Below are 57,177 nucleotides of genomic sequence, written 5' to 3'. Positions count from 1 at the left end.
GCGCCCGGTCGGTTCGCCGCCCGCAGATCTGGCGAGCACGGCGCAAGGCGGCATCCAGGGGAAAGGTGCCGGCCTTGCCCTCATTGAAGCACTGCTTGACCCGCTCCGCACTGGCCTGGTTGAGGCCAAGCTGTGAAATGGCCTGGCGGGCGGCGGCAATCTCCGCTTCGGAGACCCGCCCGTCCACCTTGGCCAGATAGCCCATGACCTGAAACACGGTGTCCGGAAAACGCTCGGGGTCGCTGCCCTGCTGGCGGAAACGGGTCAGCCCGGCCTGACGACGATCGAAGGCATGCCCCACCAGCAGGCCCACGAGCACACCCCAGGGGCCACCGGCCACCCAGCCCAGGCCACCGCCAAGGATCTTGCCCCACCAGTTGTTGATGTTCGCCTGCGTCTCGGCCATGGAGGTTCGGGAATCCGCAAAAAGGCCTATTGTCCGTCAGCCGGCGCCGGAAGGGAACCATTGGGCCTCCTGAGGTCGGCCAGCTGCAAGCCTCAAGCGACAAGCTTCAAGCGGTTCTGTGCCAATGATTCCCGGCCTGGAGCTGGCTCTTCGGCTGTGGCAGCGGCGTCCGCCGCGATGGGTGGGCGGTGGGTGTCGTTAGCCCTCGGAGTGGCACCGTCGGTCCGTCGGCTCCGAAAGTGAGGTGTGAGGGGTGAGGTGTGAGGGGAAGGTCGAAGCCTTCGGCTTCCGCGCTGCGCGCGACTCAGGCCGGCCGACGGCCGGCCGTTGGGCGCCGAAGGCGCCCGGGTTTTCACCTCGCGCCTTACACCTCACACCTCACTTTCGGAGCCGGGGAACCGGCGGTGCCACCCCACCCGCTAACGACACCGACAAATCGGATCGCGGCAAGAATGCCGCTCCCACATCAATCAGGCCAGGCCAGTTCCACCCTTATCCATGGTCATGGTCATGGTCATGGTCATGGTCATGGTCATGGTCATGGTCATGGTCGTGGTCGTGGTCGTGGTCGTGGTCGTCGCCATGATGATCGTGATCATGGCCATTGTGGTGGTGATGATGGTCATCGGCGTCCGGCAGACGCTCCACACCCAGGCCGTGCTTGTACACCAGGTGGCTGCCGTACCAGCCGGTGGTCATCAATACCGCCACACCCAGGGCCATGGCCAGGGCGAAGGGTCGGGTCTCGTTGACCCGGGACAGATAGCGCATCAACGCCCAGGCACCAAGGATCACGAAGACGATCAGACTGGCGATACCCCAGTTACGATGAACGATCATGACCGGATGGGCCTCGCCATCGTGGGGCACGGTGTTATAGGCAATGAAGCCACTGATCACGGCAGCAATCGCCGCGATGACACCGAAGCAGAGCGTCCAGCGCCCGGCAATACGCATATCCTTCCACTCGGGCTTGATGGCCCAGAACAGATAGAACAGACCGCTGCCGAACAGCAGACCAATGGTCAGTTTCACCCAGATGGGGTGCCAGTTGGGGATCATTTCGATCATGATTAGCTCCGATTGTGCATTTCAGATTTCACGATTTGCGGCTTTGGCCGGGAGAGTGGGCAGCAGGCTGGTGCCTGTTTTCTGTGGGAGCGGCGTCCGCCGCGAACCAAAGGTAATCGAAGCCTTGATCGCGGCGGACGCCGCTCCCACAGGAGACCTGGAAAGCCCGGTTTTTCTGTTCACTGGGAACTGGGAACTGTTCACTCTCTCAACCCGCGGGAACGAACGAGATAAAACACCACCGGCAGCACCACCAGGGCCGTGACCCAGACGCTGAAGACACCGCCCACCATGGGTGCGGCAATGCGCTGCATCACTTCGGCGCCGGTGCCGGTACCGATCATGATCGGCAGCAGACCCAGGAACACCGTGGTTTCAGTCATGGTGATGGGGCGTACGCGCCTCAGCGCCCCTTCCGTGATGGCTTCACGCAGATTGGCGCGGGTCATGTTCTCTCCCACCGACTCCTGCCAGTCGCGGAAGGCCTGGTTGAGATAGACCAGCATGATCACCCCGGTCTCCACCGCCAGGCCGCCAAGGGCGATGAAACCCACCGCCACGGCAATGGACATGTCGAAACCAAGCAGCCACATGAGCCAGAAGCCACCCACCAGCGACAGGGGGACGGTCAACAGCACCATGAACACATCAGACAGCCGATTGAAGGTCATCATCAGCAACACCACGATGATAGCCAGCACAATCGGGATCAGCACGGAGAGGCGCTCCATGGCCCGCTCCATGTACTGGTACTGCCCGCCCCAGCTGAGGGAATAACCGGCCGGCAAGTCCACTTCCTCGGCCACCCGCGCCCGGGCCTCGGCCACATAGTCCCCCAGGGAACGATCACCGATTTCGACGAAGACAAAGCCGGTGGGCCGGGTGTTCTCGGTGCGGATCATGGCCGGGCCGTCGGAGACGCCGATGTGGGCCACCTGGCCGAGCGCCAGTTCCGTGCCATTGGGTGCCACGAAAGGCAGTTGCTCGAGTTTCTCGGGCGAATCACGCCAGTCATGGGGATAACGAATGTTGATGGGGAAACGTTCCAGACCTTCCACGGTCTCCCCCACATTCATGCCGCCAATGGCATAGCGCACCACTTCGTGCACGTCATCGATATTGAGCCCGAAACGGGCCGCGGCACGGCGATCCACATGCACATCAAGATAGCGACCGGAGGCGGTACGGTCCGCCAACGCCGATTGCGTGCCGGGAATCTCGTTGACCACGGCCTCGATCTGCTGACCGATTTCTTCGATGACGGCCAGATCCGGCCCACTGATGCCGATACCCAGATCCGTTCGAATCCCGGTCGCCAGCATGTCGATGCGGGTCTGGATGGGGAAGACCCAGGCATTGGTCAGACCCGGAAACTGAACCAGCGCATCCAGCTCATCCTTGATGTCCTGGGTGGTGACCCCGTCCCGCCACTCGTTGCGCGGCTTGAGCATGATGAAAGTTTCAATCATGGTCATGGGGGCCGGGTCCGTAGCCGTGTCGGCCCGACCCACCTTGCCGAAGACCCGCTTCACCTCCGGCACCTGCTTGATCAGGGCATCGGTCTGCTGCAGCAGCTCACGTGCCTTGTCGGGCGAAATCCCCGGCAGGGTGGTGGGCATGTACATCAGGTCGCCTTCATCCAGTTCCGGCATAAACTCACTGCCCATGCGATCCACCGGCCAGAATGTGGTGGCGGCAATGATGAGCGTCCCCACCAGCACCCAGACCGGATGACGCAGTACGCCATGGATGATGGGGCGATACAGCCAATGCACTCCGCGACTGAAGGGGTTGGCCTCCTGGGGCCGGATATGCCCACGAATGAAATAACCCATCAGCACCGGTACCAGGGTGACGGCAATGCCCGCTGCCGCGGCCATGGCATAGGTCTTGGTAAAGGCAAGCGGCGCAAACAGGCGTCCTTCCTGCGCCTCCAGGGCAAACACGGGCAGGAAGCTCAGGGCCACCACCAGCAGGCTGAAGAAGATGGGGCGGCCCACTTCCAGCGTCGCCTCTTCAATGGCCGCCCAGTGCTTCTCGGGCGGTGGCGGGTCTTTCTCGAATCGTCGGTGAACATTCTCGATCAGTACGATGGCCGCATCCACCATCACCCCGATGGAGATGGCAATGCCCCCCAGGGACATGATGTTGGCGTTGATGCCCTGGAAGTACATGATGATGTAGGCCGCCAGTACACCCAGCGGCAGGCTGATCAGCACCACCAGGGACGATCGCATATGCCACAGGAAGAGGCCGATGATGAGCACCACCACCGCGAACTCCAGAGCCAGCTTCTCCCACAGGGTGGCAATGGCGCGGCCAATCAGGGCCGAACGGTCATAGGTTTCGACGATTTCCACGCCGGCCGGCAGACCGGACTTGAGCTCATCCAGCCGGGAGCGGACCGCACGGATGGTCTCCCGGGCATTTTCGCCATCGCGCATGACCACGATGCCGCCCACTACCTCGCCTTCGCCGTCCAGCTCGGCGATCCCTCGGCGGGCAGCCGGGCCGCGCCGGATGTCGGCCACGTTCTCCAGCATCACCGGCACGCCATTGGCATCGACGCCCACCGGAATCAGACGCAGATCATCCAGACTCTGGACGTAACCCGACGCCCGCACCATGTACTCGGCTTCCGCCATTTCCAGAATGGACCCACCGGCTTCCGCATTGCCGGCCTGGATCGCCTGACGTACCTGGCTGATGGACAAGCCATAGGCCCGCATGCGGTCAGGATCCATCACTACCTGGTACTGACGCACCATGCCGCCGACGGTGGCCACTTCGGCCACGCCCGGCACGGACTGCAGTTCAAACTTCAGATACCAGTCCTGCAAGGCGCGCAGCTGGGCCAGGTCGTGTTCACCGCTACGATCCACCAGGGCGTATTTGTAGATCCAGCCGACCCCGGTGGCATCCGGCCCCAGGGAGACCGTCACCCCATCGGGCAACTGCCCTTCCACCTGGCTCAGGTATTCCTGTACCCGGCTGCGGGCCCAATAGAGATCGGTGGCATCATCGAACAGCACATTGATGAAGGCATCGCCGTACATGGAAAAACCACGCACGGTCTCCGCCCCCGGCACTGCCATCAGGGCCGTGGTGAGGGGATAGGTAACCTGGGCTTCGACCACTTCCGGTGCCAGACCCGGCGCCTCGGCACGCACGATCACCTGGGTATCGGAAAGATCCGGGATGGCATCCACCGGCGTGTGCTTGACGGCATACAGGCCCACTGCACCGATCACCAGCGCCAGAATCAGCACCAACACCCGGTTGGCAATGGACCATCGAATCAGATTTTCAACCATGTTTTAACTCCGGATGGCCTCGCGACCTCGAACCACTTCTGTGGGAGCGGCTTTAGCCGCGATTAGGCTTCGATAAGCCACCTGATCGAGGCTAAAGCCTCTCCCACATCAGGCTGGACCCAATCCCACTGTTCACTGGGAACTGGGAACTGTTCACGGATCATGCCCATCAATGATTGGCATGATCCTCAATGCGGGCGTGCCCGCCGCGGATGCTGGCTTCCGAGTCAATCAGGAAGTGACCGGACACCACCACTTCATCGCCCGCCTCGATACCATCGCGGATCATCACCCGATCGCCACTGACCATGCCGGGGGTCACCTCGCGGACACGGAAGTGCTCCCCGTCCTCGCGAATCACCACCCGATTGGCACGGCCCGTCCGGATAAGGGCTTCCAGAGGAATGATCACGCCTTCATCCGACGGTGCGGCGTGAATGGACACGGCCGTCCACATGCCGGGGCGCAAATGCCGATTACCGTTATCTACCGGCAGGCGAACCCGCAGGGAGCGAGTACGCTCATCCAATACCGGATAGACATGACTGATGTCCGAGTGGGCCTGCTCACCGGGGCTGAACGGCAGGCCGATCATGGCGTGCTGACCCACTTCAACCCAGCTGGCCTGGGATTCAAAGACATCGGCAATGACCCAGACGCTGGAAAGATCGGCCAGCTCCATGATCTCCAGGCCCGGAGAAACATACATGCCGTAACGCACACCCAGCGCCGTGACATAGGCATCATGGGGCGCGTACCAGGGCAGGTACTGCTTGACCTCGCGGGACCGCTCGATGGTGTCAATCACGGATGACTGGACGTCCAGGGCCCGCAGGCGGGAGCGGGCGGCATTGATCACCTCGGTTTCGCCCCGGCGCAGTGCCTGAAGGAATTCCTCCTGGGCATTGACCAGTTCCGGAGAATACAAGGTGAACAGACGCTGACCGGCTTCCACCCGGTCACCTTCGGCCTTCACGTCCAGTGCCTGAATCCAGCCTTCAACGCGGGGATGGATGTGCTTTAGGCGGCTTTCGTCGTAGCTCACCCGGCCCACTGTCTCGACATGGCGCATCAGGCGCCCGCGGTCGGCCGAAGTGGTGCGCACGTTGATGGTCTGCTGGATACCGGCCGGCACATGAACCTGATCATGATCCAGGTCATGGGCATCGCGCTGAACCAGGTCCATGCCGCAGATGGGGCAGCGACCGGGTTCATCCCGTTCAACCTGGGGATGCATGGGGCAGGTCCACAGCTCATCGCCGTTCTCGTGATCGTGATCGTGATCGTGATTGTCGTCTTGGTGATGGTGATCATGACCATGATGGGCATGATCATCATCCTCGTCCGTCACCAGGTCCATGCCACAGATCGGGCAGCGGCCCGGTTCATCGTCAGTGACTTCCGGGTGCATGGGGCAGTACCACTTCTCCCCGTCACCGTGGTCGTGGTCGTGGTCGTTCTCATGCTGATGGTGATCATGGTCGTGGTGGTCATGATCATCGTGCCCATTGTTGTCACCACAGGCGACCACCAGCACCAGGGCCAGCACGGTCATCATCGTGACGAGGGAGCGCCAGATCGTTGTTGCCTTCATGATTCATCTCCAGCCAGGTAGTTCAGCTCAATCCGGCTCTCGGCCAGTTGCTGCTGCACCTGCAGCAATCGCAGTCGGTAATCCAGTTCATCCACGCGGGCACGAATCAGATCGCGAAAATCGCCGCGGTCGGCCCGGTAGGCAGAAAATTCCAGTTCCAGGTATTGCCCGGCCTCCGCCAGCAGTCGTTCCTCGAACAGGCTCTCCAGTTCCAGGCGACGCTGATAGCGGGCATATTCCCGTTCCAGTTGGCCCTGCATTTCATGCAGGCGATCCATGCGGCGATAGTGATCGGCACGGGCGTCGGCACGCGCCGCCGACAGTTCCCGGTCCTGACGATCACCCGTGAACAGGGGCAGGCTCAGCCCCACCATCATCGAGACACTGTCACTGGCCCGGCTGCCATCCATCTCCCGCGCCTGCCGGTAGCCATAAGAGGCCTCCAGCATCCAGGACGGGCGATAGCCCTGGCGGGCAATCTCCACACCCTTGTCCGCCACCTCAATCTGGTGACGGGCGGCTTCCAGCAGCGGGTGATCGACAAGCCGCTCGCTCAGGCGGTTGAGTGAGGCAATCGCGGGCAGCTGACCTTCGCCGGGCCGGATGTCCGCAGGCAACCGCCCGGTCCATCGCTGCAATTCCGCCCGAGCCATATCCCGGTCGGTCTCCAGGCTCAGGATGCGCTCTTCCACGGCGGCCAGCTCCAGGCTGGCCCGGGAAAGATCCCGCTGGCTGCCCAGGCCGCTGCGATAACGGCTGCGGGTGATATTGACCAGTTCCTCGAAGCTCTCGGCCTCCTCCCGCGCCAGCGCGAGCTGGCGCTCGGCGTAAGCCCAGCCGGTCCAGGCAAGACGCAGCTGGCGCTTCACTTCCCGCTCCCGGGCCTGGTACTCGGCATCGAAACGACGCCCCGCCAGCTCCCCCTGTTCGCGGGAGAGCTGCCGGCTCTGGCCGGCCGGAAAACTCTGGCGGACGCCAACCATCAACATGGCCATCATGTCGTCTTCCAGGTCGAAGCTGTCCACCGGCAGATTGGACAGCCCCAGGTTGAGCTGGGGATCCGGCAGGGCTCCGGCGGCCACCGCGCTGTCGCGCGCCGCCTCGCCCCGCTGGGCCAGCTCGGACAGGCCGGCATCCCGCGCCAGGGCCAGCCGTTCGGCCAGCGACAGGTTCAGGGTTTGATCGGGCACTTCAGGGCTATCGTCACGGGCCGTGGCCCAGGCCGAACCCGACAACAGCATCACCGCCAGTACCAGCGGCACCAGGGCATCAAGGCATCGAACTTTCATGGGAGCCATCCCTCTCGCAAACACAAACACACGCACGCCGGTCAGCACCGGCGGTAGTCGGTACGGGCGAGAGGTTTATTCCAGGAAACGGCAGCAGGCGAGATAGCACTGCTGCTGAGAAAGTCGATAAGAGGGACTTCGGGGGTGTTCGGAGATCCGCACCGGGGTTGGGGGTGGCCCGGTGGCCGGCAACAGGGGGAGCAGATCCGGCTGGGCGTCACGATCCTGCTTGCGCTCCCCCGGAATCAGCGCCTCCTCGCCACCATGGCAATCGGCCGCCTCCATGCAGGCCTCGCCCGCATGGTGGTGGGGGCAATCCACCATGGCCGCTTCATGGCAATCCCCGACGGACGGCTCACTCAGAGCGTCGACGCAATCAGCCAGCACCGAGCCGCTGAAGGCCACCAGGGCCAGCAGGCTCAGCATCATCGCGGCCAGTTGTCGTCGGGTATCCACCGGTTGCATGCACTTCCTCCACGGCTAAGGCAATTCTAGCAGAGCCGGCGGCCCGGTGGTGAAACGCGCTACCCCGGTGGCTTTCAGGGCGATTTCAGACAAATTTCAGACGCCTCACATGGCGACGGCCGCTCCCCTCCACCATCATCCAGGGCGCCGATCTTCAATAAAGGAGGGATCAGCATGAAAACCACAATGAAAACCACCCTGCTTGGCCTCGCGGCCTGCGCCCTCATCCTGCCGGCACCGGTGCTGGCCGGCGGCAATCTGAGTGATTACACCACCTCGCCGCGACAGCCCCATGGCAAGATCGTGGGTGACATTACCCGGGTAACACAGGACATCTACCCGGTGCGTTTCACCTACATCAATGGCCAGCGTGTCACCGGCTCCCGCAGCGTGCTGTGGCTGAAACCGGGCGAGTACCGCATCGAAGCCGCCGTCTTCGCCAGTCCGCTGTTGCGGGCCATTCCCGGCGGCAGCCGCACCCGCCCACCGGGGCACCGTGATCCCATCGAACCGCTGGAGGTGGTGATCGAGGAAGGCTACAACTATCACATTGGTGCCCTGCACGTGCACGACAAGGAAAGTTCGCGCCGCCAGGCCTGGCGCCTGGTACTGTGGAAAGTGGAGGATGGCAACGGTGAAACCCGTTATCCGCTGAAGGAAGATGAGGAAGAGGAGGAGGAAGAAGGCGTCTCCCTGTAAAAAAGCACTGGCCTGGCCCGTCCAAGATCACCCCATGATCATGGATGGGCCTTTCTTTCACCGCGGACTCAGGCAATCCTCGCCGCAACGCTCGATGGCCATTGCCAGTTCAATGGCAAAACCCTGCAGATGCTCGCGCACGGCCCGTGACGAGAGTTCGCTCACCAGGAAGCTGCGAGAAAGAAGAATGGTCTGGGCGTCCGCCCGCACGGCACTGACCGTGACCAGCCAGTAGTCACCCTCCTCGCGGAAACTCCCCTCCACCACCAGATCCACGCCCAGGTCGCGGGCCAGGGCCGGCAACAGTGCCTCACCCTCCGGATAACCGCTGATGGAGGTGCGCCCGATCACGGCCATGGGCGGCGATTCGTCCTCTCCCAACTGGGGCGGGGCAACCACGGCGGCCAGAGCAGCAATGGTGCTGTCGGCCAGCAACAGGGAAGCACGCTGCTCACGATCGTCATCGGCGATGGAAAGAAAGGGCAGAACCGCCACCCGGGGAACGGCAGGCTGGGCCGGCATGTCGGGCAGGGGGTCATCGGGGCTCATTTCGGCCACCAGCAACAGGCCGACGAAACCGGCCAGCATGACGGCGGCCGCGATCAGAATGAGCGCGCCCTGCCGCCCGTTCGCTTTGCCGCCTGTCTCGCCAGATGTCGAATCGCTGCCTGATTCCGGTGTCACCAGCCAGCGCACCCCGCGGCGGGGAATGGTCTCCAGGTAATGCGGCTCATCCGCGCGGTCACCCAGGGCGGCACGCAGTTCCTTGAGCAGGGCCGAGAGACCGGTATCGAAAGCCACCACCCGATCTTCACCCCAAACCTCGCGAGCCAGGCCCTCCCGGCCGATGATCTCACCGGGATGCCGAAGCAGATAATCCAGCAGACGGGCCACCTGGGGGCGCAGATTCTGCTCACCGGACGGCCCTGTCAGCCGCCCGCTGTCGGCCTCGTAGACAAACTCCCCGAACTTCACCGCCTGACTCATGTCACTTCCGAACCCCTGCGCCCCTTGAAGGGGGAAGATTAGCACGCAGATTCACCCTGCCGTCATAATGCCCCTCCACCCTTTCGAAACGACGAGGCCTTCGCATGTTCCACAGCGCCGAATCCACACTTCGCTTCCAGCTGCAGGGACTGAGCTGTGCCGGCTGCGTGCGCCGCGCCGAGCAGGCCATGGCGGCCGTGCCAGGCGTGGAGTCGGTCAGCGTGAATCTGGCCACGGAATCGGCGGAAGTCTCCACCCGGGAGATCGCCGAATCGCTTCCCGGGCTGCTGGGGGCGCTGCGAAAGGCCGGCTACCCGGCCATTGAAGATGAACTGGAACTGGCCATCGAGGGCATGCACTGCGCCTCCTGCGTGGGCAAGGTGGAAAAGGCCTTGATGCAGGTGCCGGGCGTGCTGGAGGCCAACGTCAACCTGGCCGCCGAATCCGCCCATGTGCGCCTGTTGCGCGGGGCCGTGGCCGAGGGCGCCCTGGAACAAGCCGTCGCCTCTGTAGGCTATACCGCTCACCGACGCAATGAAGGGGACGGCGATGCCGCCGAGGCCGAGCGGGAGGCCCAGCGAGGCAAGCTCAAGCGCAGCCTGATCCTGGCCGCCGCCCTGACCCTGCCCATCTTCATCCTGGACATGGGCGGGCATTTCATCCCGCCCTTCCACCACTGGCTGCACGAGACCTTCGGCCAGCAGAACATCTATTACCTTTTCTTCGTGCTGGCCAGCATCGTGCAGTTCGGCCCCGGCCTGCGCTTCTACAAGCAGGGCTTTCCCACCCTGCTGCGCGGCGCGCCGGACATGAACTCCCTGGTGATGCTGGGCACCACGGCGGCCTGGTCCTATTCCGTCGTCGCCACCTTCCTGCCGGGCATCCTCCCCGAGGGCACCGCCCATGTGTACTTCGAGGCCTCGGCGGTGATCATCACCCTGATCCTCGCCGGGCGCTTCATGGAAGCCATCGCCAAGGGCCGCACCAGCGAGGCCATCCGCCGCCTGATGAAACTCCAGGCCAAGACCGCCCGCGTCATACGAGATGGCGAAACCCTGGAGCTGCCCATCGAACAGGTCCAGCCCGGTGATGAAATCCAGGTCCGCCCCGGCGAGCGCATCCCGGTGGACGGCGAAGTCATCGACGGCCAATCCCACGTGGACGTATCCATGGTCACCGGCGAACCCGTGCCCGTGAAAAAGACCGCCGGAGACGAAGTGGTGGGCGGCACCATCAACGACAGCGGCAGTCTGCGTTTTCGCGCCACCCGCGTGGGCGGCGATACCGTCCTGGCCCAGATCATCCGCATGGTGGAACGGGCCCAGAGCGCCAAACTGCCCATCCAGGCCCTGGTGGATCGGGTCACGGCTGTCTTTGTCCCCATTGTGATTGCCGTCGCTCTGCTGACCTTCCTGGTCTGGTACTTCATCGGCCCGCAACCCGCGCTCAGCCTGGCACTGGTCAATGCCGTGGCCGTACTCATCATCGCCTGCCCCTGCGCCATGGGCCTGGCCACCCCCACCTCCATCATGGTGGGCACCGGCCGCGGCGCGGAAATGGGCACCCTCTTCCGCCAGGGCGAAGCCCTGCAGCTCCTGCGCAATGTGGATGTGGTCGCCTTCGACAAGACCGGCACCCTCACCGAAGGTGGCCCGGCTCTGACCGACATGGAAATGATCGAGGGGTTCGACGAGAAAGAAACCCTGGCCCTGGTCGCGGCCGTGGAAGATCATTCCGAACACCCCATTGCCCGCGCCATCGTCGCCGCCGCCGAGGACAAGAATCTGACCCTGCCCAAGGCAGAGAACTTCGACAGCCACACCGGCCGAGGCGTCACCGCCACCGTGAACGGCAAGACCGTCACCATCGGTGGCCCGGGCCTGATGAAGGACGAGAAGATCGACCTCTCCGCCATCCAATCCCGCGTGGATACGCTCGCCGACCAGGGCAAGACCCCCATCTTCGCCCTGATCGACGGCCAACTCGCCGCCGTCCTGGCCGTGGCCGACCCCATCAAAGCCGACACCGCCGACACCATCCGCCGCCTGCATGACCTCGGCCTGGAAACCGTCATGATCACCGGCGACAACCAGCGCACCGCCAATGCCGTGGCAAAAGAAGTCGGCATCGACCGCGTCCTGGCCGAAGTCCGCCCGGACGGCAAGGTCGACGCCGTCGAGGCCCTACAGAAGGAAGGAAAAAAGATCGCCTTCGTCGGCGACGGCATCAACGACGCCCCCGCCCTGGCCCAGGCCGATGTCGGCATCGCCATCGGCAGTGGCACGGATGTGGCCATCGAAAGTGCGGATGTGGTGCTGATGGGGGAAGAGCTGGCCGGTGTGCACCGCGCCATCCGCCTGTCCCGGGCAACGCTGAGGAATATTCGACAGAATCTGTTCTGGGCCTTTGCCTATAACTCCGCACTGATCCCGGTTGCGGCCGGTGTGCTCTATCCCGTCATGGGTCTGCTGCTCTCACCCATGTTCGCGGCCCTGGCCATGGCGGCGTCCAGTATCTGTGTGTTGAGTAATGCTTTGAGGTTGCGGCGGTTTGCTGTTTGAGAAAAAGCGGCCTCGCACAAAGACGCTAAGGTGCAAAGGAATTCAAAAGAGGGAATTATTGCCTCGCGCAGAGGCGCTGAGACGCGGAGAAGCAGAATTCAGAATATGGTATCGTCCAGAGGGCGCGAAACACACAGGGGAATGTCATATTTCAACGCCCGCCATCAGCCGCGCGAGGAACAAGCGTCGGCTGCATGGCTTTGTTAAACGGTTTTAGGTATTGGCACATGATTGGACTGTTATCCTCCCCACGTCGCTGGCAGGAACAAGGCATGCAATATCAGCAATGCTCCCGAGGGATAAACTAAGCGGGCCGGGATTGGTGGCCTCATCAAATACCGCGATGCGTAGCTCATGCTGGTGAGAGTAAGCTAGGTCTTTCACAAACGGGCCCACTTCATCATGCCTTTTGTTCATATCCACGTACTCAACACTACTACGCCAATGACTTAACCCACGACGATGAGCTTCATCCTTTACGCGGGACACAAAATCCGCTGCGTCTCCGATAATAACTGCCGTATCCCCAAATCCTCTCCAAACCCGCTCATCCACTACTTCGCCCAATGGGACATTTTCATCAAATGGAATAACGAAGTGAAACATGCAGTAGACGTTGATCTTGTCGAGATTGCTGTTCTTTATCCGCCCAACTCCACCGGTGAGCCTTGCAATCTCCTCGCCTCTTCCTGCATCAGAGCACTTTCTGGTGATCTTCGCGCCTTTCATCTGCAAGATGCGCTCTAGCCCTTCATTTGGATCGTGCCGCTCCGAATCGTGTTCGTTACCACGGTACGATGCGAGCGTATTCATGTAGAGCTCTCCTTGCTCAAGAAACCTCTGCATGTACTTTTCGGCGCCAAATTTAATTAGAAGGTCATGACTCATTGGATGTCGACTCGCTTCATCCGTTTAACAGCAGAATGGACCGCTGGCGTTTTTATTGCGATGATTTGCCGGCGTTATAACACCGCGCCAGCCAACGTTCTTCGTTTGATGAATCCCGCGCAATTTCAATTGCTTATTGACCTGACGGGCAGAAAGACACGGTGTTATACCGCCGTCTATATTTTGCGCGCTCAATAACACACAGCGCTCGCACCGGTCTGTCGCGGGCGCGGCGGGATGCGATTGGCTTATGGAAAATACGGGCATGGCGGGGCCTGCTCCTTGGCTATGGGTCTTAGCGTAGGTGACAGAGGGGGAGCTTTCCAGTGGCTGAGGCGGAGTCGGTAATATCCGAGCGCTGAGAACAGGGCAGGAATCTGCCAGCTTCAGAGGAGCGACTTGGGGACGGAACGCCGTTTTTTTCGGCCCATGAGCGGCAGACTAGCCGCGCCTAGGGCTTTCGGCGGTTGAGGTCTTCGGCCGCGTCGATGAGAAAACGCAGGCGGCGGTAGTTGTCTTCGATTACTTCTGCCATGGCGTCGATGCGTTTCTGGTCGACCTCTCCCTGGTCCAGATACTGGATCAATATCGCGCACAGGCGGACGCTGTAGGAGTAGGAATTGGGGTGGGCGTCATGGACGCTGCGGCAGTGGAGCTTGTCCACTTCGCGGCCGTGGACATGAATGTTGACCAGGTCGAATGTGGCCAGGAATGAGTAGGTCTGGCCCTCCCGGCCTACGGCGTCCAGGTCGACCATTTGGTAGGCCTCGTGGTAGTTGCCGCTGCGGATGTGGCTGTGGAAGGTTTCCTCGGCGGGTCGTGGGAAGCAGGCGGCGAGAAAAGCCAGGGCGATGATGGCCAATGCGCGGGCCGGCCCGTTGGGGGCCGGCCGCGGCGGGTGAGATCGAAGGCCTTTGTGGGCTTTGATTTCAGTCCTGTTTATCTCAGCCTTGCTTATCACTGGGGCTTATCCTGTTTCGTTCCGCTTTGTTGGCCGTTGGCGCTGGCGCTGGTGGGCCAGCAGAAGGAGCACGAGGAACAGCCAGAGGGGGTCCGGGCGCTGGCTGCCCTGTCCGAGGCTGCAGCCCGAGCCACTGCCGAAGGGGCTTGCACAGGCCGCCAGGGCGGTTTGAGTGGTCTCTGATGTGGCGGTCATACCCCGGTCGTTGCTCGCAACGGCTCGGTAATGAAGCGCGCCGCCACAGGCGAGATCGCTCAGGGTCCATTCTGCCTCAAATATGCTGTCCTCGCCGCTGTAGGCCTGCGGCTCGGTGCTCTGGTCCAGGCTGTCGGGCAGATAGCCCCACTCCAGGTGGACCGATCCATCGCGGGCCATGGGCTCAAGCATGACGCTCAAATCCAGGCTGCCGTCATCAGCGGCCTGTGCATCCACTGAAAGCAGGGCCGGGGTGGTGGGGTTCATGGTGAAATCCACCTGCTCGATTTCATCGCCGGGGGCAGTGAAACCGAAACCCTGGCCGCCACGGTCTTCCAGGTGATCTTCGTAGCCCACGGCGGTGGCGAGGATCGCCTGATAGATGCGGCTGTAATCGGCCGGCAGGCGGTAGCTCAGGGCGGCATCTTCCTCGGCGTGGAAGACATGGGGGCCGAGCTCCGTGACTATCCCGCCCTCCTCATGCAGCAGCATGAACTCGACCCGGTCACCGGCTTGTAGTCCCTCGAGGCTGCCATGGATCTTGGCGGAGGCCGCTTCCATGACCACCGTGCAGGTGGGGTCGGCACCGGCACAGTCCGCACCCGCAATGCCGCGCGTCAGATAGCCCTGCTTAAGGGCCGTCAGGTTGTGCTCGGTGGCTTGCAGGGGGCTGGGTGTGCGCAGGCTGAACACGCCGTCCGGGTCGCTGCTGGCGGTATAGACGCTTTCGTCCTCGCCGAGCAGATTGTCGGCCCGTACGGTGGCGGCTTGCAGTCGGCTGCCGAGGGCGTCTTCCACCCAGCCGCTGTAGTGGCGGCCGGGGTCCGCCAGCCACTCGTGGCTGACGGCATCGTAGCTGCCGTCCTCCGGGGTCACCAAAACGTCGAAGTTCTGTATGGCATCCGGTGTGGCCAGGGTCACGTTGGAAACAGCGGGGTTGGCCGCCCCTTCATCACCCTCGGCAATGGCCTGGTCGGGGTCCAGACTGGCCAGGGAGGAAGGCATGTCATCCTGCATGACCTGGAAGCTGAAACCATAGCCCGGTGTCGCGCCGTGGACCGAGAAGGCACTGCTTTGCTCGGGAATGAGATGGGTCAGCTCGCTTTGCGTGCCCAGGGGCACGGTGATGGTGACCCATTCGGCGCTGCCGGTATTCTCGTCGATGACCAGGAGCTGGTAATCACCGGCGAAGGCGCCGGTTTCCGGGATGGTGACTGTGCCACTGCCGGCATCAAAGCTCAGATCCGCTTCCACGCCGGAGACGCTATTGGGCAAGAGCTCAAGGGCGATGTCGCCACTGCCCCCGCTTACATCGAAATCAAGGCTTTGCCCGGCAGCGATCACCGGATCGTCCATGGGACTGCCGTCCTGGTCCACGATGCCCACCGCCGGGAAGAACTGGAATACGGCCCCGGACTCGTGGGACGTGCCGAATTCCGCGGATTCCGCAATGGCTCTCAGTTCGGTGTCAGCGTCCACGGTGATGGTCTCGCGGCTCTGGATTACCGAGATGCTGTCCTCCGGATCACTGCCGTCCAGGCTGTAACGAATAAAGCGGTCCGGCGGGCCACTGGAGAGTCGGACCTCCAATGGCAGCTCGGAATCCACAAAGGCACCGCCACCCGGCTCGATCAAGGGCGCATCGCTGACCAGGTTTAGCTGGATGTGGCTGTTCTCGAGCAACTGCCCCATGTGCTCATCCCCGGACCGGGCGTGCCAGAGTCGAACCGTCCAGTACCCGCCCGCTTGCTGGCCATTGAAGTCGGTGATGGCGCGCGCATCCGTACTGATAGCCGACCAGATGGACCAATCAAAGTTGTGGTCCACAGGCCCTGCCCAGGAACCGCTCGAAAACAGATTCGGCGTGTACGATCCGGCGATAATGCTCTCACCCGTCGGCGACACGATCTGCATGCGCAGATAGTAGGTCCTGTTGTCATTCTCACTGGCGTCGTAATGAATATCCCACTCCAGGCCGCTGACCCGGGTATCTCCTGGCACACGGAAATGCAGCTCTCGCGCCTGTGCCGGGCGGGCTGAGGGAATCCAGTAGTCGTCCAGATCCATGTAGGTATCGCCGCAGGCCGTGGCATCCACGCCGGGGTGCACCCAATAAATGTGGCCCTGTTCAATATTGCTGGTGAGCAGGCGGCCATCACAAAGCAGGGTCAGGTCACCATGGGCACCCGGATTGAATGCCGGCGGCCCCATGATATGGATGAGGTACCAGGCATCCTCGGGGCGCGCCTCGGCGCGCAGGTCGAGGACTGCCAGGTCGCTACCTTCCACCATCTCACCCAGGGCCAGGACGCGTTGATTTGGGAGCATGGCCAGGCCGGTAATCAGGTAGTCGGTTTCGATGATGTCCAGTACCTCACCCTCAAGGTCAAACTGGATCAGCTCACCGGTTTCCGCGCCGGCCCAGAATGTCTGCGCATCAAAGTCATACGTCACTGCCTGAACCGGGGCCGGCCAGTCGGGGCAAAGGGTGTCGCCGGTGGCGCCATCGGGGGTCCAGGCATGAAGGCAATTGTCGCCATCGCGATCCAGCTGCCAGGCGGTGCCCGTGATGTCGGCGAAGGTGCTGCCACGAGCCGTGACGGCCCAGTCATTGCTCACGGTCTCGCCGGTAAAGCTGAAGCTGCCGGGGTTCAGCTCATGAACCGCCCCGTCGCCGCCAAGATCGTCGGGGTCGGACACCCAGGCGCGCCCGTCAGGCAGGGTGGTCATCCCCCACGGTGCCTCGAGTCCGGAATTGACCCAGCCGACCGCCCGGCTGACCGGCCCCCTGATGTTTCGGACCGCGATAGGCAGGCGGGCGTCCGCGGCGTTGCCGCTGCTATCCACGAGCAGCAGCTCGCCAAAGGCCCAATCATCAACGCCAAGGGAACCGCTTGCCGTGACCGTGATGGTCTGGGTCTCACCCGCCGCCAGGGTAAAGGATGCCGGTTCAACCTCTACCGTCACACCGCTGTCAGCCGAGACACTGGCCTGCCACTGACCGTCGCGGGTGGCACGAAGGGTTCGGGTCCATCGGCAAGTCATAAAGCAGCCGGTCTGGCCCAGACTGGCCAGGTTGAGCTCGGGCAAACTCAGCCCGTCGCCGATACCGTCGGCACTTGCAAAGCGCTCCGACGTCTCGTCAAGCACCAGGCCGCTTTGTGCCGCCTTCTCCAGATTCACCCGCCCGCTGCCAATCTGGAACGGGGTCGCCTGGCTGACCTGGTCATCGGACAGGTGGCCGTCGGCCTCGGCGGTCAGCATCAGGGCGGAGAGAACCTCGGAGGGTGTCCAGTCGGGATTGAGACCGCGCAGGAGCGCCGCGGCGCCCGCCACATGGGGTGAGGACATGGAGGTGCCACTGATCACCATGTTCTCGTTGGCCACGGTGTCGTCCGTGCTGTGTCTTGCGGCAAGGATATTCACACCCGGCGCGGTAAGGTTGGGCCCGATCAGCACATCAAAAGGCGCCACCGCCGGGCCCTGGGAACTGAAGCCGGCGAGAATATCGCCGGCGGCATCATCCAGCTCACGAACCATATTCGCGCCACCAAAACTGGCGACCGTGACACCCCCTTCTTCAATCCAGTCATGCAGGGCTTCGCCGTCTTCTTCCAGCACATGGATGGTCGGCAGGGCGCCGCGCACATTGAACAGGGTGGGATTGCCGTCGGCATCCTCGTAATAGGAGGAATCGGTGTTATGGACGATCATGCCCACCGCCCCGCGACTGGCCAGCTCCTCGGAGGCAGTCACCCAGCTTGGCCCCGAAAACAAAAACTGCAACTGGCAAACCACGATCCTGCCCTGCACCTGTGATTGCGAGGGATTCGTGCAGGTGGGGTTAACGTTGCTCAAATGGCGACCGGACACGATCTGCGCGGACTCGGTCCCGAACGTCAGCCCCATGGCATCGATCTCGCCGGGGGCGGCAGCGTTGCCACCGCTTGTGGTCAGGGTCGTTTCGGCACGCAGTTGTCTGTTGTGAGTACTGGCCGCAATCGTTCCGATCCATGGGGCAAAATTGCCAACCGTTCCCGGGTTGCTGCTATTGCCGGCGGAGGCAATGACAAGTACGCCGGCAGCATGGAGACCGAGGAATCCGTTAAAGGGTTCGGCGCTCCAGGGGTCTCGACCACCGCCGGGGCGGCCAATGGAGAAGTTGACCACATCCACCACGCCCGCCTGCAGGATATCGTCCACGGCCCTGAGCATACTGTCACTGGCGCAGCTACCACCTTCGTCACAAATCCGGTAGGCGACAATATTGGCCCGGGGCGCGACACCAGATCCCGGTGGTGCGATCAAAGGCTCATCAAGCACATAGGCCGGTGACAGATCAAGCTCGACATGATTCCCCGCCACGGTAGCCGCCACATGACTGCCATGGCCGTTGTCATCCGTATTGCCGTCGCCGGTGTAGTCGTAAATGCCGATCAGCTTGTCATTGCAGCCCGCTGACGGGTCATAGGGCTGACCATAGCTTGAGGGATCACAGACCCCCAGATAGTTGCCACTGCCCAGGGGGTTGATGTGCTGGTAGCCGTCACTGGGGTCGGTTTCAGCAAAGGAGGGATGATCGGGGTTGATGCCGGTGTCCAACACCCCCACCACCACGCCTTCCCCCTTGAACTGATGCTCGCCGCTGTCACTCCAGATGGTGTCGGCGGATATCCAGGCCGGTCCGGCATCGGTCATCAGTTCCAGCAATTCCACCGGCTCGATGCGCTTGACGCCGGACAAGGTCGCGACCCTGGCGGCCTCTTGCGGTGAGATCTCAAGGGAGAAACCATTGGTGGCGAGCCGGAATGCCTGCACCACCGGCACCTTGCGGCCCAGTTGCCGTTCGATGGTGCCGACAAGCTCAGTCTGTCGCTGGGCGAGAAAGTCGCTGTACTGGATGACCGCCGGGCGGGCGGCCTGAAGGCGGGCATCGCCGGTCGCCTGGGGGCTCGTGGCCGGCAGGCCGGGTATTCCGCCGCGATAATGAACCACCGGGGCCTCGTCGAGGTAGACGATGTAGCGTCCGCTTTCCGGCGCGGTTTCTAAGCCCTCGGTCTGAGCCACAATGGCCTGCGGCAAGATCAGAACGGAAAAACACACCACAACACCGGCGACACGCCGGCGCCAGTACGACTGCTGCCCAAACATGACTACCCTCCCGGTCGTCGTCTGACGACGACGATTCTCCCTTGCCCTCACTAGGGCCCTTTTACCGCCAGAATCTATGCCCACTTGCCGAGAGCCACCACCCCCCGAACAGGGTACCCCCGCACGGTGAGCTCAAGCCCCGCACTCGACTACGATTCATTTCGGACGGTTCTTCGGCAAACGCCGGACGGCTTTATCAGTCAGGCAATGGGGCGGGATTCACTGAAGGAATACAAGGAGAGGTGCACCAGGCTCCATCAATGAAGCCTGGTGCACTTTGCCATGAATCAAGGTCAATCAGAGGTCCGGCGCGGGGTAGAACGCTTGCCATCACCGGTGACAAAACCAGTGCGGAGCAGAGGTTTTGGCATCCGGTGCATGGCATGGTTATGCAGCATTTAGCGGCTTGATCCGACTCACTTCTTTCTTCACTGACTGGGCCGCCCTCCAAAGATCAACAGATCGCTGTGCATTCAGCCAGAACTCCGGAGAGTTCCCAAACAAACGGGCAAGCCTAAGCGCCATTTCGGGACTGACAGCACGGCGCTCGCGCAGTAATTCATTCACTGACTGGCGAGAGACACCCAGACACTCTGCCAATCCCGCAACGGTCAGGCCATAGTCGGGCAGAAAATCCTCTCTCAGCATTTCACCAGGGTGAGTCGGCTTACGCTGCATGCCGACAGTATTAAGTATGGCCATTGTCGTCACCTCACTCAGTGGTAGTCACACACTTCGACCTCATACGCATCGCCATCTTCAAAACGAAAACAAATGCGCCACTGATCGTTTATTGAAATTGCATGCTGCCCCTGCCTGTTTCCCGATAACGGGTGAAGGCGATTACCGGGCGGCACCTTCAAATCTTCCAACCGTTCAGCCAAGTTGACGTATTCAAGCTTTCTGGCGGCTCTCGGAGCGACATCCGCAGGAAACTTCTTTGACTTACCTTTGGAGTACAGCTCTTGTGTCCGTTTATCAGCGAACGATTTGATCATGATTCATAGCGTCATGCATCACGTGACACTTGTCAAGCAGACCTAGGGATGACTGCATAACAGCTAAATGGACCGCCCGGGGAGCGGGAAGGCACCCACTGGTAATCGTTGCTACGGTCGGATCAGGAAGAAGCGGGTAGCGACTCGAACTCGGTCCGGCAGGTTCGGTGGGACGCTGACGCGCTGAGGCTTGCGCTCCTCGCTGTGACTGGATTGCCGTTGGTCCCGTCCTCCAACGCCCCCACCCCGGTCATGGTTTGTTACTATGTAACGCCTCCAACCGTCCGATGCTTTCGAGATCTCCATGGGCCGCCAATCCCCTCTGTTCCTTGCCGCCCTGGGGCTGCTATTTGTTTCAGGTTTTGCCGCGCTGGTGTATCAGGTGCTGTGGCTGCGGGAGCTGGGCGTGTTGTTCGGGGCTACGGCCCAGGCCGCCGCGTCGACCATTGCCGTGTTCTTTGCCGGGATTGCGGCGGGGGGCTGGTTCTGGGGGCGGCACCCTACCCATGATGGGTCAGCAGCGGATTCGACAACCGGAGGATCTGGGCCGCACCGGCTCCCTGCTGTATGCCCTCAACACCCCGGGCGACGTCAGCGGGGACAGCCAGAGCCGCACACCTCCGGCCAGTTGGTAGGGGCATGCGGCACATCCACCGGCTGGGAGGCCGGGCGCTGACGAAGATTGGCTGCCGAGTGGGCACGCCCAGCCGAATCACTGGACAGAAACGGGCCGCTGGCCCAAGATACGCGCCTTTCCCGGGGAAACATCACCGCAAGAGGGCCTGCCATGAGCCGCGCTGACAAGGCACTGTATTCCGCCGATATCCAGAGTCTGGAGAAGATCCACAGTGGCAAGGTGCGGGACCTGTATGCCGTGGATGATCAGCACCTGCTGGTGGTGGCCTCCGATCGCCTGTCCGCCTTCGATGTCATCCTGCCCGACCCCATCCCCGGCAAGGGCGAGGTGCTCACCGCCATTTCCAACTTCTGGTTCCAGCGCACCAAAGGCATCGTGCCCAATCACATTGCCGAGATGAGCCTGGAACAGTCTTTGCCCGATGCTGCCGAGCGTGAGCCCGTGGCCAGCCGGGCCATGGTGGTGCGCCGCCTCAAGCCCCTGCCCATCGAGGCCATCGTGCGCGGCTATCTGATCGGCTCGGGCTGGAAGGATTACCAGAAGACCGGCACCGTCTGCGGCATCGAGCTGCCGGCCGGCCTGCGCCAGGCGGATGTGCTGCCCCAGCCCCTGTTCACGCCCTCCACCAAGGCCGCCGTGGGCGACCACGACGAGAACATCAGTTTCGAGGAAGTGGAGAAGCTGATTGGCGAGAAGCTGGCGCAAGAGGTCAGGGAAACCAGTATCGCCCTCTACACCTACGCGGTGAAGCACGCCGAAAGCCGTGGCCTGATCATCGCCGACACCAAATTCGAGTTCGGCCTGGACGAAAACGGCAAACTGCACCTGATCGACGAGGCCCTGACCCCGGATTCCTCCCGCTTCTGGCCGGCGGACCAGTACCAGCCCGGCATGAGCCCGCCCAGCTTCGACAAGCAGTTCGTGCGCGATTACCTGGAGACCCTGGACTGGGACAAGACCCCGCCCGGCCCCGAGCTGCCGGCCGAGATCATCGAGAAGACCGCCGAGAAATACCGCGAGGCCCAGCGCCTGCTGACCCGGGGTGACTAGCTGACCACCAGCACGTCGCAGTCAGCGTCCTGCAGCAGTGACATGGTGACACTGCCCACCAGCATGTCCCGCACCATGGACTGCCCCTGCTTGCCCGCCACCACCAGATCCACGCCCTGCTCCCCCAGCCGATCCTTCAGTCGGTGGGGGGCGTAGCCGGCCTCCAGTCGCTGGGCAACGGCCGGCTGCCCGCAGGCCTGCAGAAAATCACGCATGTTGCGCTCGGCCTCGCGGCCGGCCCGTTGCCGGTATTCCTGAATCAGCCCCTCATCCACCCCCGCGTAGTGCATGCTAGGCTCGAAGCTCGAAGCATAGACATGCAGCAGTTCGATTTCGGCATCAGGCGCCAGCTGAATGGCCCGCTCAAGCGCACGCTGTGACGCCTCGGAGAAGTCCGTCGCCACCAGTACCTTCCGCCAGGGCCCGTCAGCCGGCTTGCGCACCACCAGGGCAGCACCCGGGCTGTGGTAGACCAGTCGCTGGGCCGTGGTTCCCAGCAGCCGCTCCCGACTGCGGTGACTGCCCTGAGCGCCAAGCACCAGCAGATCATCCGCCGTCATGGCCTCAGCCAGGGCGTGGGGAATGGAGCCGGACAACAACTCACTACTCAAGGTCACACCGCTTTCAGTGGCAATATCCGCCGCCAGGGTATCGAGACGCTGCCTGAGCGCTTCGGAGACATCCGGTGATTCAGCCAGCAGCTGCCGAAGACGCTCCACCAACCGAGCCTCGGTCACATGCAGCAGACACCCGGAGGCGGCCTGCCCGGCCTTGAGCAGGGCCGCTGCACGGCGAAGCGCGTTCAGCGAGGGCTCGGAAAAATCAGTGGCCGCCAGAATGCGGGAGAAAGTCGGCATGAAGTGGCCTCCTTGGCTAGACTTTGTCTGACTATAGCCGTGCCTGTTAAACAACCCAAGCAGGACAGACCCAGGGAGGGCCGCGCTTGAAAGCTTTCCGCCAGGGCATCGCCCGAAGCCTGCTGCAAAGCAGCCGCGATATTCTGCCCATCGTTGCTGTTGTCGCTTTCTTTCAGCTCATCGTGATTGGTGAGCCCCTGCCGGATGCCCTCGCCCTGCTCCAGGGCATGCTGTTCGTGATCCTTGGCCTGACGCTGTTCGTTCACGGCCTGGAGACGGGCCTCTTTCCCATCGGTGAATCCATGGCCCAGGCCTTTGCCCGCAAGGGCAGCGTGTTCTGGTTATTGCTGTTCGGCTTCTCCCTGGGCTTTGCCACCACCATTGCCGAGCCGGCGCTGATTGCCATTGCCGGTGAAGCGGCCGCCGTGGCCGCCGAGGAAGGCCGCATCGCCTCGGATGCGGCCAGCATGGCGGCCTGGGCACTGGGACTGCGGATTACCGTTGGGCTGGCGGTTGGCTTTGCCATCGTACTCGGGGTGATCCGCATCCTGAAAGGCTGGCCACTGCATTATCTGATCATCTCCGGCTATGTGCTGGTGGTGGCCATGACCGGCTTTGCCCCGGAAGAGATTGTCGGCATCGCCTACGATGCCGGCGGGGTGACCACCTCCACCATTACCGTTCCCCTGGTCACGGCGCTGGGGGTGGGACTGTCCATGGCCATACGGGGACGCAACCCCGCCGTTGATGGCTTCGGCCTGATCGCCTTTGCCTCACTGACGCCCATGATCTTCGTCATGGTCTATGGAGTACTCAGCTAATGGACGGCTTGCCGGCATTCGGCGATGTGCTGCAGCTGACCCTGCTGGAAACCCTGCGGGACGTGGCCCCCATCCTGCTGGTCATTCTCGTTTTCCAGTTTCTGGTACTGCGCCGCCGCCTGCCCAACCCCTGGCGCCTCTTCAAGGGCGGCGTGTTCGTGGTCGCCGGTCTGGTGTTCTTTCTGATGGGCCTGGAACAGGCCCTCTTTCCCCTGGGCCGTTCCATGGCGGAGCAACTCACGGCAGCCGACTTCGTACCCGGCAAATCGGGCACAGGCGAGACCATTGCCCACTGGAGCGCCTACTACGGCGTCTACCTGTTTGCCTTCAGCATGGGGGCGGCGGCCGTCATGGTGGAACCGGCCGTGATTGCCGTCGCCATGAAGGCCAATCAATTGTCCGGTGGCGCCATCAATGCCAATCGCCTGCGCATTGCCATTGCGGTGGGCGTGGGCATCGGCATTGCCATCGGTTCTTTCCGCATCATCACGGGCGGCTCACTGCACTATTTCATCCTGGGTGCCTACTGCATCGTAATCATTCAGACCCTGTTCGCCCCCAGACACATGATCCCGCTGGCCTATGATTCCGGAGGTGTCTCCACTTCCACCGTCACGGTGCCCATCGTCGCAGCCCTGGGCCTGGGCCTGGCCACCAACCTGCCCGATCGCAGCCCATTGATGGACGGCTTCGGCATGATCGCCTTTGCCGTGGTCTTTCCCATCATTTCCGTTCTCGCCTTTGCCCAGATCGCCCAATGGCAGGAACGGCGTCAAAACAATGGAGGTCGTCAGCATGAATCTGAAACTGATCATCGCGCTGGTGAATGATGACTTCACCGAACAGGTGCTGGATGCCGCCCGGGATGCCGGGGCGACCGGCAGCACGGTCATCAACAATGCTCGAGGTGAGGGGCGTCATCGCCACAAGACCTTCTTCGGCCTGGAACTCGTCTCCCAGTGTGATGTGCTGCTGTTTCTGGCCGAAGAGCACCTGGCCAGCCGGGTGCTGGATGCCATCAATGCAAGCGGGCGTTTTGATTCCGAATCCGGCGCGGGCATGGCCTTCCAGCTTGCCGTGGAGCATGCCATCGGCCTGGATGGCCAACTGGAGGCCATGCTGGCGCAGGATGGACCGAAGGACTAGAACGAAGATCCGGGCTGCTTGAGGAATTCCAGTTCTTCCGGGGTGGACTCGCGGCCGAGGATGGCATTGCGGTGGGGGTAGCGGCCGAAGCGGTCGATGATCACCTGGTGTTTGAGCTCGAATTCGTAGTTTTCTTGCAGGCCGTTGGCCTCATACAGGCGCACCGCTTCTTCATGAATCCTGGCTGATTCACTGTGCATGTAGGGCAGGTAGAGAAAGCTGCGCTCAATGGCCTCGAGTTTCAGATCATCACCGCAGGCCACGGCTTCCTGGGCCAGGGCCAGCGCCAGGGCATCACAGGCGAAAGCCTCCGGCCGGTCACGATGGATGTTGCGGGAGAACTGATCCAGCACAATGACCTCGGCCAGACGACCCCGGGGCGTTGCCCGCCAATCCCACAGTTCACAGGCCGCCGCCCGGGCATGCAACTCGCCGAAGCGATCGGCAATCTGGGCATCGAAGTCGGCATCCTTCTGCCACCACTGCTTCGGCTCAATCTCCTCGAACCAGAAATCGAGTACCTGCCGGGCCTGTTCCATATTCCCTCTCTCCACGACCAGAATCGATGCTTATTCTGCCATCTTTGGCGGATCACCGGTCGCCCAGGCACCAGCACCAAGGCATGTCCTGATCCGACCCGGTAATTGACCGGTCGGCCAATTAATTGTAGAGTGCGGGCCATGAATGCGGAAACCCAGACACGCGACCCGGAACGCACCCGCGAGACCATCCTCGAGGCGGCCTCCGCGCTGTTCATCGAGCACGGGGTCTCGGCGGTGTCCATGAGTGCCATCGCCCGGGCGGCGAATGTCACCAAGAGCCTCATCCACCATCACTTCGGCAGCAAGGCGGAGCTGTGGCAGACGGTCAAGGAGACCGCCTTCACCCAGTACTTCACCGGCCAGATGGCGATGCTGGAGGAAGCCGAGGATCCGGACCCGGCCCTGCTCAAGGCCTCGGTGGAGGAGTATTTCCGTTTCCTCAAGGACAATCCGGGGGTGGTGCGCCTGTTCGCCTGGACCCACCTGGAAGGCGATGAAAGCTGCCTGGAGATGGACACCGAGCTGGTGGCCCTCGGGGCCGAGCGCATTCGCCAGGTCCAGGCCAAGGGCCTGTTCCGCCAGGACGTGAACCCGAGCCATGTGGTGGCCACCTTCGTCATGACCTGCACCCAGTGGTTCGAGGCCAAGTCGCACCATCAGCACTGGCCGGGCATGGGCGATGACGAGGCCTTTCTGGATGATTTCATGAAGCTGCTGCTCGACGGCCTGCGGCCACGCGGCAGCGGGGACGACTAAGAAGGAAAACGGCGCCGAACGCCGTTTTTCTGGCCGCCATTACTGACCGGTCGGCCAGTTTACTAAGACGAGGGGATGACGTCATGCAGGGGATGGGTTGGAAGGGTTCGGGCTTGCTGACCACCGGCCTGCTGGCCGTGGGTGCGATATTGGTGACGGCCTGGGGCGGCGCGGCCGACGAGGAAGACATCACCGCAAGAGAGGCCCGCCCGGCCGTGCGGGCCGCCACCGTGCGCCCGGCGCCGGAGGTGGACTGGCAGCGCTTCCCCGGTGTGTTGCAGGCGCGGGAACGCAGTCAGGCGGCCTTCCTCCATCCCGGCACCCTGGCCGAGCGGCACGTCGCCGAGGGCGATGCCATCGAGCGCGGCCAGCTGCTCGCCACCCTGCACAATCCGGCCCTGGCGCCGGCCGCCGCCGCTGCCCAGGGGCGGGTGGAAGAACTCAATGCCGTGATTCGCGAACACCGCCTGGCGCTGGAGCGCGCCCGGGCCCTGCGCGAGCGTGATCTGACCTCCGAAGAGGAAGTGGACCGCCTGCAGGCGCGTCTGGACGCCAGCCTGGAGTCCCGCAAGCAGGCCGAAGCCCAGCTCGCCGAGGCCCGTGAACAACTGGCCGAGCTGCAACTCCGTGCCCCCTTCGATGGCTGGGTGGCAGGCGTAATGGCCGAGCCGGGGGATTTCCTGGCCGCCGGCCAGCCGGTGCTGCGCCTGGCCGGGCGGGAGGCCCTGGAAGTGGAGATCCGCCTGCCCGCCACGCTTGCCGGCGAACTGCAGAACGACACCCCGCTGCGCCTGAGCCGCCCCCTGCAGGGCGGCCATTTCGAGGCCCGGCTGGAGCGAATCAGCCGCGGCGACCGCCACATGGCCACCGCCATCATCCGCCCCGAGAGCGACCAGGATCTGGCTGCCGGCCAGGTGGTGCATGTGCATTTCGGCCGCCCGCACCGCCCCAGCCTGCAGGTGCCGCTGACCGCCGTGATCGACGCCGGCGGCCACCAGCCGGCCGTTTACCGCCTGCAGGCATCCGACGATGCGGTGACCGTGGAGTGGGTTCCCATCGTGCCCGGTCGTCTGCACGGCGACTGGGTGGATGTGCAGCAGGGCCTGTCCGAGGGAGACCGGGTGGTGACGGCCGGACAGGATCGCCTGTATGACGGCGCCACGGTGCGGGTGCTGCCATGAGCACGCGCGGCGAAAACCTGCTGCTGGCCCTGCTCGGCCAGCGCCGGCTGATCATGACCCTGGTGCTGCTGCTGGCGCTGATCGGACTGCTCGCCTGGCTGAACATGGATCGCCAGGAAGACCCCTTCTTTCCCTACCGCTACGGTGATGTCCTGGTGCCCTACCCCGGGGCCGATCCGGAACAGGTGGAGCGGCTGATCCTCAATCCCCTGGAGGAATCCCTGGCCCAGGTGGCGGACATTCGCGAGATTCGCGGCACCGCCCGCCTGGGTTTCGCCCATGTCCTGATCGCCATGCAGGAACATGTCTATGACACCGATGCCGTCTGGGATCGCATCCGGGTGGCGGTGGACGAGGCGGCGCGGGAGTTTCCCGCCGGTGCCGGGCCGGCCACCGTGGACGACCGCCAGATGGATGCCCACGGCATCGTGCTCGCCGTCAGCGGCAGTGACGATCTGCTGGAGCTGCGCGAGGCGGCCCGGCGTCTCAAGCGGGACCTCTTCCAGCTCAAGGACATCGCCCGCATCGATCTGCTGGGCGACCCTGGCGAAAGCATCATCATCAGCTGGGACGAGGCGGTGGCGCGCCAGACCGGCCTGGACGCCGCCAGCCTGGGCCAGCAGCTGGCCGCCCGCAATCAGACATTGCCGGGCGGCAACCTGCGGGTCAGCGGCCGCTCGGTGGTGCTCGACCCAGCCAGCGAGTTCCGCTCCCTGGCCGAACTGGCGGCCACGCCCATCCGCACCCGCGATGGCGCCTTCATTCCCCTCGGCGAGCTGGCCAGCGTCCGCCACGCCCCCGACGAACCGGTGGCTGAGCGCATCGGTCTCAACGGCCGCCCCGCGGTGGGCCTGGGCATCATCCTGCCGGACAACCGCCTCAACGTGGTGGCCTTCGGCAACACCCTGCGCGCCTTCATCGACGAGCGGCGGGCGGACTACGCCCCGCTGGAGATCGAGGAGCTGTTCTTCCAGCCCCACTGGGTAGAGCGCCGCCTGAGCGAACTCGGCTTTTCCCTCCTGCTCGGCATCATCGTGGTGGCGGCCATCCTGTTTGCCACCATGGGCCTGCGGCTGGGACTGACCGTCAGCCTGCTGGTGCCGCTGGTGACCTTCTCGGCCCTGGCGGTCTACGCCATGGGCGGTGGCGTGCTGCACCAGATGGCCGTGGCCGGCATGGTGATCGCACTCGGCATGCTGGTGGACAACGCCATCGTGATGTCGGAGAACATCCAGTGGCATCGCGATCAGGGCCTGGACGCGCGCGAGTCGATCACCCGGGCGGTGCGGGAACTGGCCACGCCCCTGATGGCCGCCACCGGGACCACCCTGGCTGCCTTTACGCCCCTGCTGCTGTCCGCCGGCGACACCGCCGACTTCACGCGGGCCATCCCGGTCATGGTCATGCTCACCCTGGGCATCAGCTTCATCTATGCCCTGCTGGTCACGCCCGTCTTCGCCGGCGCCATTCTCCGGCCCAGGCCCGCCCGGCGCGAGGACCTCAGCCTGCGCTACGGCCAGCAACTGGGGCGTTTCGCCGTGCGCCGACCCTGGGCGGTGCTGGGCATTGCCGCGGTCCTGGTCTTCACGGCCAGCGCCTTCTTCGACGCCCTGGACAAGACCTTCTTCCCCAACACCGACCGCGACCAGCTGGTGGTGGATCTGCATTTCCCCGAGGGCACTCACCTCGAGCACACCGACCACGCCGCCGCCGCTCTGGCCGCGGCCATCCAGGAGCAGCCTGGTGTGAAAGCGGTCTACCGCTTCGCCGGCTTCAGCGGCCCGCGCTTCTACTACAACCTGATCGAACTCAGCAGCCAGCCCCATCTGGCCCGCCTGGTGGTGCAGGCCGACAGCGTGGATCGCCTGGCGGAACTGATCCCCTGGGTGCGGGCCACCGCCCGGGAACAAGTACCCGAGGCCCAGGTGGTGGCACGGCGTCTGGGCCAGGGGCCGCCGGTGGACGCCCCGGTGGAGATCCGGGTGTTTGGCGAGGACCCGGCAGGCCTCAGCGAAGCGGCCGAGCAGGTACTGGCCGTGGTGCGGGACGACCCCGGCAGCCGCGACGCCCGCCACACCCTGGGCCAGGGCCTGAGCAGCCTGTTCGTGGAGATGGATGATGCCCGCGCGGCCGAGTACGGCCTGGATCGCGGCGACCTGGCGCGTGCCCTGACCAGCGCCAGCCGGGGTCTGGAAGTCAGCACCTGGCGGGTGGAACGCGATGCCATGCCCCTGCGCATCCGCTCGCCCGAGGGCGAGAACTTTCCCCTCTCGGGACTGGCCGGCCTGGGCCTCGGCCCGGACGGCATCCCCCTGGCGGAAGTGGCCCGCATCGAGACACGCTGGCAGCCGGCGGTGATCCAGCACTGGGACCTGCAGCGCATGACCCAGGTCCTGTCCCAGGTAGCGGACGAGGAAACCTACGCCAGCGTGCTGCGGCGCATTGAACCGAAGCTGGCGGCCCTGGAACTGCCCCCGGGCACCCGCTACACCATTGGCGGCGCGGCCGAAGGCGCCAGTGATGCCAACACGGAACTGTTCCGAACCCTGCCCATTGGCGGCCTGCTGCTGATCATCTTCCTGCTGCTGCAGTTCAATTCCTTCCGCATGATGGGCATGGTGCTGATCACCGTGCCCCTGGCGGTGGTGGGTGTGATTCCGGGCCTGTGGCTGGCCGGCCAGCCCTTCGGCTTCACCGCCATGCTGGGCGTGGTGGCCCTGGTGGGCATCGTGGTCAACAACGCCATCGTGCTGCTGGACCGCATCAACCTCAATCGCAGCCAGGGCCAGAGTCTGGACGAGGCCATCACCGAGGCGGTCGGCCGGCGCACCCGGCCCATCCTGCTGACCACCGCCACGACCGTGGCCGGCCTGTTTCCGCTGACCCTGACCCAGTCCACCCTGTGGCCACCGCTGGCCTGGGCCATCATTTCCGGCCTGCTGGCCTCCACCCTGCTGACCCTGGCAGTGGTGCCGGCCCTCTACCGCCTGGCCTTCCGGGACACGGCCGCCGCGTGAGGTCGGCGACTGACCCGAGACCTCTTTTAATAAGGGGTGGTCGTTTACAATCAGGCGCCTGAACGGAACAGGAATGCCGGGACGGGAGTACAGGCATGCAAGTGCTGGAGATGAGAGCCGGGCCGCGGGCCCTGGCCCACATAAGGGAACACGGCCTGAAGCCGCAGCATGTGCGGGCGGTGTCCGCCGCCTCCGGCGGGCCGAAGTGGCTGATCCTGTCCGGCTTTGACCAATACTTCTTCGGCCAATGGCTGGCGGCGGCCGAGCAGCCCATCACGCTGACGGGCTCCTCCATCGGCGCCTGGCGCATGGCCATGCAGGCGGTGGCCGAACCCGAGGCGGCCCGCCAGCGCTTCCTGCACAGTTACATCTACGAGCAGCGCTACCCGAAGCGGCCCACCCCGGCGATCATTTCCGCCGAGTGTGAACGGCTGCTGGACCTGGCCCTGGGTGAAGACGGCCCCGGTCAGGCCGTGGCCAACCCGCAGCGGCCGCTTCGCATCATCGCCAATCGCATGGCCCCCGGGCGTCGCCTGTCCGGGCCCGGCCTGTATGGCCGCCTGCTGGCCGCCGCCCTGGCCAACCGTCGTGAACGCGCCCGGCTTGGCCGCTGGGTGCATCGCAGCCTGTTCGAAAGCGAGGCCGCCGCCCACACCCTGGCCACGCCACAGGACCTGCCCACCGAACGCTTCCGCCTGATGACAGACAACCTGCGCCCGGCCCTGCTGGCCAGTGGCGCCATTCCGGGAGTGATGGAAGTGGTCCACGACATTCCCGGCGGGAGTCAGGGCACCTACCTCGACGGCGGTTTGACGGATTACCACCCGGCCCTGCCCGAGGACATGGCCGACGGCATTCGCCTCTTCCCCCACTTCTATCCCTTCGCCGTCCCCGGCTGGTTCGACAAGCGCAAACCCCAACGCCGCAACCAGCTCGACGGTCTCGACAACACACTCATCATCGCCCCCTCCAATGAACTGGTGGCCAGCCTGCCCCACGGCAAGATTCCCGACCGCAAGGACTTCTACCGCTTCAGCGACGCCGAACGCATCGCCTACTGGGAGAAGGTGGTGGAAGCCTCCGAACGCATGGGCGAGGCCTTTGTGGAACTGAGCGAATCGAATCAAATTACCGACTCTGTAAGGCAAATCTGACAGGCCATAACAGCAATACGCCCTTCAAGTGCTCTCACCCATTCTCTATCATTCCCCGCAGCGTTAAGGCTTACCTCAATTCCCTGTGGGGCAATACGAATTCTTCTTTGATGACGATGGGATTGAGTCCCTTGTAACAATCACCGGGAAGTGACATGAATCTGATCTTCATAACGATACTGATGGGTGCCTTCCTGAGCATCCGCATGGCCAGAATATCCATGCCGACATTCCAGACGCCCTATCTGTATACGCTTGAGTTCTTTCTCTTGATCAAGCTGTTCAGGGATGTGATCGAACCCTTGCTCGGGCTTTCCACACTGTCCGCCGGCACGCCACCGCATTGGGATCTGGTGGCGGTCCTTGCCCTGTTCCTGTGGCTCAGTAGCATGCGCTGGATGCTCCAGCGCGCTCGTGCAGAAGCAACCTGAACCACAGGGGGATGGCAGAAGATCTCCGTCACTCACCCCCTGAACGCATTCGGCCGCTCGATTGAGCGGCCGAATGCGTTCCTCCGGTTTGCTTTCCCGCTTCAGTCCAGCGGGCTGACGTCCCGGCCCGGTGTGCCCAGGGGCGGGATGGGCTGTGCTTCCGGGCGGGTGATGGGCTGCTCTTCCAGGGTGTCGAGCAACTCACGCACCGCGCGCTGGAGCTGGGCGTCTTCACCGCGGAAGGTGGCGTGGGGCAGGTTCTCCACGTGGATGTCCGGGGCCACACCACGCCCTTCCACGATCCAGTTGCCCTCGGCATCGAACACCGGCAGGGAAGCGGCCCGCATCAGGCCCCGATCCACCAGGCGGTTCTGGTCACTCAGCCAGACCCCGGCGCCGGCGGTCTGCTGGCCGATCAGCGGACCCAGGCCCAGGGACTTCACCCCGGCGGAGAAGGTCTCGCCGTCGGAATAGGTAAGCGGATCGATCAACACCGCCAGATGGCCACGGAAGGTGTTCTGCATGTTCCAGAACTCGGGCTGGCCCGGCGGCTGCCAGAAGGACCAGGCCCGGCGCAGCAGCTTCTCGATGATCCAGGAATCGATGTTGCCACCGCGATTGCGGCGCACATCGATGATCAGGCCCTCCCGATCCACATTGGCGTAGAACTCGCGGGCGAAGTCGGCGATGTCATTGGGGCCCATGGCACGCAGATGCAGATAGCCGATGCGCCCGTCGGAGGCCCGCTCCACCACTTCACGGCGGCCACTGACCCAGTCGCGATAACGCAGGGCATCGTTCTCCCAGCCATTGATGGGATGCACGATCACCGCACCGCTGTCACGGCCACGGCGGTAATCCAGGCGGGTCTGCTCGCCGGCCTGCCAGGCCAGCAGCTGGTGGATGTGATTCACCTCGTTCACGGCCCGGCCGTTCACGTGGGTGATCACATCCCCCTCGCTCAGATCCACGCCGGGCCGGGCCAGGGGGGAGCGCTGACTGGGCAGCTCCGGATCACTGCGATAGATGCGCGTGACGCGGGCCCCGGCGTCGACCGGTTCGAAGTCCGCACCCAGGAAGGCCGGGCGGGCGGTCTCCGGATCATCCCGGTACTCACCGCCGCGCACCTGGGAATGCAGCACGCCCAGTTCGGCCACCATCTGGCTCAGCAGGTCATCCAGTTCACGGCGATCGGCAATGCGCTCCACGAAGGGCGCGTACTTTTCACGCACCCCTTCCCAGTCCACCCCGCGCATGGCCGGGTCGAAGAGGAAGTCACGCTGCATGCGCCAGGCATCGGCGAACATCTGCTGCCACTCCACGGCCGGGCGGATGGGCAGACGCCAGTTGCCGATGCGCACCCGGGCTTCCTCCAGATCGCCCCGCATCTGGCCACCGGCCTGCACGATGAACAGCTCACCATTGCGCCGCAGCAGCAGGCGGTCACGCTCGGCCGAGGCCTGCAGCAGATCCAGGCCCTCGCCAAAGGTCTCCAGGCGCGGGCGATCCTTGCCGAAGTCGAGGGTCTGCACCCGCGGGCTGCCGCCGGTGGGCCGGTCGATCAGGAAGAGGCGATCCTTGCCCACCACCAGGCTGTCGTAGTTGCCCGGGTCCACCGGCACTTCGTGCAGGCGATCGGCCAGGCCATCCCACTGAATACCGGCAATGTCATCCGTCTTGCCATGATCCGGGCGCTCATCAATCAGCTCATGCCGCGGCTGCAGGGGGAAGACATTGCCGGGCTGCAGGGCCAGGGCAAAGATCTGGGTGCGGCGATCGAACATGGGACCCATGTTGCGGTCGCCCCAGGGCGAACCCGGCGTGGCCTGGAAATGGCGGTTGGAAAGGAAATACAGCCAGCGCCCATCGGGGCTGAAGACCGGCGAATGGCTTTCGTAGCGATCACTGCTCAGGGTGTGCATGTCACCCCGGCGCACGTCGTACAAGAGCACCTGCACCCGTTGCTGGGCACTGTCCGGGCGCACCACCGCCAGGGCCTGTCCATCCGGCGACCAGACCACCTGCCGGTAACCGACCCCGTCGGAATCATCGATCTGGCGATTGCGGCCACGGCGGGTGTCGAAGAGAAACAGGCGCCCGTCCATGTCATGGTGGGCCACGTAACGTCCGTCCGGGGAAATGCTCAGTCCCATGCGCTGGGTGCTGGCATCATCCGTCAGCTGCTCGCCCTCGCCACGGCCATTGGCCGGGAAGCGCCACAGTTCCACTTCATCGCTGGCATCCACGAAGGCATACACCCACTCCCCGTCGGGGTCGATCACCGCCTGGCGGGCGCGGCTCGCTTCCGGCAACTCGATCTCGATGCGACGCAGTTCCCCGGTGCCGACGATGGCCAGGCGGCCACGGGCGGTCAGGGCCACCCGGTCACCTTCCGGGGCGACGTTCACCGAATCCAGATAGTCCATGGGGCTGTCCAGCCAGCGCTCACGGGCATGGGCGCGGTCACTGGAAAGCACGATGTCGATCTGGCGATCCTCGCCGCTGCTCACATCCAGCAGGCGGATGTCCGCCCCGTGCTGATAGACGATGCGCCCCTGATCGCCCATGGCCGGGCGACGCACCTCGAAATCCTCATGCGCGGTCAGGGCGCTGAACTCGCCGCTGTCCGGGTCCAGACGGCCCAGGTTGAACAGGCCGCTCTCGTCACTGCGCACATACAGGCCACCCTCATGGCTCATGGGGTGGGTCAGATTGGCGCCGTGGTTGGCGGCCACACGGCGGGCTTCATTATCGCCATCCAGATCGAACTGCCACAACTGGGCCATGGCCCCGCCCCGGTAGGCGCGGGCATTGTCCATCGTCACGCCCAGGCCAAAGCGGGTAAACACCAGCCGCGATTCATCCAGGAAGGCCCCTTCCCGGGCATCGGCCAGGGGCAGGTCACTCACCACCCGGCTCTCGGGATTGACCCGCTTGAGCAGCCAGTACCAGCTCGGCCCCACCCGGTTATTGGAGGCAAACAGCACCTCGCCGGCCGGCGTCCAGCCCTGCACCTGTACATGACCACCCTTCCAGGTCAGCCGCTGCGGCTCGCCACCGCTGGCGGGCATGACATACACCTCGGCCGCGCCCTCATAGCGCCCGGTGAAGGCAATCCACTCCCCGTCCGGCGAGAAGTAGGGATCACTGGCCTCGGTGGCATGACTGGTCAGCCGCCGCGCCGTGCCGCCCTCCACCGACACCGCCCACAGATCGCCTTCCGCGGCGAAGACCACGGTGTCCTCATGCAGGGTGGGTGACTGGTAGTAGCCGAGGGAGCCGGCCAGAAGGGAGGTGGAGCAGAAGAAGAGCAAAAGGAAGAGCAATCCGCGAGCAACCATGTATCTCTCCATGCAGGATCTATCCGGATGACTGACGGCGAGCGCCAGCGAGGGATTGTGCGCAAAGGGGCGCGAGCTGTCCATCCAGGGGGCGAATGCCCGGATGGGTGCCAGCAGCGACCAGAAGAATAAGAGCGCGGCTGGGCTGGAACGTTCAATATGGGCGGGCGCATCCCTATTTCAGATGGCACCGCCCGAACCTAGCAAGCCCAGCCAATGAACCAGGCGGATGCAGGCAATCGGCCCGGGGCATTCAGTCGGGAGTAGAGGTCAGGAGCGCCCGAACATGTGGCACAAGGAACGGCAGCAAAAGCACCACCAGAATCGCGAGCACGGGAACATGATCTACCCGCTGACCGCCCAACAGCCAGTCCCCGATGACGAGCCCGACAAGGATTGCATCCGCCAACGCAGCCGCCATCCATCCCCACGGCCGTGCCAGCCAGAGCCCTACAACGCCAACTAAAAGCAAAAGCGCCGGCACGGACAGGATGGCCGTCTGGATCCAGATCATCCGCACACTCTCGGGACTAAGCGCCGGGGACTGGATCACCGACATCACCGCACCCGTTCTGGCAAGGAGTATGATGGCAGCGAGAAAATGAGCCACAGAAACCGCGACTATTAACGCCTTTCTCTTCGCCATTTCTTCAGTGCTCCGTTAACGCCCGCATTTGCGGCTGGTTTGGAGCGCAGCGGAAAACCAGTCCGACAACATGCGTTTGTTAGCCATTTTATAGTTTGAAAACTGAGCCGACCCGCTCATATCCGAGCTTCTCATAATAGGCGTCCTCATCAGACAGCACGTAAACATCCTGTTTCGGATATTCCTGCTTAATTCTTTCCAGAAGCTCCGCACCAAAGCCGGCCCCTCTGTACTGTGGTGAGACATACAGCTCGCTGATATAGATGCCAAAACCATCAACCAAGGCCCGGAGATATCCGCAAATATTACCTTCGCTCTCGCAGAGAAAGGTCTCACTCTCAAGCAATGCATCCTTGAACTTATCAATTGCATCATCGCCCAGAAACGAGCTCCAGTCAGGTTCTTTCCCCAGAAGGGATATGAGCTCATGCTCATGCTTTTTTTGGTACTTCAGGATGCTGCTCATAGATAGAACTTCGTCTGGCTAACAGCTGATTAGGTGGAAAGCGATATAACCGCAATATCGTGCCGGCGGTATAACTCCCGATTTCCGGCAAAAAGAAGAACGCGCTTTTCCATGCATAATCAGAAAGTTACCCCAATCCCTCCCAATATTCACCGTAATCGCGTGCCTTCCGCTTTTTGTGAATTCAATCATTCTTATATATGTGTGCTAGGTGCCCTCTTCTCCGGGGCTGGGCATGGCAACGGCCACCTTGGCGGCTGTGGAAGCTGAACGGGGAGGCGGTGCGATCTGGGGCGGGCGCGCCTGTCCGTGGCTTGCAGAAAAGCATAGTCCAATATTCGGTTTTTTCACCCCTGCCTGGCTGGCTGGAGCGGCTGCTATCCGGCTTATTCCGCCTGGGCCAGGACGATGTCCGCCCCGCGGGCAATCTCGCCGTCACTGAGCACGTCCACGCGGAGGCCGCCGTGGCCGACCCAGTGCTTCACCACTGCGGCGGCGCTGAGTGATTCATTGCTCAGGGCGCGGCCGAGGGTGGCGCAGGGTTCGCAGAGCTCGACGCCGCGCAGGCGTACATTGCCGATGGTGAATTCGGTGTTGACCAGGTCGTTGAGGCGTATGCCTCGTGTGACGAGGTTTCGGCGGGTGATGGAGAGGTCCGTTGCTCGCCCCTGCTTGGTGCAGAAGCGTTCGATCTCCTCGGCTTCCACCAGGGTGAGGTTCTGGCCGGGGTATTTGCTGAGACCGAAGTTGCGGTCACCCACGATGCCCTTGCCGCGCTCAAGCACGATGCGCTCACACTCGTATTGCGGGGTACCGCTTTCCGGGCTGATGAACAGGCGTTCAATGATCAAGTTTTGCTCCCTGCCAGGCGTATCAACCGGCAACAGTGTGCGCGTTAGTCACGGTGTCCGCTACAACTGTTTTTGCATCAGAATCCAATCACCGGTGTGCGAGCAGCCCGGGTAATCGACGATGCCCCGGCGCTCAACAACATTGTAACCAAGCTTCCGGTACAGCTTCACCGCCGGGATGTTCTCTTCCGCCACGATCAGGGTAACGGATCTTGTATTGGCTTCGTCGGCCAACTGCTCCGCGAATTTCATGAGGTGGTGGCCAATTCCCTTGCCTCGATAGACGGAGGCTGTCGCGACCGCGTTGACGTACCAGGCGCCGGGCACCCGTGATTCCAGCTCCACGAGCGGGCGGACGACAGCCGGAATGTCATCCAAGAGCCCGGTCTCATAGGGATCGGGCAGCGGATAGGCCAGGAGCATGCCGGCAATGGCATCGCCGGCGGTGGCGACATAGGCGTTTGTGTAGCTGAAACCACCTTCGGTACGAGCGACCCGGCGCGCACCGAAGGCCATGATGTCTTCATCCGGATCAGCCATCTGCCCCCACAGGTAGGCCGGAATCCCCTCCCCTGCCAGATTCATCAGCTCGGCAAGGGCGGGGGCATCCTCAATCTTCGCTTTACGCAGCTGGATATTCATTGCAACCTCAATGAAACGCCAAGAACTCGGTATCAAGCCGGGATCATCGCGCAACGTCATTGCAGCGAACAGTCCCCTTAAACATTTGTAATAAGGATAGCCGAGTATCCGTGAATCGCTCAGCGACATGCCCGCCCAAGGTGCTTCATTTTCTCCAGCCACTGGGCGCGGCCCTTGTCACCGCCCATGGAGGCGCTGATCAGGGTGGTGCGCACGGGCTTGAAGCCGCAGAAACGCAGGATGTTTCGGCGGAAGCTTTTCACGCTGTGGGCGCGGTAGATAAGACGATAGAACAGGGCCGGCATGCCCATGGTGACGATCAGACGGGCCGAGCGCCCCTTGAGGCGACGGGGGCCGAAACTGCCCATGTCCTGACCCGGCTCGGTGACAAAACCCGGGCGGAAGGTCTGCTCCAGGAAGGCCTTGAGAATGGCCGGCATATCGCCCAGCCAGAGGGGATAGAGAAAGACCAGGTGATCGGCCGCTTCAATGGCCTGCTGGGCCTGGCGAATGGCCGGGGGCGGATCACCGGACTCGAAGTCGGCGGCGTTTTTGAGCCAGGGGAAATCCAGCCCGGCCACGTCGATGTGCCGGACCTGGTGCCCGGCGGCTTCCGCTGCGTCCTGATAGGCCACGGCCAGGGCATGACAGTAATGCCCACCGGCCGAGTCGGGGTGTCCCTGGATGATGACAATGCTGGCCATGACGGTGACCTGCTGTTCGTGACGGGTAATAATAGGTTTATCCGCAATAATGGTGGCTTGAGCCGAATCAAGCAGATGTCACTTTAAGGGGGCATTAGTCGTGAAACTGTCCAATCTGCGGTGCCTGGTGCTGGCCGCCCTGCTTCTGCCGGCACTGGCCTTCGCCGAGCTGCCCGGGACTGATCTCGCCTTCGAGGCAAAAGGCGGGCAGCTGTCTGGAACCCTGTTCCTTCCCGAGGGCGAGGGCCCCTTCCCGGTGGTGGTCTTTCTGGCCGGCTCCGGTGATGAGAGTTACCGAACCGGCTGGGAAGGCGAACGCCGCTCCTGGTTCTGGCCGCAACTCCAGGAATGGTTCGATGAACAGCGCTACGCCGTGTACGTCTTCGACAAGCCCGGCGTGGGTCGGTCAGAAGGCGATTGGCGCAAGGAGGATTTCGAGGATCGGGCCGACAATGCCATCGCGGCGGTTCGCGCGCTGAGCGGCCGGACCGAGCTCGACCCGGCTCGCATCGGATTGCTGGGCCACAGCCAGGGGGGATGGATTGCCGTCAGTGCCGCGGCTGACCATCCCGATGAGGTGGCCTTCGTGATCAGTCTGGCCGGCCCCGCCATCGGTGTGCGCCAGCAGATCATCGAGGACACGGAAAACCGCTGGCGCTGTGAGGAGCGTCGCCTGCCGGGCCTGCGGCGAGCGGGACTGGCCGGCAGCCTGTCCCTGATCGGTACCGCTGGCCGCGTCATGCCGGCGGGTTATCTGTCCCGCATCGTGCGCTACGACCCCGCCGACGATCTGGCCCGCCTGCAGCAGCCCATGCTCGCCCTGTTTGCAAGCAACGACATCATGGTCATGCCCGAGACCAATATCCCGCCCCTCAAGGCGCACTTCGGCAAGGCCAGCGGCAACGACGGCCTGGTGATCGAGACCATCGAGGGCCTGGACCACTTCTTCCGCCACGGCGCCTTCTGCCTGGACGGCGGACGGCCCCAGGGCTTCGCCCCGGAATTCTGGGAAGCCCTGGCCGCCCCGGCCTTCTGGCAGCAACTGTCACACGAGGCGCAGTAAGGGCCTGGAAGTGAAATACCCGCCGGACCTGATTATGCGGCTTCGAAATCGAAGGGCTTGAGTTTTTCGACGTCGAGCTGATTACGGGCCAGCCAAAGGTCGTGGGCATCCTGCATGGCAAGCCAGCTTTCCGGTGAGCGGCCAATGACCCGGGAAAGCCGCAACGCCATTTCCGGGCTGACACCGCTATCACCGCGCAGCAGACGCGAAAAGGTGGACGGTGATACACCCAGACGATCGGCAAGCTTTCGAGCACTGACGCCGAAAGGCTCCATGTAAACCGTGAGGATGAACTCACCGGGATGCGGAGGGTTGTGCATGCTCATCAGTGATAATCCTCATAGTCAAGAATGTAGGCGTGTCCGTCTCGGAACTCGAAGGTCAAACGCCAGTTACCGCTAACTCGAATCGACCACCTGCCCTTCTGCTTGCCCTTAAGCGGGTGCAGCCCAAAACCCGGAATATCGATGTCTTCAATCTGCATGGCTGTATCCAATGCCGCCAGCTGCATACGCAAGCGCTGAGCGTGGGCGGATTGAATCCCTGCCATACTGCCTGTCGAATAGAACCGCTTCAGTCCCTTGTGGCGGAATGATTTGATCATGGGCAGAATTATAGCCTGTTGCGCACCACGCAACAAGTCGAATCGTCGAAGCGATTCGGCCTGCCTGATTGCTGGAACCGTCTGGCGGGGAAACAATCACATCCTATACTGGCATCCTATTGGTTCCCGAGGCAGCAAGGAGATCCGCCATGCACAAGACCATCGCTCGTATCGGCATGCCCGTCGCACTGATCGGCCTGCTTTTCTGGGCCTCCAGCACGCTGGCCCACCACGGCTGGGCGTGGGCGGAAGACAAACAGACCGAAATGACCGGCGTGATCACCGAGATTTACATTGGCCCGCCCCATCCGCGCCTGATGATCGACACGGATGACGGCCCCTGGCAGGTCGATCTGGGCAACCCGCGTCAGACCCGGGATGCCGGGTTCGTGGACGGTGTGGCCGAGGAAGGCGATGAGATCATCATCATCGGGCACCGCTCCAAGGATAGTGATGAGAAGATCATCAAGGCCGTGCGCGCCACCATTGATGGCGAGCATTACACCTTCTATCCGGATCTGCTCGAGGAATAAGGGCGGATGCTGACGGCACTGCTGCTGTGGCTGGGTGAGACCGCCATGGCCTCGGCACTGCGTCAGTCCACCATTGCCTATCCACTGGCCAGCTCGGCCCATATCACCGGATTGGGCCTGCTGGTCGGTGGCATTATCACGCTGGATCTTCGAATACTGGGGGCGATCCGGCGTGGCCGGCTCAGTGAGCTGGCACCCCTGCTCAGCCGGGTGGCGGCAGGTGGCCTGCTACTGGCCGTGACCACCGGCGTACTGCTGTTCAGCGTGCAGCCTTCCCACTACCTGGATAACAGCGCCTTTTTGATCAAGCTGGGCCTGGTGGCCCTGGCCGTCCTGAATGCCCTGGTGGTGCACCAGCTGCCCCAGTGGAAGGCCATGCTGGCGGGGGCGCCGGTTGCCCGCACACTGAAGATCACCGCCGTGCTGTCACTTCTGCTCTGGCTGTCGGCCCTGATTGCCGGGCGCTGGATCGCTTTCCTGTAGCCACGGCTTGGGATGCCTCGCTTTCAGCCTGCCCTAACCGGGATTTCCCCTCCCCTAAAGCCATCCGTCTGATTCACCCGGAATCGGCTGGTTAGGCCGGCGAGCCTGACCTAGGCTGAGCTGTGGGGGATATTCGTGGGAATTTTATCCGGCAGCCGGGTGCACTCGCCCGGTGGGGAGGAATCATTATGGACAGGATGCTCTCAGGACTCATTTTGCTACTGGCGCTTGTGTATTCAGCGGCCGCAAGCGCCCAGCACGATCATCACGACGAAGCGCATGTGAAGGACGGGGAATCGGTCGGGGTGGTGGATTTTCGGCCCGATTGCGCTGCGGATTCGGCCGAGACCTTCAACCGGGGCCTGGCCCTGAAACATCACATGATGTATCAACAGGCGCGCGAGACCTTCCGCGACCTGGTCGAGAAAGACCCGGACTGCGCCATGGCCCACTGGGGGGTGGCGGCCACCTGGTTCCAGCCCCTTTGGCCGGAACGCCCGGACGCGGATGCCCTGGCCACCGGCCGTGAAGCCATTGAACGGGCCCGCAAGGCCGGGCCTGGCGGTGAGCGGGAGCACGCCCTGATTGATGCGGTGGGCGCATTCTTTGCCGATGAAGACATGGGCTATGGCGATCGCATCGACGCCTGGGCCAGTGGCATGGCCGAGGCCTACTCGAACCACCCGGAGGATCATGACATCGCCGCCCTGTATGCCCTGTCCCGTCTGGTGCTGGGCATGCGGGCCGACACGGAGACCCGCCACGAACTGCATGATGAGGCCGAGGCCATTCTGGCCGGTGTCTGGGAAGAGGAGAACCAGCACCCCGGCGCCATCCACTACGCCATTCATGCCACTGACGTGGATGGGCGGGCCGAGAACGCCCTGGCCATGGTGGAGGCCTATTCGGACATCGCACCCAGCGTACCGCACGCCCTTCACATGCCGTCACATATCTATGTGCGGCTGGGCGAATGGGATCAGGTGATTGAATGGAACCGGCGCTCGGCCGATGCGGCCCGGGATCACGAGGTCGATGACGCCATCTCCTTTCATTACATCCACGCCCTCGATTATCTGGTCTATGGCTATCTGCAGAAGGGTGAAGTGGACCGGGCCCAGGCGGTGCAGAAAGAAGCCGAAGCGGTGGAACGCCACCAGCCAGGCTTTGCCGCCGCCTTTCATGCGGCGGCCATTCCGGCCCGCATCGCCGTGGAACGGCGGGACTGGGAAAAGGCCGGTGCATTGGAGCCTCGCCAGCCGGATTACCTGCCCTGGGACGGCAGTTTCTGGCCGGAGGGCCTGAGCTGGTACGCCCGTGGCCTGGGCGCCATTCATGCCGGTAATGGAGAGGCGGCTCAAGAGGCCGAGGCGCGCCTGGCCACCCTGCGGGACCGGGCAAAAGAGGCTGGCGAGGAGAACTTTGCCATCTTCATTGAAGTGGATCGCAAGATTCTTGCTGGCTGGAGCGAGCACGAGCAGGGCAACGCCGATTCGGCGATCCGCCTGATGGAAGCGGCCGCGGAGCTGGAAGGCACCGTGGACAAGAACCCGATTACCCCGGGGGCGCTGTACCCGCCCTATGAAGCCCTGGGTGATCTCCTGCTGGCCCTCGACCGCCCGGATGAGGCCCTGGCCGCCTACCAGGCGGGGGACGACATCTGGCCGGGCCGCAAGAACACCCTGGCCGGCATGCAGCAGGCCCGGGAACAACTGGCCAACTGAAGTCTGGTAATCGGGCACCGCCCTCTGGGCGATGCCCGATTACTGACGCAATATCTTCTCCATGGCCTTGCCCTTGGCCAGTTCATCCACGAGCTTGTCGAGATAGCGGATCTTCTGCATCAGGGGATCCTCCACCGATTCCACTCGCACGCCGCAGACCACGCCCTTGATCAGGGAGGCATTGGGGTTCAAGGCCGGTGCTTCGGCGAAGAATTGCTCGAAGCTGTTCCCCTGATCGATCTGCTGCCGAAGCCCGGCCTCATCGTAGCCGGTGAGCCAGCAGGTCACCTCGTCGACCTCCGCCTGGCTGCGCCCCTTCTTCTCCGCTTTCTGCACATACATGGGATAGACCCTGGCAAAGGCCATATCGAAGATTGGGTGTCTGGACATGTTCATCCCTCCTTTGCGCCGGCTGGCCGGGCCACGGCCAGGCAGTAGGCCTGGCGGCCCCGCCGGGCCAGTTCCTCAAAGCTTTCCAGAACCAGGCCGGCGGCCTGCAGCTGGGCCTTGAAGTCTTCTTCATAAGTCACACCGCCGAAGTCGATGCTGGAGATTCGTTTCAGCATGGGTTTCAGGCGCTCCATGAAGGGGGAGCGGCGGGTCTGAATGGTCTGGGTGAAATAGATTCGCCCCGCCGGCTTCAGCAGGGTCAGGCAATGGCGCAGGGCCGCCTCCGGGTCGGGCAGCAGCATGAAGCTGGCCGAGAAATAGACCGCGTCATAAGGCCCGCCCTGGTGGTCGTAGACCGACTGCAGACGAACCGTCACCTGATCGGCCAGCGATGATGTGGCCACACGTTGCTGCGCCCGCTCCACATAGGCGGCATCAATGTCCACGCCAGTGACCCGGATGCGTTTCTCGCGCAGCCGCTCGCTGTTGGCCAGCAGGGCGCTGGCGGTACCAATCCCCACATCCAGCAGCTCGCAGCCGGCAGGCAGGCGGTCGATGACCGCGCCATACCAGCGTGCGGTCAGGCGCGGAATGAGGGCGTCGTAGAGCAGGCTTCGGATCATGGGGCTCATCATGCCATGCCCGGCACCACGGCGGTGCACAAGGGCGAAAGTACCGATAAATAAATCCCATTGATTTAATCCAAATGATTCATTGGAAACTATCGGGAACCTGGACTATTACTAGGAGGGCAAGGCAGGGGAAGGAAACACTCGCCCCCCCTGGCAGTGCGCCAAGTAGTCACCGTGGCGGTTTTACACATGCGGCTGCAGCACCCGTGGGTGGTGCAGCCCCTGATGATCATTCATTCCAGACTGGAGAGGAAAATGGCCGCAAACAGGAAAGACAACGGAAAATGCCCTGTCATGCACGGAGCACAGACCCGTAAGGGTGGTCGAGGCACCACCAATGAGCAGTGGTGGCCGGAGCAGTTGAATCTGTCCATCCTGCATCAACACACTCCCGAATCCGACCCGATGGGTGCGGATTTCAATTACGCCGAAGAATTCAAGAAGCTTGACCTCAAGGCCCTGAAAAAGGATCTCGAGGATCTGATGACCAATTCCCAGGACTGGTGGCCGGCCGATTACGGTCATTATGGTCCGCTCATGATTCGCATGGCCTGGCACGCCGCCGGCACCTATCGAACCGCGGACGGCCGCGGGGGCGCCTCGACCGGTAACCAGCGCTTCGCCCCCATCAACAGCTGGCCGGACAACGGTAACCTGGACAAGGCCCGCCGTCTTCTGTGGCCGATCAAGGAGAAGTACGGCAACAAGATCTCCTGGGCCGACCTGTACATTCTGGCCGGTAATGTGGCCATCGAATCCATGGGTCTGAAGACCTTTGGCTTTGGTGGCGGCCGCGAAGACATCTGGGCCCCGGAGGAAGACATCTACTGGGGTGCCGAGGATGAGTGGCTCGACAGCAAGCGGTACAGTGGTGACCGTGAGCTGGAGAACCCCCTGGCTGCCGTACAGATGGGTCTGATCTATGTGAACCCTGAAGGCCCGGATGGAAATCCCGACCCTCTGGCCTCAGCGAAGGATGTTCGTGAAACCTTCGCCCGCATGGCCATGAATGATTACGAAACCGTTGCCCTGACGGCCGGTGGTCACACCTTCGGCAAGACCCATGGTGCCGGCGATCCGTCCCATGTGGGGCCTGAGCCGGAAGCGGCCCCACTGGAGCAGATGGGCCTGGGGTGGATCAGTGATTTCAAGAGCGGCAAGGGCCGCGACACCATCACCAGTGGCCTGGAAGGGGCCTGGACCCCCACCCCCACCACCTGGGACATGAGCTACTTCGATGTGCTCTTCGGCTACGAGTGGGAAGTGGTCAAGAGCCCGGCCGGTGCCAATCAATGGGTACCCAAAGGCCTCGCGGACAAGGATCACGCGCCGGATGCCGAGGATGCCTCGCAGAAGGTGGGCATCATGATGACCACCGCTGATATGGCCATGCGCGAAGACCCGGAGTACCGCAAGATCTCCGAGCACTTCCACAAGAACCCGGACGAGTTCGCGGATGCCTTTGCCCGTGCCTGGTTCAAGCTGACCCACCGCGACATGGGCCCGAAGGTGCGTTATCTGGGGCCGGAGGTTCCGGCAGAAGATCTGATCTGGCAGGACCCGGTACCGGCCGTTGATCATGATCTGATCGACGACAAGGACATCAAAGCCCTGAAGAAGGAGATTCTGGACTCCGGGCTGTCGATTTCCGAGCTGGTCAAGACGGCCTGGGGCTCGGCCTCCACCTTCCGCAATTCAGACAAACGCGGTGGCGCCAACGGGGCGCGCATTCGTCTGGCACCGCAGAAGGATTGGGAAGCCAATGAGCCGGCCCAGCTCAAGAAGGTGCTGGGCAAGCTGGAAGAGATCCAGAAGGCCTTCAATGACGGCGCCTCGGGCAATAAGAAGGTATCCCTGGCGGATCTCATCGTGCTGGGTGGTAATGCTGCCGTTGAAGCGGCTGCCAAGAAAGCGGGCCACAGTGTGGAAGTACCCTTCCACCCGGGACGCACTGATGCCACGGAAGAGCAGACGGATGCGGAATCCTTCGAGCCGATGGAGCCGGAAGCGGATGGCTTCCGCAACTTCCTCAAGAAGCGTTACACCGTGCCCGCGGAAGAAATGATGCTCGACCGGGCACAGCTTCTGACCCTGACCGCGCCGGAGATGACGGTATTGGTTGGGGGTATGCGTGTACTGGATGCCAATGTGGGTGGCTCGAAGCATGGTGTCCTCACCGACCGGCCTGGTGAGCTGAGCAATGACTTCTTCGTCAACATCGTGGACATGGCCACAGAATGGCGGCCCGTCTCCGATGACAACGAGGAATTCGAGGGCATTGACCGCAAGAGCGGGAAGAAGAAATGGACCGGGACTCGCGTGGACCTGGTCTTCGGCTCCAACTCCCAGCTCCGTGCGATTTCCGAAGCCTATGCCCAGAGCGATGCCAAAGAGAAGTTCGTCAAGGACTTCGTCAAGGCCTGGAACAAGGTAATGAACGCGGATCGTTTCGATCTGAAGCAGTAAGCCTTGCTTGCCGTCGGAAGCGACGGTTAAAACGACAAGGGCGCAACCGGCAACGGTTGCGCCCTTTTTCATGCCCGCCGGACTCAGGCGATGGATCCGTTATCACTTCCTTGGCGTGACCCACATGGTGATGGTGGCCCGGACCACTTCCTCGCCATTGCTGTCGCGCACACTGACGGGGACGGCCAGGTCGCGGGCCTCATCGAAGGCCGGAACCAGATCCAGCTCGGCACGGCCGACCAGATCGGTGGCGGCCTTCTTCAGGTATTCGACCGTCATGCCCTTGGGAATCCAGCGATGGCTGGGCGGGATGGTGGCGTCGGTCATGACGCCGGCGGCCAGCTCCGCCAGGTTGCAGATGGCAATGGCATGCACGGTGCCGATGTGGTTCTGCACCTTGCGCCGCTTTTTCATGCGCACTTCGCACAGGCCCGGCTCCAGCGCCGTGATGCGCGGGCGAATGGTGGCAAAATACGGCGCACTATGGGACACCACTCGGGAAAACAACCACTGGCCGCCCCAGCGGCGGCTGAATTTCTGCCAGGTGATCAGGGTGCTGCTCTGCTGACTCATGCCGAATAGACCTCTTTTTGCGGATGCGGGCAAGGAGCGACAGCATAGCGGGCCGAAGTATTTCTGGGAAATAGCCGGTCGGGTAGTTGACCTTGATCAAGGAGGGCCTCACTCTGGCGGCTAGACTGAAAGCTCGATTAGCCAACGGCTGTAGCGGAGACGGACATGGACAAGAAAGCCATTCGCAAACTGATCGAATCCCAGCGTTTCTTCGCTGACCTGGACAGCGACTGGCTGGATTTTCTCGCCGAGCATGCCGTCAGCCGGAAGGTGAGCCGGGACGAGGTGATCTTCCGTCACGGCAACAAGGCGGACAGCTTCTATCTGGTCACCGACGGGCGCATTAGCCTGGAAGTGGCCGCCATTGAGGGGCCTCCGCTGGAGCTGCAGAACCTCGGTGAGGGCGCCATCATCGGTTGGTCCTGGCTGATTCCGCCCTACCAGTGGCATTTCCAGGCCCGCGCCCTGGAAGATGCCAATGTGATCCGCTTCGACGGCGATGTCATTTTCAAGCGCTGCGAGGAAGACCCGGATTTCGGCTATGACATGCTCAAGCGTTTCGCCGGCCTGATGTCCGAACGCGTCAGCTCCGCCCGCGAGAAGATGATGCAGGAGTGGAACCCGCCAGGGTTTGCTTGAGTGAGTGCTGAGTGCTGAGTGCTGAGTTGGCAGTGCCCTCGTTGTCGTAATCGTAGTCGTAGTCGTAATCGGCTTTTTCGGGTGGGGGAGAAAAGCCGATTACGATTACGATTACGACAACGACGAAAAGATAGAAGCAACGATTGCGGGCTGGCGTGGTTCGTTGCCGAGATGGGATAAACCCCCGCGATCCCCTACAATGACGGCCCTGTCATTGTCCGGAGAGTGCCATGTCGCGCCTGCCTGTTGTCGTGACCACCCTGTTCCTGCTCTTTTCCGCCCTGCCCGCCTGTGCCGAGAGTGATCGGGCCCAGGGTGATGCCGAAGCGGCGGAGCATTTCATTCACGCCGGCCACATGCTGGACACGGCCACTGGCTCGGTTCTTGACGACCAACTGATCGGCATAGCCAATGGCCGGGTGGTCTCGGTGGCCCCGCGGGGGGACAGCAGGGTGCCCGAGGGAGTCCGCGTTATCGATCTTGCCGATCACTTCGTCCTGCCGGGCCTGACCGATGCCCATGTTCATCTCACTTCCGACGCCACCATCCAGGGGCATACGCGCCTGGGCCGCGGCAGCCACCGGGCTGCCCTGTTTGGCGTGCGGGCAGCCCGGGACACCCTGGCGGCGGGATTTACCACGGTACGCAATGTGGGCGCGCCGAACTTTGCCGATCTGGCCCTGCGTGACGCCATCGAGGCCGGTGATTTTCCCGGCCCGCGCATGCGGGTGGCGGGTAAGTCCCTGGGCATGACCGGCGGGCATTGTGACAACAACCTTCTGCCACCGGAGTTCGGGCACCGCAGCGGCGGCGTGGCCGATGGCCCCTGGGCGGTGCGTGAACAGGTGCGCAAGAATCTCAAGTACGGCGCCGACACCATCAAGTTCTGCGCCACGGGCGGGGTCATGTCCAAGGGCACGGCCACTGGCGCACGGCAATACACCCTGGAAGAAATGCAGGCCATCGTGGAAGAAGCCCACGCCCTGGGCATGCGGGTGGCGGCCCATGCCCACGGAGATGCCGGCATCGAACTGGCCATCCGGGCAGGGGTGGACTCGGTGGAGCATGCCAGCCTGATCTCCCCCGCCAGCATCGCCCTGGCACGCGAATACGGTACGGCGCTGGTCATGGATGTCTATGTCTCCGACTACATCCTCGGCATGGGCGAGGAAATCGGCATTCTGGAAGAGTCGCTGGAAAAGGAACGGGAGGTGGGCCAGACCCAGCGGGACAACCTGCGCCGGGCCCATGAGGCCGGGGTGCGGATTGTCTTCGGCAGCGACGCCGGGGTCTATCCCCACGGCCAGAACGGCAAGCAGTTTGAGCGCATGGTGGACGCCGGCATGACACCCCTGGAGACCATCCAGGCCGCCACCATCCACGCCGCCGAACTGCTGGACTGGGCCGAGGACATTGGCCGCATTGCGCCGGGCTTTCATGCCGACATCATCGCCGTGTCAGGCAACCCCCTGGAGGATGTCACCAAGCTGGAATCGGTGGCTTTTGTCATGAAGGGCGGTGTCGAGCACAAGGTTCCGGATGCGAAGAAGCTGTCACCGGCTAACAACAAGAACCGCCACTGAGGGGGAAAGGAATGCGGCTGCTGTATCGGGTGCACCTGTGGGTGGCGCTCTCCCTGGGTGCGCTGTTCGTGCTGATTGGCCTTAGCGGCTGCCTGCTGGTGTACCAGTCCACACTGGATCGCTGGCTGAACCCGGATCTGCTGCGCGCCGGGACGGCCAGCGGCACAGCCGTATCGGCCACTGAAGCCCTGGCTTCCGTCGAGGCACTCACCGGGGAATCGGAAGTGGTTTCCTTTCTTTCCCTGCCCGCCGCTTCCCGGGATGTCTATCGTTTCTATGTGGGCACCCCGGAACGCACGTTCGATCGACTGGTGACCGTGGACCCCGCTTCGGGACGGGCCCTGGGTGAACGACCGGTGGGCGAAGGCATCATGCGTTTCGTGCATGTACTTCATTTCCGCCTGCACCTGGGGCGTTCCGGGCAGACCCTCATCGGCTTCACCGGCCTTTTCCTGCTGTTCTCCATGATCACGGGGAGTCTGCTGTGGTGGCGCCGCCGGCACCTTCGGCTTCGGCAGCAACCACTGCATCATGGGCTGGGTGTCTATGCCGGCCTGCCTTTGCTTGTGGTGGTGGTGACAGGGGTGATGCTGGCCCTGCCCCAGTACACGCGACCCGCCGTGGAACGGTTCTCACCCCTTTCCGGTCTAGGACTGGGCCACCAGTCGACGGTCCCGGAGGGGAACCATTCGGCCACCGACATCGGTTTGAGCGGGGCCATGTCGCTGGCCCGCCTTCACATGCCGGATGGCGTGACAGGCAGCGTCGGTCTGCCACGAAGCCCGGAGGGCATCTACCGCATCAGCATGCGGGAAGCCGATCCAGCCGGATGGCTGGCGGGCAGCGGCCATCTGGTCCTGGATCGCTACAGCGGCGAGATACTGGAGCGGCGACACTGGTCACAGACCAGTGGCGGGGACCGGTTCATGGCCTGGCTGCGCCCCCTGCACGATGGCCGCGCGCTGGGCCAGCCGGGACGGCTACTGGTCGCCACCTTGGGAATGCTGCCCCTGTTGCTGTATGTCACCGGTATCCGCTTGTGGTTGAGACGTCGCCAATCGGCATGATTCACGCCCCCAGCCACCACCAGGCAAGCGGGTAGCTGAGCAGCATGGCGAGCAGCAGTACCGGCAGTGACCAGAGATGAAACTGCCACCACAGACCGGGCAGACGAGCCAGACGCAGGGCAATCAGATTGGCCATGGAGCCAATCGCCAGGCCAAAGCCGCCCACACTCACACCCCAGGCCAGAAACCGCCAGTCGTCCGTAAACCCTTCCAGAAAGATCGCCGCCGGCACGTTGGAGATGAGCTGGGACAGGAGGATGCCCCCGCTGAGCATGCCGCCGGGCCACTCCGTTATGCCCCCCGCAAGTGCCGCCACCGGCGGAAGCAGGGCCAGTTGTCCGAGCACCAGAAACATCAGCAGGAAGACCAGCAGCAACAGCCAGTCGACCCCCAGCAGACTGCGCGGCCACAGCAGCAGGAACAGGCCGATCACCGCCAGGGCAGCCAAGCTCACCAGCCCCTGTTCCACCATGAGCAGGAAGATCGGATAAAGCAGCAGGGACAGCCACAGCATGGGGCGCTGGAAGGCGGGAAAGTAACTGCCGGCGGAGACCTCGATCCGCCGGGCGGGAAAGGCCAGCGGCACCAGGGCCAGCAACAGGCCGGTGAGCACCAGAGCTAGCGGCAGCATGGTGGCGGTGAATTCGAGAAAGCCCGCCCCGGAGGATTGCCAGAGGAAGAGGTTCTGTGGATTGCCGACCGGACTGAGGGTGGACCCGGCATTGACGGCGAAGGCCTCGAAGATGATCAGACGGCCGATCGGCAGGCGAGCAACCGAATGCAGGCCCAGGGTCATGGGTACGACGATGAAAAGCGCCACGTCGTTGGTGACCACGGCCGACAGGGCGGCGGAGAAGAGAATCAGCACCACGGCCAGGCGCCGCTCGCCACGCAGGCGATGGAGCAGCCACTGAGCAGCCCGCGCCAGGCCACCACTGGCTTCCAGCCCCCGGCTGAGGACCATCAGGCCGGCCAGTACCCAGATGGTTTCCCAGTGAATCAGGGCACCCAGCTCATGCATGCCGATTGGTTGCAAGAGCAGCAGCAGGGCAAAGGCCAGCAGAAGAATCAGCAGCAGCCCTTCTTCGGCGAGTCGGCTCAGCACATGGCGAAAGGGCAGACGCATGATTCAGATCATCAGGCTGGCGCCCGGCCGCGATTCACTGGCGCCCGGCCCAGTCGCTGATGATGGCGTACAGCTGCTGCAGGCCATCGGTAAGGGCGGCGGGGCCCGGCTGCAGGATGTTGACGGACTTGATCTCGTGCAGCTCCCCGTTCTGTACCGCAGGAATGCGGTCGAAACCGGGCCGTTCCCGGACTTTTTCCGGACGGAACTTCTTGCCGCACCAGGAACCGATGATGATGTCCGGCTGACGTTCGATGACGGTTTCGTAATCAGCAATGATGCGGTCCTTGCCCAGAGCCTTGTCCCGCAACTCGGGGAAGCAATCATCGCCCCCGGCGATCTCCACCAGCTCAGCCACCCAGCGAATGCTCGACATCATGGGCTCGTCCCATTCCTCGAAATAGACCCGGGGACGCCGGGGCAGTGACGCGGCCTGTTCGCGAATGCGCTCGACACCGGCACGCAGCTCATCCAGCAGTTGCTCGGTCTTGGCCTGGCAGCCGATCATGCCGCCGAGCATGCCCATCATGCGAAAGATCTCTTCCACACTGCGGTGGTTGAAGATGTGTACTTCCACACCCTGGCGGACCAGCTCACTGCCGATATCAGCCTGGAGATCGGAAAAGCCCAGCACCAGATCCGGTTCAAGATCGAGAATCTTGTCGATCTTGGCGCTGAGAAAGGCCGAGACCTTGGGCTTTTCCTTGCGCGCCTTGGCCGGGCGCACGGTAAAGCCGGAGATACCCACAATCCGCCAGTCTTCTTCCAGCAGATAGAGGGTTTCGGTGGTCTCTTCGGTGAGGCAGACGATGCGTTGGGGATAATTTGTCATGCCCTCATGATACCAGCAGGCAACAAGCGGTTCGGTCGTAGTCGTTGTCGTAATCGGGTTTTTCGGGTGTGAAAGAAAATCCGACAACGACAACGACAACGACAACGACAACGATGATTATGGTGGCCTGCCCCCCTTTCGTGCCACTATCATTGGGGCATTGAGCCGGGGAGATCATCGTACGCCCATGGACATCAGGGATGCCCGACAATCCGATCTGGATGTGCTGGTGGCGCTGGAGAACGCAGTCTTTGACTCGGATCGTCTGAGCCGACGCAGTTTTCAGCGATTCATCCAGCAGGGCCGTTCGGCTTTGCGTGTGGCTGAAGAAGAAGGTCGGCTGCTGGGCTATGTCCTTGTGATATTCCGTCGTGGGACTTCGCTGGCACGTTTGTACTCCATGGCAGTGGCTTCCGACGCCCAGGGTCGTGGCCTCGGGCGTCGGCTGCTGGTGGATGGAGAGCAGCAGGCGGTGGAAAACGGTTGCGTGGCCATGCGTCTGGAAGTGCGCGAGGATAATGCCTCGGCCATCACCCTCTACCAGTCTGCCGGTTACCAGCCTTTTGGCCGTTATCCCGACTATTATGAAGACCATGCCGATGCCCTGCGCATGGAGAAATCGTTGGCGGATGTCATCCGTCCGCCTCATTCCAGCGTGCCTTGGTATGGCCAGACACTGGAGTTCACCTGCGGCCCGGCCGCGCTGATGATGGCCCTGGCCAGTCTGAACGCCAGCCAACCCCTCAACCGTAATGAGGAGATTCGGCTCTGGCGTGAGGCCACAACCGTCTTCATGACCTCCGGGCACGGTGGCTGTGGCCCCTTTGGTCTGGCGGTGGCCGCCGCCCACCGGGGCCATGCGGTGGAGCTGTGGACCGACGGCCCCCGGCCCTTCTTCGTGGATTCCGTTCGCGACGAGGAGAAGAAGGCGGTGATCGAAATGGTGGAAGCGGACTTTCAGCGTGAACTGGAGCGCCTCGACGTCCCGATGCATCATGGCTGGCCGGGGGTGGAGGTTCTGCAGAAATCGCTTGCCCGGGGCTGGCGTGCCCTGGTCCTGATCAGCTCCTGGCGCATCTGGAATGAGAAGTCCCCTCACTGGGTGGTGGTGACCGGCTACAGCGAGCCCTTCTTCTTCGTCCATGACCCCTGGGACACCAATCTGAAGAGCCGCAGCAATGCCCGATGGCGGCCGGGCGACCGGGACCGCCTGGACGGCATCGACATGCCCATCCCTTCCGGCGAGTTCGAGCGCATGAGTCGTTACGGGCGCAGTGCCCAGCGGGCCGTGATTCTGCTGGGGCCCTTGTCATGAACGCAAACCGGAAGAAAGACAGCATTCGGCTGGTGGCCCTGGTGGACAAGGCCTCCGACTGGAGCCCCGAGCTGCCGGACATTCCGCGCATGACGGTGGATGAATATCTTCGTAACAGCGACAATCGCCGCGGCCTCAAGCTGATCAACCTCTGCAACAGTTATCGTTACCTGGGCACCGGTTATTACGCCTCACTATTGGCCGAAGCCCGGGGCCATCGCATCATCCCGAATGTGGCCACCATCACCGGTCTCTCCAGTGCCGCCCTGCCACGACTGGATACGGCCTGGCTGGAACAGCGACTGCAGGCTCGCCTGGCGGATGAGCCCAATGATCGCCTGCAACTGCTGATTGCCTTCGGCCGTTGTCCCGACGAGCGTGTGGGCGGCTTCGCCCGGCGCCTGTTCGAATCCCTCGCCTGTCCGATTCTGCGCGTGGAGCTCAAGCGTGATGGCGTCTGGCGCATCCAGCGCATTCGCGGCATTGGCCTGCGGGGAGTGCCGGCGGAGGAAACCTCCTTCGTGGGCCAGGCCATGGTGGAATGGCTGGGACGACGCTGGCGGCGGCCGAAGGATCCGGATCTCTACCGCTACGACATGGCCATCCTGGTGGATCCGGACGAGGCACTGCCCCCCTCCGATGATGCCGCCCTGCGCTATTTCGTGCGCGCCGGACGCCGGCTCGGCCTGCAGGTAGAGATGATCCGGAAAAAGGACTTCGGGCGCTTGTCCGAGTTCGATGCCCTGTTCATTCGCACCACCACGCGCATCGATCATTACACCTACCGCTTTGCCCGCAAGGCGGCCCTGGAAGGCATCGCCGTCATCGATGATCCGCAGTCCATTCTGCGCTGCACGAACAAGGTGTATCTGGCCGAGCTGCTGGCCGCCCATCGGGTACCCCACCCCAGCACCCGAGTCATCAGCCGGGACGACTGGAAGTCGGCGCCCGAGGCACTGGGCTGGCCGGTGGTTTTGAAGGTACCCGATGGCGCCTTCTCCACCGGTGTGTTCAAGGCCGAGAACCCGGCCGAGTACGAACGCATTTGCAAGCGCCTGTTCCACGACTCGGATCTGCTCCTGGCCCAGTCCTGGCTGTACACGAATTTTGACTGGCGGGTGGGCATTCTGGATGGAAAGCCTCTGTATGCCTGCCAGTACTTCATGTCCGATAATCACTGGCAGATCTATCATCATGACAGTGACAAGGGTTTCAGCGAGGGCGAATCGCGCACGCTGCGAGTGGAAGATGCACCGCCGGAAGTGATCGAAACCGCGGTTCGCGCCGCCACGCCCATCGGCAATGGCCTCTACGGGGTGGATCTGAAGCAGAATGAACACGGGGTCTATGTCATTGAGATCAATGACAACCCCAATATCGACCATGGCATTGAAGATGCCTGTCTTGGACGGGCACTGTACGATGAAATCATGCAGACATTCCTGCACCGCATCGAAGCCCGTCACCAGCAGAGGGGACGCCGATCATGAATGCAGTGAACCCGAGGGATCGCTTTCTACACTGGCTGTGGTCCGTACAGATTCAGGATCTGCCCAGCCGCAAAATGGCCTGGCTGGTGCGTATCGCCCGGGTTATCCATGCCGGATTCCGAGATGCCGCGGTGGGCCAGATCAATCTTCGGGCCATGAGCCTGGTCTATACCTCCCTGCTCTCCATTGTGCCGTTGCTGGCTTTCAGCTTCTCGGTGCTCAAGGGCTTCGGCGTTCACAACCAGCTGGAGCCTGTACTGCTGAGAACACTGGAGCCGCTTGGTGAACGCGGGCCCGAAGTCACCGACAACATTCTCGGCTTCGTGGACAACATTCAGGTCGGGGTACTGGGCTCGGTTGGCCTGCTGCTGCTGGTCTACATCGTCTATTCCCTGCTGCAGAAGATCGAGGCCGCTCTGAACGAGACATGGCACATCCGCCGTCAGCGGGGCATGGCCGAAAAATTCAGCAACTACGTTAGTGTGGTGCTGGTGGGGCCGGTGCTGGTCTTTTCCGCGGTGGGCGTCACGGCATCCTTCTCCAGCTACACGATTGTCCAGCGCATTTCCCAGGTGGAACCCTTCGGCACCCTGATGGTGTGGTTCAGCACCATCATGCCCTACCTGCTGGTTGTAGCCGCCTTCACCTTCATCTATGTCTTCGTGCCCAACACTCGGGTAAAACTCCGCGCCGCCCTGACCGGTGCCGTCATTGCCGGGCTGGCCTGGCAGACCACCGGCTGGATCTTCGCGCAGGTGATTGCCACATCAGCCCGTTACACCGCCATCTATTCGGGCTTTGCCAGCCTGCTCTTCTTCATCATCTGGTTGTACCTGAGCTGGCTGATCCTGCTGTTCGGCGGAAAGATCAGCTTCTATATCCAGAACCCGCAGTTCGTCACCCGCCTGCCGTCGGCCATGGGGGCCACCCACCGGGAGAAGGAAGAGCTGGGCCTGGCAGTGATGTATCTGATTGCCCGCAGCTATTTAAACGGTGATTCACCCTGGACCTTCGAAACGCTCTGTCGTGAGCTGCATGTGCGCGGCGATGTACTGGAATCGGTCATCGTGCGGCTGGAAGATGCCGGCCTGATACTCAGCACCGAGGGCCATCAGGCCGGGTTTCTGCCAGGACAGGACCTGGCGCGCATGACGCTGAAACGCATCCACCATGCCACCCGCGGATACCAGCAAGCGGATGACCCGGATGCGCAAATGAAGTCCATCGCGCCGGTGAAACAGCTGCTGGATGACCTGGACAGGCAGGTGGACGACAAACTGGCCGACATGAGCCTGCGTGCGTTCGTCGAAGACAGGGAATAGAAAACGCCTGCGGCCCGAACAATCACCTGGGCCTTATAAAAGCCGGGGCCCCTGACTCCTCTTGGGTGTCCAGGGGCGAATCAGGGGCTCCAAAGAAAAAACCGCGGACAGCCTGAGGTCTGTCCGCGGTTTCCCGACCGCACTCCCTGACGGCCCTGCCCGGGCGCCTGCCCGACTTCTTCCCTGAAGCGACCCGTCCTGGGCCAGCCTGTCCCCTGACTCCTCCTGAATCCACCGACCACGGCCGGTCGGGTCATCCCGACCCTCACAGAATGCGGGCTGCTTCTGCCGGTTCGCCTTCCTGGCTGGTTTCGTACGTGTTTCCTGACGCACGCCCCTCCGGCAATCCTCCCCCTTTTCGTCGCTCCATCATTCTGCGTTGGGTGTAACGATACGGCGTGAAGGGGCCTGACGAAATCAGGGCATTGCCCGTGGCGATGTAGGAGGGTGCTGACAGGGGGTGTAGGGGGAGTGCTGAGTGCTGAGTGCTGAGTGCTGAGTGCTGAGTGCTGAG

At 62.9% G+C, this 57,177-nt stretch carries 50 protein-coding genes (1 of these 50 only partly in view); 23 read left to right on the top strand and 27 right to left on the bottom strand.

The features are described 5' to 3' along the window. The 6 genes from djlA to RBH19_RS10670 all read right to left on the bottom strand — a co-directional run. Positions 1–406, bottom strand: the 5' portion of a protein-coding gene (gene djlA, locus RBH19_RS10695) for a co-chaperone DjlA (protein ID WP_306728848.1). 410 nt of this gene lie to the left of the window's left edge; the window shows 406 of its 816 coding nt (coding positions 1–406); it begins with the start codon at positions 404–406; its stop codon lies beyond the left edge, outside the window. Positions 407–898: 492 nt separating this feature from the next. Then, positions 899–1,477: a DUF2231 domain-containing protein gene (locus RBH19_RS10690; protein WP_306728847.1), complete on the bottom strand. Its 579-nt coding sequence runs from the start codon at positions 1,475–1,477 to the stop codon at positions 899–901. 200 nt (positions 1,478–1,677) lie between these two features. Beyond that, positions 1,678–4,791 carry an efflux RND transporter permease subunit gene (locus RBH19_RS10685; RefSeq protein WP_306728846.1) on the bottom strand — a complete coding sequence of 1,038 codons (3,114 nt, stop codon included), beginning with the start codon at positions 4,789–4,791 and terminating at the stop codon, positions 1,678–1,680. Between the two features lie 169 nt (positions 4,792–4,960). Then, a complete protein-coding gene (locus RBH19_RS10680) occupies positions 4,961–6,385 on the bottom strand; it encodes an efflux RND transporter periplasmic adaptor subunit (RefSeq protein WP_306728845.1) in 1,425 nt (474 codons plus the stop codon). Then, on the bottom strand, positions 6,382–7,674 hold the full coding sequence (locus RBH19_RS10675) for a TolC family protein (protein ID WP_306728844.1): 1,293 nt from the start codon (positions 7,672–7,674) through the stop codon (positions 6,382–6,384). The genes RBH19_RS10680 and RBH19_RS10675 overlap by 4 nt, the downstream gene beginning before the upstream one ends. 75 nt (positions 7,675–7,749) lie before the next feature. After that, positions 7,750–8,139, bottom strand: a complete 390-nt coding sequence (locus RBH19_RS10670; protein ID WP_306728843.1) for a hypothetical protein — start codon at positions 8,137–8,139, stop codon at positions 7,750–7,752. Between the two features lie 174 nt (positions 8,140–8,313). Between RBH19_RS10670 and RBH19_RS10665 the strand changes: the two genes are divergently transcribed. Continuing rightward, positions 8,314–8,838 (top strand): hypothetical protein, encoded by a 525-nt coding sequence (locus RBH19_RS10665; protein ID WP_306728842.1) that lies wholly within the window; start codon positions 8,314–8,316, stop codon positions 8,836–8,838. Positions 8,839–8,895: 57 nt separating this feature from the next. On the opposite strand, the gene RBH19_RS10660 is transcribed toward RBH19_RS10665, so the two are convergent. Beyond that, positions 8,896–9,825 carry a winged helix-turn-helix domain-containing protein gene (locus RBH19_RS10660; protein ID WP_306728841.1) on the bottom strand — a complete coding sequence of 310 codons (930 nt, stop codon included), beginning with the start codon at positions 9,823–9,825 and terminating at the stop codon, positions 8,896–8,898. Between the two features lie 104 nt (positions 9,826–9,929). On the opposite strand from RBH19_RS10660, the gene RBH19_RS10655 reads away from it, so the two are divergent. Beyond that, on the top strand, positions 9,930–12,386 hold the full coding sequence (locus tag RBH19_RS10655; protein WP_306728840.1) for a heavy metal translocating P-type ATPase: 2,457 nt from the start codon (positions 9,930–9,932) through the stop codon (positions 12,384–12,386). Positions 12,387–12,599: 213 nt separating this feature from the next. Here the strand turns inward: RBH19_RS10655 and RBH19_RS10650 are convergent, their stop codons facing one another. From RBH19_RS10650 to RBH19_RS10630, 5 genes are all read right to left on the bottom strand, one after another. Beyond that, positions 12,600–13,274 carry a hypothetical protein gene (locus RBH19_RS10650; RefSeq protein WP_306728839.1) on the bottom strand — a complete coding sequence of 225 codons (675 nt, stop codon included), beginning with the start codon at positions 13,272–13,274 and terminating at the stop codon, positions 12,600–12,602. A gap of 451 nt (positions 13,275–13,725) precedes the next feature. After that, on the bottom strand, positions 13,726–14,136 hold the full coding sequence (locus tag RBH19_RS10645; protein WP_306728838.1) for a hypothetical protein: 411 nt from the start codon (positions 14,134–14,136) through the stop codon (positions 13,726–13,728). Between the two features lie 105 nt (positions 14,137–14,241). Continuing rightward, a complete protein-coding gene (locus RBH19_RS10640) occupies positions 14,242–19,581 on the bottom strand; it encodes a S8 family serine peptidase (RefSeq protein ID WP_306728837.1) in 5,340 nt (1,779 codons plus the stop codon). Between the two features lie 387 nt (positions 19,582–19,968). Further along, positions 19,969–20,283 carry a HigA family addiction module antitoxin gene (locus RBH19_RS10635; RefSeq protein WP_306728836.1) on the bottom strand — a complete coding sequence of 105 codons (315 nt, stop codon included), beginning with the start codon at positions 20,281–20,283 and terminating at the stop codon, positions 19,969–19,971. Positions 20,284–20,297: 14 nt separating this feature from the next. Then, positions 20,298–20,579, bottom strand: coding sequence for a type II toxin-antitoxin system RelE/ParE family toxin (locus tag RBH19_RS10630; protein WP_306728835.1), 282 nt, complete (start codon positions 20,577–20,579; stop codon positions 20,298–20,300). A 506-nt stretch (positions 20,580–21,085) separates the two neighbouring features. Here RBH19_RS10630 and RBH19_RS10625 point away from each other — a divergent pair. Further along, positions 21,086–21,214, top strand: a complete 129-nt coding sequence (locus RBH19_RS10625) for a hypothetical protein (RefSeq protein WP_306728834.1) — start codon at positions 21,086–21,088, stop codon at positions 21,212–21,214. A 152-nt stretch (positions 21,215–21,366) separates the two neighbouring features. Continuing rightward, entirely contained in the window at positions 21,367–22,266 is a 900-nt protein-coding gene (locus RBH19_RS10620; RefSeq protein WP_306728833.1) for a phosphoribosylaminoimidazolesuccinocarboxamide synthase, read from the top strand. On the opposite strand, the gene RBH19_RS10615 is transcribed toward RBH19_RS10620, so the two are convergent. After that, positions 22,263–23,123, bottom strand: a complete 861-nt coding sequence (locus RBH19_RS10615) for a universal stress protein (protein ID WP_306728832.1) — start codon at positions 23,121–23,123, stop codon at positions 22,263–22,265. The genes RBH19_RS10620 and RBH19_RS10615 overlap by 4 nt on opposite strands. A gap of 86 nt (positions 23,124–23,209) precedes the next feature. Between RBH19_RS10615 and RBH19_RS13670 the strand changes: the two genes are divergently transcribed. Genes RBH19_RS13670 through RBH19_RS10605 form a run of 3 tightly spaced genes read left to right on the top strand, consistent with a single transcriptional unit; the run spans position 23,210 to position 25,090 of the window. Further along, positions 23,210–23,944, top strand: a complete 735-nt coding sequence (locus RBH19_RS13670) for a DUF1538 family protein (RefSeq protein ID WP_445353981.1) — start codon at positions 23,210–23,212, stop codon at positions 23,942–23,944. Further along, positions 23,944–24,774: a DUF1538 domain-containing protein gene (locus RBH19_RS13665; RefSeq protein WP_445353980.1), complete on the top strand. Its 831-nt coding sequence runs from the start codon at positions 23,944–23,946 to the stop codon at positions 24,772–24,774. The genes RBH19_RS13670 and RBH19_RS13665 overlap by 1 nt, the downstream gene beginning before the upstream one ends. Beyond that, entirely contained in the window at positions 24,740–25,090 is a 351-nt protein-coding gene (locus tag RBH19_RS10605; protein WP_306728831.1) for a P-II family nitrogen regulator, read from the top strand. Before RBH19_RS13665 ends, RBH19_RS10605 begins: the two co-directional genes overlap by 35 nt. On the opposite strand, the gene RBH19_RS10600 is transcribed toward RBH19_RS10605, so the two are convergent. Continuing rightward, entirely contained in the window at positions 25,087–25,629 is a 543-nt protein-coding gene (locus RBH19_RS10600; RefSeq protein ID WP_306728830.1) for a DUF924 family protein, read from the bottom strand. The two genes, RBH19_RS10605 and RBH19_RS10600, sit on opposite strands and share 4 nt — an antisense overlap. Positions 25,630–25,770: 141 nt before the next feature. Between RBH19_RS10600 and RBH19_RS10595 the strand changes: the two genes are divergently transcribed. The 5 genes from RBH19_RS10595 to RBH19_RS10575 all read left to right on the top strand — a co-directional run bounded on the left by RBH19_RS10595 (position 25,771) and on the right by RBH19_RS10575 (position 32,171). Beyond that, entirely contained in the window at positions 25,771–26,388 is a 618-nt protein-coding gene (locus RBH19_RS10595; RefSeq protein ID WP_306728829.1) for a TetR/AcrR family transcriptional regulator, read from the top strand. 83 nt (positions 26,389–26,471) lie between these two features. Continuing rightward, positions 26,472–27,569, top strand: a complete 1,098-nt coding sequence (locus RBH19_RS10590) for an efflux RND transporter periplasmic adaptor subunit (protein ID WP_306728828.1) — start codon at positions 26,472–26,474, stop codon at positions 27,567–27,569. Then, the gene (locus RBH19_RS10585; protein ID WP_306728827.1) at positions 27,566–30,586 is read left to right on the top strand and encodes an efflux RND transporter permease subunit; all 3,021 of its coding nucleotides are present in this window, start codon (positions 27,566–27,568) and stop codon (positions 30,584–30,586) included. The genes RBH19_RS10590 and RBH19_RS10585 overlap by 4 nt, the downstream gene beginning before the upstream one ends. A 95-nt stretch (positions 30,587–30,681) precedes the next feature. After that, a complete protein-coding gene (locus tag RBH19_RS10580) occupies positions 30,682–31,740 on the top strand; it encodes a patatin-like phospholipase family protein (RefSeq protein WP_306728826.1) in 1,059 nt (352 codons plus the stop codon). A 155-nt stretch (positions 31,741–31,895) separates the two neighbouring features. Continuing rightward, positions 31,896–32,171, top strand: coding sequence for a hypothetical protein (locus tag RBH19_RS10575; protein WP_306728825.1), 276 nt, complete (start codon positions 31,896–31,898; stop codon positions 32,169–32,171). Between the two features lie 101 nt (positions 32,172–32,272). Here RBH19_RS10575 and RBH19_RS10570 read toward each other — a convergent pair whose 3' ends face one another. From RBH19_RS10570 to RBH19_RS10545, 6 genes are all read right to left on the bottom strand, one after another. Beyond that, positions 32,273–35,512, bottom strand: coding sequence for a S41 family peptidase (locus RBH19_RS10570; protein ID WP_306728824.1), 3,240 nt, complete (start codon positions 35,510–35,512; stop codon positions 32,273–32,275). 253 nt (positions 35,513–35,765) lie between these two features. Beyond that, positions 35,766–36,158, bottom strand: coding sequence for a hypothetical protein (locus RBH19_RS10565; RefSeq protein WP_306728823.1), 393 nt, complete (start codon positions 36,156–36,158; stop codon positions 35,766–35,768). An 88-nt stretch (positions 36,159–36,246) separates the two neighbouring features. Then, a complete protein-coding gene (locus RBH19_RS10560; protein ID WP_306728822.1) occupies positions 36,247–36,624 on the bottom strand; it encodes a GNAT family N-acetyltransferase in 378 nt (125 codons plus the stop codon). 386 nt (positions 36,625–37,010) lie between these two features. Next, positions 37,011–37,475, bottom strand: coding sequence for an MOSC domain-containing protein (locus RBH19_RS10555; RefSeq protein WP_306728821.1), 465 nt, complete (start codon positions 37,473–37,475; stop codon positions 37,011–37,013). A gap of 60 nt (positions 37,476–37,535) precedes the next feature. Continuing rightward, positions 37,536–38,117, bottom strand: a complete 582-nt coding sequence (locus tag RBH19_RS10550) for a GNAT family N-acetyltransferase (protein WP_306728820.1) — start codon at positions 38,115–38,117, stop codon at positions 37,536–37,538. A 119-nt stretch (positions 38,118–38,236) separates the two neighbouring features. Next, positions 38,237–38,821: an NAD(P)H-dependent oxidoreductase gene (locus RBH19_RS10545; protein WP_306728819.1), complete on the bottom strand. Its 585-nt coding sequence runs from the start codon at positions 38,819–38,821 to the stop codon at positions 38,237–38,239. Between the two features lie 100 nt (positions 38,822–38,921). Between RBH19_RS10545 and RBH19_RS10540 the strand changes: the two genes are divergently transcribed. Continuing rightward, entirely contained in the window at positions 38,922–39,884 is a 963-nt protein-coding gene (locus RBH19_RS10540) for an alpha/beta hydrolase family protein (RefSeq protein WP_306728818.1), read from the top strand. Positions 39,885–39,916: 32 nt separating this feature from the next. Here RBH19_RS10540 and RBH19_RS10535 read toward each other — a convergent pair whose 3' ends face one another. Then, on the bottom strand, positions 39,917–40,210 hold the full coding sequence (locus RBH19_RS10535) for a HigA family addiction module antitoxin (RefSeq protein WP_306728817.1): 294 nt from the start codon (positions 40,208–40,210) through the stop codon (positions 39,917–39,919). Next, complete coding sequence (locus RBH19_RS10530) at positions 40,210–40,488, bottom strand: type II toxin-antitoxin system RelE/ParE family toxin (RefSeq protein WP_306728816.1); 279 nt, start codon at positions 40,486–40,488, stop codon at positions 40,210–40,212. Before RBH19_RS10530 ends, RBH19_RS10535 begins: the two co-directional genes overlap by 1 nt. 149 nt (positions 40,489–40,637) lie before the next feature. On the opposite strand from RBH19_RS10530, the gene RBH19_RS10525 reads away from it, so the two are divergent. The 3 genes from RBH19_RS10525 (at position 40,638) to RBH19_RS10515 (ending at position 43,228) form a co-directional block, all read left to right on the top strand. Beyond that, positions 40,638–41,021, top strand: a complete 384-nt coding sequence (locus tag RBH19_RS10525; RefSeq protein ID WP_306728815.1) for a hypothetical protein — start codon at positions 40,638–40,640, stop codon at positions 41,019–41,021. Between the two features lie 6 nt (positions 41,022–41,027). Next, entirely contained in the window at positions 41,028–41,504 is a 477-nt protein-coding gene (locus tag RBH19_RS10520) for a DUF6644 family protein (RefSeq protein WP_306728814.1), read from the top strand. Between the two features lie 188 nt (positions 41,505–41,692). Further along, positions 41,693–43,228 carry a tetratricopeptide repeat protein gene (locus tag RBH19_RS10515; RefSeq protein ID WP_306728813.1) on the top strand — a complete coding sequence of 512 codons (1,536 nt, stop codon included), beginning with the start codon at positions 41,693–41,695 and terminating at the stop codon, positions 43,226–43,228. A 39-nt stretch (positions 43,229–43,267) separates the two neighbouring features. Here RBH19_RS10515 and RBH19_RS10510 read toward each other — a convergent pair whose 3' ends face one another. Both RBH19_RS10510 and RBH19_RS10505 read right to left on the bottom strand, forming a co-directional pair. Beyond that, positions 43,268–43,618, bottom strand: coding sequence for a DUF2200 domain-containing protein (locus tag RBH19_RS10510; RefSeq protein ID WP_306728812.1), 351 nt, complete (start codon positions 43,616–43,618; stop codon positions 43,268–43,270). A 2-nt stretch (positions 43,619–43,620) separates the two neighbouring features. Next, positions 43,621–44,241, bottom strand: coding sequence for a class I SAM-dependent methyltransferase (locus RBH19_RS10505; protein ID WP_306728811.1), 621 nt, complete (start codon positions 44,239–44,241; stop codon positions 43,621–43,623). Positions 44,242–44,505: 264 nt separating this feature from the next. On the opposite strand from RBH19_RS10505, the gene katG reads away from it, so the two are divergent. After that, positions 44,506–46,716 carry a catalase/peroxidase HPI gene (gene katG, locus RBH19_RS10500; RefSeq protein ID WP_306728810.1) on the top strand — a complete coding sequence of 737 codons (2,211 nt, stop codon included), beginning with the start codon at positions 44,506–44,508 and terminating at the stop codon, positions 46,714–46,716. A 102-nt stretch (positions 46,717–46,818) separates the two neighbouring features. Here the strand turns inward: katG and RBH19_RS10495 are convergent, their stop codons facing one another. Continuing rightward, positions 46,819–47,289 carry a hotdog fold domain-containing protein gene (locus RBH19_RS10495; protein ID WP_306728809.1) on the bottom strand — a complete coding sequence of 157 codons (471 nt, stop codon included), beginning with the start codon at positions 47,287–47,289 and terminating at the stop codon, positions 46,819–46,821. Between the two features lie 165 nt (positions 47,290–47,454). On the opposite strand from RBH19_RS10495, the gene RBH19_RS10490 reads away from it, so the two are divergent. The 3 genes from RBH19_RS10490 to RBH19_RS10480 all read left to right on the top strand — a co-directional run bounded on the left by RBH19_RS10490 (position 47,455) and on the right by RBH19_RS10480 (position 50,578). Next, a complete protein-coding gene (locus tag RBH19_RS10490; RefSeq protein ID WP_306728808.1) occupies positions 47,455–47,928 on the top strand; it encodes a Crp/Fnr family transcriptional regulator in 474 nt (157 codons plus the stop codon). Positions 47,929–48,158: 230 nt separating this feature from the next. Then, on the top strand, positions 48,159–49,511 hold the full coding sequence (locus tag RBH19_RS10485; RefSeq protein ID WP_306728807.1) for a Xaa-Pro dipeptidase: 1,353 nt from the start codon (positions 48,159–48,161) through the stop codon (positions 49,509–49,511). 11 nt (positions 49,512–49,522) lie between these two features. Continuing rightward, the gene (locus RBH19_RS10480; RefSeq protein WP_306728806.1) at positions 49,523–50,578 is read left to right on the top strand and encodes a PepSY-associated TM helix domain-containing protein; all 1,056 of its coding nucleotides are present in this window, start codon (positions 49,523–49,525) and stop codon (positions 50,576–50,578) included. A gap of 1 nt (position 50,579) precedes the next feature. Here the strand turns inward: RBH19_RS10480 and RBH19_RS10475 are convergent, their stop codons facing one another. Both RBH19_RS10475 and RBH19_RS10470 read right to left on the bottom strand, forming a co-directional pair. Then, on the bottom strand, positions 50,580–51,704 hold the full coding sequence (locus RBH19_RS10475) for an SLC13 family permease (RefSeq protein ID WP_306728805.1): 1,125 nt from the start codon (positions 51,702–51,704) through the stop codon (positions 50,580–50,582). 34 nt (positions 51,705–51,738) lie between these two features. Continuing rightward, the gene (locus tag RBH19_RS10470; protein WP_306728804.1) at positions 51,739–52,536 is read right to left on the bottom strand and encodes an ABC transporter substrate-binding protein; all 798 of its coding nucleotides are present in this window, start codon (positions 52,534–52,536) and stop codon (positions 51,739–51,741) included. A gap of 187 nt (positions 52,537–52,723) precedes the next feature. On the opposite strand from RBH19_RS10470, the gene RBH19_RS10465 reads away from it, so the two are divergent. From RBH19_RS10465 to RBH19_RS10455, 3 genes are read left to right on the top strand one after another with little or no spacing between them, the layout of a single operon-like run. Next, positions 52,724–53,851 carry a GNAT family N-acetyltransferase/peptidase C39 family protein gene (locus RBH19_RS10465; protein WP_306728803.1) on the top strand — a complete coding sequence of 376 codons (1,128 nt, stop codon included), beginning with the start codon at positions 52,724–52,726 and terminating at the stop codon, positions 53,849–53,851. Beyond that, the gene (locus RBH19_RS10460) at positions 53,848–55,341 is read left to right on the top strand and encodes a RimK family ATP-grasp domain-containing protein (RefSeq protein WP_306728802.1); all 1,494 of its coding nucleotides are present in this window, start codon (positions 53,848–53,850) and stop codon (positions 55,339–55,341) included. Before RBH19_RS10465 ends, RBH19_RS10460 begins: the two co-directional genes overlap by 4 nt. Continuing rightward, on the top strand, positions 55,338–56,663 hold the full coding sequence (locus RBH19_RS10455; RefSeq protein ID WP_306728801.1) for a YihY/virulence factor BrkB family protein: 1,326 nt from the start codon (positions 55,338–55,340) through the stop codon (positions 56,661–56,663). Before RBH19_RS10460 ends, RBH19_RS10455 begins: the two co-directional genes overlap by 4 nt. Positions 56,664–57,177 lie beyond the last annotated feature (514 nt).

The sequence above is a fragment of the Natronospira bacteriovora genome, from assembly GCF_030848495.1.
In the GTDB taxonomy this organism is placed as follows: Bacteria; Pseudomonadota; Gammaproteobacteria; order Natronospirales; family Natronospiraceae; genus Natronospira; species Natronospira bacteriovora.
This window is presented reverse-complemented; position numbering and strand designations above follow the sequence as displayed.

What these genes read in the sequence shown, in the direction of transcription:
- RBH19_RS10575 (WP_306728825.1), top strand. Translation starts at nt 31,896, where the DNA reads ATGAATCTGATCTTCATAACGATACTGATGGGTGCCTTCCTGAGCATC.
- RBH19_RS10480 (WP_306728806.1), top strand. Translation starts at nt 49,523, where the DNA reads ATGCGGCTGCTGTATCGGGTGCACCTGTGGGTGGCGCTCTCCCTGGGT.
- RBH19_RS10585 (WP_306728827.1), top strand. Translation starts at nt 27,566, where the DNA reads ATGAGCACGCGCGGCGAAAACCTGCTGCTGGCCCTGCTCGGCCAGCGC.
- RBH19_RS10615 (WP_306728832.1), bottom strand. Translation starts at nt 23,123, where the DNA reads ATGCCGACTTTCTCCCGCATTCTGGCGGCCACTGATTTTTCCGAGCCC.
- RBH19_RS10475 (WP_306728805.1), bottom strand. Translation starts at nt 51,704, where the DNA reads ATGCGTCTGCCCTTTCGCCATGTGCTGAGCCGACTCGCCGAAGAAGGG.
- RBH19_RS10495 (WP_306728809.1), bottom strand. Translation starts at nt 47,289, where the DNA reads ATGAGTCAGCAGAGCAGCACCCTGATCACCTGGCAGAAATTCAGCCGC.
- RBH19_RS10625 (WP_306728834.1), top strand. Translation starts at nt 21,086, where the DNA reads ATGATGGGTCAGCAGCGGATTCGACAACCGGAGGATCTGGGCCGCACC.
- RBH19_RS10560 (WP_306728822.1), bottom strand. Translation starts at nt 36,624, where the DNA reads ATGAGCAGCATCCTGAAGTACCAAAAAAAGCATGAGCATGAGCTCATA.
- RBH19_RS10605 (WP_306728831.1), top strand. Translation starts at nt 24,740, where the DNA reads ATGAATCTGAAACTGATCATCGCGCTGGTGAATGATGACTTCACCGAA.
- RBH19_RS10530 (WP_306728816.1), bottom strand. Translation starts at nt 40,488, where the DNA reads ATGATCAAATCATTCCGCCACAAGGGACTGAAGCGGTTCTATTCGACA.
- RBH19_RS10490 (WP_306728808.1), top strand. Translation starts at nt 47,455, where the DNA reads ATGGACAAGAAAGCCATTCGCAAACTGATCGAATCCCAGCGTTTCTTC.
- RBH19_RS13665 (WP_445353980.1), top strand. Translation starts at nt 23,944, where the DNA reads ATGGACGGCTTGCCGGCATTCGGCGATGTGCTGCAGCTGACCCTGCTG.
- RBH19_RS10600 (WP_306728830.1), bottom strand. Translation starts at nt 25,629, where the DNA reads ATGGAACAGGCCCGGCAGGTACTCGATTTCTGGTTCGAGGAGATTGAG.
- RBH19_RS10685 (WP_306728846.1), bottom strand. Translation starts at nt 4,791, where the DNA reads ATGGTTGAAAATCTGATTCGATGGTCCATTGCCAACCGGGTGTTGGTG.
- RBH19_RS10485 (WP_306728807.1), top strand. Translation starts at nt 48,159, where the DNA reads ATGTCGCGCCTGCCTGTTGTCGTGACCACCCTGTTCCTGCTCTTTTCC.
- RBH19_RS10680 (WP_306728845.1), bottom strand. Translation starts at nt 6,385, where the DNA reads ATGAAGGCAACAACGATCTGGCGCTCCCTCGTCACGATGATGACCGTG.
- RBH19_RS10465 (WP_306728803.1), top strand. Translation starts at nt 52,724, where the DNA reads ATGGACATCAGGGATGCCCGACAATCCGATCTGGATGTGCTGGTGGCG.
- RBH19_RS10580 (WP_306728826.1), top strand. Translation starts at nt 30,682, where the DNA reads ATGCAAGTGCTGGAGATGAGAGCCGGGCCGCGGGCCCTGGCCCACATA.
- RBH19_RS10515 (WP_306728813.1), top strand. Translation starts at nt 41,693, where the DNA reads ATGGACAGGATGCTCTCAGGACTCATTTTGCTACTGGCGCTTGTGTAT.
- RBH19_RS10660 (WP_306728841.1), bottom strand. Translation starts at nt 9,825, where the DNA reads ATGAGTCAGGCGGTGAAGTTCGGGGAGTTTGTCTACGAGGCCGACAGC.
- RBH19_RS10505 (WP_306728811.1), bottom strand. Translation starts at nt 44,241, where the DNA reads ATGATCCGAAGCCTGCTCTACGACGCCCTCATTCCGCGCCTGACCGCA.
- RBH19_RS10590 (WP_306728828.1), top strand. Translation starts at nt 26,472, where the DNA reads ATGCAGGGGATGGGTTGGAAGGGTTCGGGCTTGCTGACCACCGGCCTG.
- RBH19_RS10545 (WP_306728819.1), bottom strand. Translation starts at nt 38,821, where the DNA reads ATGGCCAGCATTGTCATCATCCAGGGACACCCCGACTCGGCCGGTGGG.
- RBH19_RS10690 (WP_306728847.1), bottom strand. Translation starts at nt 1,477, where the DNA reads ATGATCGAAATGATCCCCAACTGGCACCCCATCTGGGTGAAACTGACC.
- RBH19_RS10525 (WP_306728815.1), top strand. Translation starts at nt 40,638, where the DNA reads ATGCACAAGACCATCGCTCGTATCGGCATGCCCGTCGCACTGATCGGC.
- RBH19_RS10640 (WP_306728837.1), bottom strand. Translation starts at nt 19,581, where the DNA reads ATGTTTGGGCAGCAGTCGTACTGGCGCCGGCGTGTCGCCGGTGTTGTG.
- RBH19_RS10510 (WP_306728812.1), bottom strand. Translation starts at nt 43,618, where the DNA reads ATGTCCAGACACCCAATCTTCGATATGGCCTTTGCCAGGGTCTATCCC.
- RBH19_RS10650 (WP_306728839.1), bottom strand. Translation starts at nt 13,274, where the DNA reads ATGAGTCATGACCTTCTAATTAAATTTGGCGCCGAAAAGTACATGCAG.
- RBH19_RS10675 (WP_306728844.1), bottom strand. Translation starts at nt 7,674, where the DNA reads ATGAAAGTTCGATGCCTTGATGCCCTGGTGCCGCTGGTACTGGCGGTG.
- katG (WP_306728810.1), top strand. Translation starts at nt 44,506, where the DNA reads ATGGCCGCAAACAGGAAAGACAACGGAAAATGCCCTGTCATGCACGGA.
- RBH19_RS10460 (WP_306728802.1), top strand. Translation starts at nt 53,848, where the DNA reads ATGAACGCAAACCGGAAGAAAGACAGCATTCGGCTGGTGGCCCTGGTG.
- RBH19_RS10630 (WP_306728835.1), bottom strand. Translation starts at nt 20,579, where the DNA reads ATGATCAAATCGTTCGCTGATAAACGGACACAAGAGCTGTACTCCAAA.
- RBH19_RS10455 (WP_306728801.1), top strand. Translation starts at nt 55,338, where the DNA reads ATGAATGCAGTGAACCCGAGGGATCGCTTTCTACACTGGCTGTGGTCC.
- RBH19_RS10665 (WP_306728842.1), top strand. Translation starts at nt 8,314, where the DNA reads ATGAAAACCACAATGAAAACCACCCTGCTTGGCCTCGCGGCCTGCGCC.
- RBH19_RS10565 (WP_306728823.1), bottom strand. Translation starts at nt 36,158, where the DNA reads ATGGCGAAGAGAAAGGCGTTAATAGTCGCGGTTTCTGTGGCTCATTTT.
- RBH19_RS10520 (WP_306728814.1), top strand. Translation starts at nt 41,028, where the DNA reads ATGCTGACGGCACTGCTGCTGTGGCTGGGTGAGACCGCCATGGCCTCG.
- RBH19_RS10570 (WP_306728824.1), bottom strand. Translation starts at nt 35,512, where the DNA reads ATGGTTGCTCGCGGATTGCTCTTCCTTTTGCTCTTCTTCTGCTCCACC.
- RBH19_RS10620 (WP_306728833.1), top strand. Translation starts at nt 21,367, where the DNA reads ATGAGCCGCGCTGACAAGGCACTGTATTCCGCCGATATCCAGAGTCTG.
- RBH19_RS10595 (WP_306728829.1), top strand. Translation starts at nt 25,771, where the DNA reads ATGAATGCGGAAACCCAGACACGCGACCCGGAACGCACCCGCGAGACC.
- RBH19_RS10470 (WP_306728804.1), bottom strand. Translation starts at nt 52,536, where the DNA reads ATGACAAATTATCCCCAACGCATCGTCTGCCTCACCGAAGAGACCACC.
- RBH19_RS10655 (WP_306728840.1), top strand. Translation starts at nt 9,930, where the DNA reads ATGTTCCACAGCGCCGAATCCACACTTCGCTTCCAGCTGCAGGGACTG.
- RBH19_RS10670 (WP_306728843.1), bottom strand. Translation starts at nt 8,139, where the DNA reads ATGCAACCGGTGGATACCCGACGACAACTGGCCGCGATGATGCTGAGC.
- RBH19_RS10535 (WP_306728817.1), bottom strand. Translation starts at nt 40,210, where the DNA reads ATGAGCATGCACAACCCTCCGCATCCCGGTGAGTTCATCCTCACGGTT.
- RBH19_RS10550 (WP_306728820.1), bottom strand. Translation starts at nt 38,117, where the DNA reads ATGAATATCCAGCTGCGTAAAGCGAAGATTGAGGATGCCCCCGCCCTT.
- RBH19_RS10635 (WP_306728836.1), bottom strand. Translation starts at nt 20,283, where the DNA reads ATGGCCATACTTAATACTGTCGGCATGCAGCGTAAGCCGACTCACCCT.